The organism is Pontibacter mucosus, assembly GCF_003054055.1.
GTDB classification, from domain to species: Bacteria; Bacteroidota; Bacteroidia; order Cytophagales; family Hymenobacteraceae; genus Pontibacter; species Pontibacter mucosus.
In genome coordinates, this window is the sequence record NZ_QBKI01000004.1 from 286,753 (window position 1) to 344,423 (window position 57,671).

The window sequence follows — 57,671 nt, forward strand, 5'->3', positions numbered from 1 at the left end:
GGCATACTGTCGCGCACAATGCGGTTCACGTCGTTAATGTTGGACTCGTAGGGGACCTTTACTTTGTTGCCCGATACGAGCTCGCCTTTGCTGTCGTAGATGCTGTAGTGCACCGTAAAATCGCGCTGGTAGTTTTGGGCGGCCCGGTCGAGGCAGTTTTCGTAGATGGTCTGCACCTCAAACTGGTTAATGAAAACGTAGTAATCGATGCCGTACTGGTTGTTAAAGTAGCTGAAGAAGTTGGGATCCTTCACCGTTACACCAAAGTGCTTGTTCGGGTCCTGGGCTACGGGCAACACTGCAGGCTGTCCTTTTATCCCCAGTTTCCCCTTCTGATCTTTTACCCAGTTCAACATGCCGCCTTTGTCCTCCTTAACGCTGGGCTGGTGGTTAAACCGGCTCTGCTTGTTATCGGCATAGGCATAGTTAAGTGATTTGTAGAGGCGGCTCAGTTCGCTCACGCTGTCGCGGTACACGCCCCCCAGCAGGTGGATGGTTTCGTAGCCATCCGGTGCCATCATGGCGTTCAGGCGGCCACGGAACACGTGCCGCACGTTCTGCAGCGGTATCCTGGACTGGCGCGCAATTTCCATGTCGGCGTCGGAGAAGTATAAATGCGGGTCGAAAGGCACCACCAGGATGCGGCTCTTAGTTTTATAGGCCGCCGTTGTTGGCCCGGGAGCCGGTGAGGCAGAGGTACTCTCCGCCGCTTTCTGAGGAGCAGCTGTTCTAGCAGGCTGTGCCGCGTTGCCGGTTGTCTTTGCCGGCGTGGCCTGAGGCGCAGGAGCCTGTGCAGCAGGCGCGGCCTTGGCCACGGCAGGTTTAGCGGCTACCTTTTTTCTTATACTTGGGTTGGAGAGGTACAGGGTCTGCCCGATCTGCAGTTTATGCTCGTTCCAGGTTTGCAGCGAGTCTATCGGAATGTTAAAGCGGCGGGAAAGGCTATAGTAAGTATCTCCTTGCTGCACCTGGTAAACGCTGTCGCTTTGGGCAGCAACAGCGTTCAGGTTTATATTTTCCAGGCCAGCCAAAGGTGCAGCCGATACCTGGTTTAATGCAATAAAAACAAAGAGGATTAAGTTTGCTAAAGCTACGCGTACGATGAAATTCATGAGAAAAATCTTTGTTAGAAGATTATCTTAAATACATCGTTAAAGATAGCGAATGCCATTAAGCCTAACAATAAAACCATCCCTACTTTCTGGGCATTTTCCAAAAAGTTATCAGACGGCTTGCGGCCGCTGATCATCTCATAGGTCAGGAAAACCACGTGGCCACCATCCAGCGCCGGAATAGGCAGGAAGTTCATAAAGGCCAGCACCATCGACAGCATACCTGTAATGCTCCAGAACTTGTACCAGTTAAAAGTATCGCCGAAGATTTGGGCAATGCCTATCGGGCCGCTCAGGGACTTGGAGGCCGAAACCTCGCCGCGGAAGATCTTGCCAAAGCCTTTCAGGTTAGCTGTAATTACACTAAAGGCCTGGTTGGTGCCGATTGGAATAGACTCACCCAGGGAATACTGCTTGGTGGCAGTCTGCAGGAGCGGCACCGCCTGGAAACCAATCGTGCCGTCTTCGCTCACATTCGCCCGCAGTTTTACCAGCTTGTTGTCGCGCTCCACCGTCATGGTAACGGCTTTGCCCGCATTGGCTTTCAGCGCCTCCTGAAACTCGTGGAAAAACTTCACGGACTCCCCGTTCACCATCGTGATGAAGTCGCCCTGCTTCAGGCCTGCCTTGGAGGCAGCACTGCCGCCCACCACCTGGCCCACCTTAAACGGCGTGCGTGGCTCTACAAAAAACACCTGGCTTTTGTTATCCGCCAGCTTATCCATCAGGTTAACGGGCACTTTGAGATCTACCAGCTGGCCGTTTCGCTCCACGGTGTAGTAGGAGTTGTTACCCAGCAGGGCATCCATCGAGCGGATATCCTCGAAGCGCTCCAGCTCTTTCCCGTTTACAGCCACCACTTTATCCCCCGTCTGGAAACCGATTTCCTGGCCCAGCTCATTGGCTACCACGCCATACTTTACTTCTTTGGCCGGGATGTACTGCTCGCCATAGTAATAAGTCAGGGCGATAAAGATGACGATACCTGTGATCACGTTTACGATAATGCCCCCCATCATCACGATGAGGCGCTGCCAGGCCGGCTTTGCGCGGAATTCCCAGGGCTTAGGCTCTTCTTTCAGGGCTTCCGTATCCATCGACTCATCCACCATGCCCGATATCTTCACAAATCCGCCCAGCGGGATCAGGCCCAGCATATACTCTGTTTCACCTATTTTTTTGCCGAAAATCTTCGGAGGGAAGCCTATTGCATACTTTTCCACACGCATGCCGAACCACTTGGCGGTCAGCATGTGTCCTAATTCGTGTAATCCAACTAAGATTGTAAGGCCCAGTATCAGCTGGCCCACCATGATCAATATATCCATCTAATAAGAAAAGTTTCTGTTTTTATAGCGCTGCCGTCAGGTGCAACAGGAAGTATAAGTTACTTGTTCAACAATAATGTGGCCAGTTTTCGTGCCTCCTCATCTGTGTTAACATAGTCATCATAAGAAGGATTCGCAATATACGTAACTTTCGCCATACAGCTTTCGATGATGTCGGACATCTGCAGAAAACCCACTTCATCACGCAGGAACGCACTGACAACCACCTCATTAGCCGCGTTCAGGATACAAGGCATGTTGCCGCCGCGCTCCATGGCCTCGAAGGCCAGTTGCAGGTTGCGGAAGGTCTTCAGGTCGGGCTGCTCAAAGGTCAGTTGGGGGTAGTCGAGAAAGCTGAACCTGGGGAAATCGGACCGGAGGCGCTGCGGGTAGCCGAGCGCGTACTGGATCGGCAGCTTCATGTCTGGCAGGCCAAGCTGCGCCTTAATGGAGCCGTCCTCGAACTGTACTAGGGAGTGAATGATGGATTGCGGATGCACCACCACCTCTATCTGATCGTTTCGCAGCCCGAACAGCCACTTGGCCTCGATCACCTCCAGGCCTTTGTTCATAAGGGAAGCCGAGTCAATGGTGATTTTGGCGCCCATGTCCCAGTTCGGGTGCTTGAGGGCCTGCGCCTTGGTAACATTGGCCAGTTCGGCAGCGGATTTTCCACGGAAAGGCCCACCGGAGGCCGTCAGGATGATTTTCTCGATCGGGTTGTGGAACTCACCGGCCAGGCACTGGAAAATGGCGCTGTGCTCAGAATCCACGGGGTAAATGTTCACGCCTTTCTCCCGGGCCAGGTTGGTGATGAGTTGGCCTGCCACCACCAGCGTTTCCTTGTTGGCCAGGGCGATCTGCTTGCCTGCCTTGATGGCATGTATGGTTGGCAGCAGTCCGGCGTAACCCACCATGGCGGTGAGCACCATGTCCACAGTACCCATCTCCACTACCGAGCAGATGGCTTTGGCGCCGGCGTATACTTTAATGTCCTCGTGCTGCAGCGCTTCCTGCACCTGTTCATACAGGTCTTCGCGGGCAATGACGACAACGTTTGGCTTAAACTCCAGCGCCTGCCGGATGAGCAGGTCGGCATTGCTATGGGCGGTGATGACTTCCAGCTCAAAGCTTTCCGGGTTTGCCCGAATCACGTCGAGTGCCTGCACGCCGATGGAGCCTGTGGAGCCAAGTATGGCGATTCTTTTCATTTTATGTTTTTTGCGTACGGGCAGCCTGTTCTGCTGCCCGCTTTATACTTTGCTATTTGCTGTTCCGGACATCCGTGTTCGGAGCCTTTCTGCTGCGGACTTCCAAGTTCGCGTATATTATACTTTTATACTTGCTGCTATACTTTCTCTGGTGCAAGCGTCCGCTTGTGCCGTTATTAGCCGTTACCTCTCGCTGGGGCGGGTTTGTAACCCGTGCCTACCTATGGTGTTGGGTTTTCCCGAAATGCTTCGGGACAGGGCAACCCAACTGGCTCGTAGAGCCATACTTTATACTTGCTTCTGCTATACTTTCCTAGCCCCTGCTTCCTTCCACTTGAGTCAAGCTATCCTTTCAAACTTCCGTTCCTCCTCCAGCCTTACATACTAATCGTTTCATCTCCTACTTGGCTCCCTCCTAGGCCGGGAGGCCTCGCCTTCGGGCATCGCGCTGTCTACATTTCCTTTGCTACCCTTCGGTCGCAATTTCGCTGAAGCGAAACCGGAAATCTAGAAGGCGCTCAACCCAAAGGCTGGGAACAGAATCGATAGCCGCTGCCACTACTGTCATCTCGACCTTCGGGAGAGATCTGAAGAGAATTCCAGTTAGATCTCTCGCGCAGCTCGAGATGACAGGGAAAGTATAGAGTATAACTCCCTCCCCTGTTCTTAGGGGAGGGTTGGGGTGGGGTTTATACTTAGAGCCCAGGATGGTTTGACCCGGTGCAAAATTCTACCCTTCCCTGTTCACCTCCAGCAGGCCGTCTGCCAGCTTTCGGTCGTTGCTCAGCCTAGGCACCTTGTTCTGGCCGCCCAGCTTTCCCTGCGATTTCATGTATTTCTGGAAGCTGCCCTTTGGAAGTAAGGTCAGCTTCAATGGTTTCAGAATATTGCCTGTAATCAGGTCGTCGTAGTAGGTGTTGAGTTTGCGCAGCTGCCTGTCCAGTTCATCGGCAAAGGCGTCCGGGAGATGCGGCTTTTGCGAGAACTCCACCAGCCACTCGTGGTAAGAGGCGCCCTGGTCCTGGCTTACGTAAGGGGCCACCGTAAACTCGATCAACTCCACCTCCTTAAACTTCTGCATGGCTGCTTTCATTGCCTTTTCTACCTCCTCGCCAATCACGTGCTCCCCAAAGGCCGAGATATAATGCTTGATGCGGCCGCTCACCACCAGCTTATAAGGTTTTACGGACACAAACTTCACGGTATCGCCGATAGAGTAACTCCAGAGGCCGGCGTTGCTGCTGATCACCAGCGCATAATTCACGCCCGTCTCCACCTGGTCAATAGTCAGGCGGGTGGGGTTTTCGCTGAAATACTCGCTGGTGGGGATAAATTCATAGAAGATGCCTGCATTCAGCAGCAACAGAAGTCCCGGGTCGGTTTGGCTGTTTTGGTAGGCAAAAAAACCCTCTGAGGCGGGGAACGTTTCAATCGAGTCCACCTGCCGGCCAATCGACTCGAACAGCTTTTTGCGGTAGGGCTCAAAATTCACGCCGCCGTACACGAACAGTTTAAAATTCGGAAAAATGTCCTTTATCTGTTTGCCTGTCTGCCGGGTCAGCTTATCAAAGTACATCTGCACCCAGGGCGGGATACCCGAGATCAGCGTCATGTTCTGGTCTATGGTTTCCTCGATGATCTGGTCCAGCTTGGTTTCCCAGTCCTCAATGCAGTTGGTGCGGTAGCTGGGCAGTTGGTTGGTGCGCAGGTACCCCGGCACATGGTGGTTGGCAATCCCTGACAGGCGGCCGGTCTTTATCCCCCCTACCTCTTCCAGCTCCGGGCTGCCCGACAGGAAGATCAGTTTGCCGTCCAGAAAGGCCGAATTACCGGTTTCGTGGATGTAGGCCAACAGGGCGTCGCGGGCACCGTTAATGTGGTTGGAAATAGAGTCGGAGGAGATGGGAATGTACTTGGTGCCGGAAGTGGTGCCGGAGGTCTTGGCCAGGTACAGCGGCTTTCCCGGCCACAGCACATCCGGCTCCCCTTGCTTTACCAGGTTAAAGTATGCTGCCAATCCCTCGTAGTCCCGAACCGGAACAGCTTTTACATAATCGGCGTGCGTCTTTATACTGGCAAAGTGATGATCTCGCCCAAACTTAGTATCCTTCGCCTTGCTTATGATCTTATGAAATATGGCCTGCTGCGCCTCGGCCGAATGCTCTATCCAGATTTGGTTCTGCCGGTGCACATAAGCCGCAAAAGGCTTACTCAACAACGCTCTAACACCCATACTTTCTGCTTTAATAGGGAGTAAAGATAACCAGATAATGCTGCATTACCACAACCTGAAGGCAAGAATAGCGTGCTGAGGCTTAATTTAACACTATATAAACCTAAACGCGTAAATCCAGTATGAATGACACAGAAACACTTAAAACTATAAATATTCACGAATCATGAGAAAACACAGAGCAGAAGCACGCTGGAATAAAGGCCTCAAAAACGGCGATGGAGAGGTAAAATCAGCCACCGGTTCCTTCCAGTCAAAGTATAGTTTTGCCTCCCGCTTCGGCGACAGCACCAGCGGAACTTCCCCAGAGGAACTAATCGGCGCCGCCCACTCCGGCTGCTTCTCGATGTTTCTGAGCGGCTTGCTGGAGAAGGAAAACCTGACGCCGGAGTATGTGCACACACAGGCTGTGGTAACGCTTGGCGAGCAGGACGGCGCCCCGACCATCCTTAAAATCGAGCTCAACACCGAGGTGAAAGCAGACGGCCTTGACAACGATAAACTGCAGCAGCTGGCGCAGGACGCCAAAAAAGGCTGCCCGGTTTCCAAAGCCCTGAACGCCGTGCCGGAAATCACGCTACAGGCCACGCTTAAAGAATAAATTTATTATCTTGCGGAGAGGCCGTGCCAGGCCACTTATGTTTCACGAAAAAAACCTGTAATGGCAATATCCGGTAGTAGCGCCCGATCGTCGTTGATAGTGCAGCTTAGCCCCACGCGCAATGCGAAACTTTCTTTTACAGTGCAGCTCATACTTACGCTGCTCTGGATGGCCTGGGCCGCTATGCTCCTTTTCTCTGCTGACCGCACCTACGAACAAAACTACCTGTACTATGCTTTCTTCGGGTTGGCGCTGGTTTTCTTTATCTATGTGATGCTGCAAAATACCTCCATATTCGGGGTGCAGTCTTACATCGAGGTTACGCCGCAGTACATTGTGCAAAAGTTTGGGGTCTTCCGCACCAAGCACATCCTGCAGATACCCGATATCAAGGCCGTGCACATCTCGCCGCTGGCGCTGCGCTTTACGCTGAAAGACGGCCAGCAAGTATACCTGGACCTGAAGCAGGTACGCAAAAAGCGCGACCTGGCCCAGATTAAGAACAAGATCCGGGATTTGGCGGAAGCCCACCAGTTTGAGTTGACCGATAACGTGGCCAACAACGTGTAGCCCGTCCGGCGAAGTATAAAAAAGCGGCGGCCATACTTTCAGAAAGTATGGCCGCCGCTTTTTTATATAGCTGTATAGTTACTTCATGCGTTATCCGGCTTTGGATTTAAATTTCTTCTGCAGTTCCTGAATGCTGGCCTTAAACTTCTTGTCTGTGTCGATCAGGTCGGAAACGGTTTGCACGGAGTGGATCACAGTACTGTGGTCGCGGCCGCCGAAGTGGTAACCGATAGACTTAAGCGAGTGGCTGGTAAACTCCTTGGCAAAGTACATGGCCACCTGGCGCGCCGTCACGATCTCTTTCTTGCGCGTCTTGGCCTTGAGTGAGTCCAGGCTTACCTGGAAGTACTCGGCCACAGTTTTCTGGATGAAGTCGAGGTTTACCTCCGTCTCCACATCCTCAATGATATGCTTCAAGGCCTGCTTCGCAAGCTCCAGGTCAATTTCTTTTCTGTTAAGCGATGACTGCGCAATGAGCGAAATCAGCACGCCTTCCAGCTCACGTACGTTCGTGTCCACGCTGTAAGCCAGGTACTCCACCACATTGTCCGGGATGTCGATACCGTCGCTCTGCATCTTTTTGTGGATGATGGCCATGCGCGTCTCAAAGTCCGGGCTCTGCAAATCGGCCGTCAGGCCCCACTTAAAGCGCGACAGCAGGCGCTCCTCCAACCCCTTCAGGTCGCGTGGCGGGCAGTCGGAGGTCATCACGATCTGCTTGCCCGACTGGTGCAGGTGGTTGAAGATGTGGAAGAACATCTCCTGCGTCTTCTCCTTGCCGCTCAAAAACTGCACGTCGTCGATGATGAGGATATCCACCAGCAGGTAGAAGTTGGCGAAATCCTGCACATTGTTCGTCTTCAGGGACTCTATGAACTGGTTCACGAACTTCTCGGAAGAGACGTAGAGGACAAACTTCTCGGGGTTGCTGTTCTTGATCTGGTTGCCGATGGCCTGCACCAGGTGCGTTTTGCCCAGTCCCACGCCACCGTAAATCATGAGCGGGTTAAAGGAAGTGGTGCCCGGCTTGTTAGCCACCGCATATCCTGCCGAGCGCGCCAGGCGGTTACAGTCTCCCTCGATGTAGTTCTCAAATGTATAGGCCGGGTTCAGCTGCGAGTTCAGGAAATTGCGGTCAATCGTCTTCGACTCGAACGGGCTCTTGATGAAATTCTGCTCCGGGCGGTAGGAGTTAACCACCGCCGCCGGAATCTTTTTGGTTGGGATGTTAACCGTCTGAGGCTTGTTCACCTCATTGCCCCTGTCCACGATAATAGAGTACTCCAGGCGCCCCTCGCTGCCCAGTTCCTGGTAAATAACCTTCTTCAGTAGCTGCACATAATGCTCCTCCAGCCACTCATAGAAGAACTGGCTGGGCACTTGTATGGTCAACACGCTGTCGCGCAACGATACAGGCTTAATTGGCTCAAACCAAGTCTTAAAACTCTGCTCGCCAATATTTTCCTTGATCGCCTGCAGACAGTTATGCCATACAGTTGAACAGTCTTTGATCATCCAATTTTCCAAATCTACATAAGAATTGCTGCGTGTAACAAACGGCGCCTCGTACTGGCGGGGGGTTACAAATTTGCTTAATAATCTGTAAACAAAAAATTATTTTTTCACGAAGCTGTTACAGGTCTGCTGATGGGCAGAAGAGCCGTTTTCAGGCCTGTTTTTTGCATTGTTCTTTTGCTGAAAGTAAAATCGAGCCGCCCCAGGAAAATACCAGACCAGCCCACCTGGTTCACAAGCGTTTCGTGGCCAGAGGCATGGCGCACGAGCTCCGGCGCGTCCAGAAACGTATGGGTGTGGCCTCCCAGGATCAGGTCGATGCCCGCTACCGCTTGGGCCAGTGTTACGTCGCTTATCTTGCCATCCTCATATTTGTAACCCAAGTGTGAAAGGCACACCACCATGTTACACTTCTGATTCTGGCGCAGCTCCTGCACCATCTCGCGGGCAATAGCCACGGGATCCAGGTAGGTTGTCTCGCCAAACTGCTTCTTGCCCACCAGGCCTTCCAGCTCAATTCCTAATCCGAACACGCCGATGCGCACCCCCTGCTTCTGAAAGACCTTATAAGGCGCAAAGCGATTTTGAAGTATGGTTTTGCTGAAGTCATAGTTGGCGCTCAGAAACGGGAACCGGGCGTGCGGCAGCATTTTCTCCAGCCCCTCCAGGCCGTTGTCGAAGTCGTGGTTGCCGAGCGTGGCTGCGTCATACTTCATCTGGCTCATGAGCTTATACTCCAGTTCCCCTCCGAAGAAGTTAAAGTATGGCGTGCCCTGCCAGATGTCGCCGCAATCGAAGAGCAGCACGTTGGGCTCTTCTTTGCGGATTTGCTCGATCAGCGTGGCACGACGGGCCATGCCGCCCATGCCGCCATACTTTCTGCCGTCGTCCGGGAAGGGGTCGATGCGCGAGTGCTGGTCGTTGGTGTGCAGAATGGTGAGGTTTATACTTTGCGCCGCCTCTGCCGAAAAAGGAACGCCCAGCAGACTGATGCCAGCCGCCCCTACTGCCGTAGTTTTCAGAAAATCTCTTCTTTTCATTTTTAAAGTATGCTTAAGGGAGGACGGTAACGCGTTTGGTGGTGTCGGCAGTTACAGGCTTGCCGGCCGCCGTGAGCTGGCGGATCTGCAGCAGGATGGCTTCGCGGAGCAGCAGGCCCAGCCGTTCGGTTTGCACCGCCTCTTTCAGCATGTTCAGGTTGTCGCCTCCCCCGGCCAGGTAATCGGAGGTAACCAACGTATAAGTCTGGCTTACATCAAAAGGTTTGCCCTTGATTTCGATGTCGGTGGCCTTGCCGTTTTGCACCGTATAGGTGGCGTTGCCGATGGGGGCAAACTTTTTCTCGGCGGCATAGTCGAAAAGCTGCTGCACGGTCTCGCCTTTGAGCGTCAGCACCACCAGCTCATTTTCGAAGGGCATAAGCTCGAACACGTTGCCGGTCGTAATATTACCTTCGGGCAGCGGCACGCGCAGGCCGCCGTTGGTCGTCAGCGACAGGTCGATGGGTTTGCCGTAGATTGGCTCGGCTTGCGCCAGTTGCAGGTCCACCACAAAATTGCCCAGCGGCGACTCATAGTCTCCCTTGCCCAGCGCGGCGGGGGCTTTGCCTACCACTTCCGACATTTTCAAGGTTACTTCCTCACGGTAAGGGGCAATCTGCGCCTCAAGTTGCGGGTCGGCGGGGAGGGTTTTATCTACCGGCACATCGGTAGTGCCCAGGGTGGGCGAGGCTGCCCAGGGGCGCTGGCATCCGGCTATGCTCAGCGAGAGCGCCAGCACCGCCAGACCTTTCAAAAAGTGCTTGTTCATACTCTAATTCAGTAGCTGGCCTCAAAGGTACCAGCCTCCCCAACATGAACCAAGTTGCATAGGTTCGGCACAAATAAACCTGGTTGAAAAACCTGGATAAAAATATTATAAATATTCCAATATTACCCTTACATATGTCGTTTATACTATGTAACTTAATCCGCAACCCCAAACTTCTCCTGCTCATGAAAACAAAATTGTTACTCAGCGTCTTAGCCCTCCTCTTCCTGCCCCTGCTGACACAGGCTACGCACATCAAAAGCGGCTACATCAGCTATATCAGGGATGCAGAAAATTCCAGAAAATTTGACTTCACATTAACAGTTTACACCAACCACATGTCGGTTGCTGAGGATCCGGAAGTCACGGTGCTGATGGGGGATGGCAATGAGGTAGTTATCCAACGCACTTCGGTTACAAAGTATAGCACGTTTCAAGACGTGGAGCTTTTTCAGTGGAGTTATACTTATGACACGCCTGGCCTCTATACTGTAGCCTGGATTAGCGAAAACAGGATCCACAACATTCTCAACATTCAGGGGCCTTCGGATATACATAGTTTCTATGTTTCAACTACCGTTAACGTAAACCCGCTGAACCCCAATCGCCATGGCATCCGGTTAGCTGGTGTTCCCATCAAAGATGGGTTTGTGGGACAGCCAATAAGGCACAACCTGGCTGCCTACGATGCCGACAACAACAAGCTCACTTATAAACTTGTGACACCTAAAACAGCTACTCGTGAGTCTATCGGAATAGGAATCACCGCACCCCGTATAGCTGATATCCCAGGCTATAGTATACCAGAAGGACTTACCATTAACGAGCATGGAGAGTTGAACTGGGATGCTCCTGCCACTATCGGCATGTATACCATTGCAGTAGAAATAACGGAACACTGGAATGGTGTTGAGCAAGGAACCACCCTGGTGGACATATTCATTCTTGTAGAAGATCCAAAATACAGCCTGACACCACAACTGGAGCTCCTCAATAAAGCTCAACTTGCCCTGGACGAAAACGGGGCTCTAAGACTGATGCCTGGCCAACAACTCAAGCTGAATTATTTTATGCGCCGCCACCCCGGCACCGATTACCCAGTAAAAACGAAACTATACAGCGAGCTTGATACCTTAGAACTAACCCCTATCCAAATAACTACCCGTGATTCAGCAGATGGCAGGGCTATTACCGTTGCTTTTGCCCCGGGAGAGGAATTAGTAAGGGAACAGGCCTACATACTTGCCATGTCGGCTTTACTGCTACATCATGTAGACAACCCCCATCATATAGACGACGCAGATTGGGAATTCACCTACGTTTATGTTGGAAATGCCCAACCCACCTCCGCTGACGACAAGCTGAAAAAGGCCGGGTTTATACTTTACCCCAACCCGGTAGCCGACAAATTTGTGGTGGAAGCCCCGGATATGCCCGGCATGTTTGTGCACCTGTATGATGCCACCGGTAAACGGGCGGGCGCCCTGCGGCTACAGCCAGGGAAGAACCACTTCACAAAGCCAGCCTCCCTTTCCACTGGTTTATACTTTTATACCATCTACAGCCGCCAAAGGCCTGTAGGAACCGGTAAGCTGGTTGTCAGGTAGGAGCAGCGTTAATATACTCCGCTATACTTTAAATACCCATAAGGCAACTACGACGCTGCCCTCAGGATATTTAAAGTATAGCGCCTGCCGCCCAGTATACTGCTCCTTTGGATTGTTTTCCGTACAACCTCCTATGCTACAAAAATGGAAAGCGTTTGTGCGCCGGCTGAAGGAGGACATTTATTCTTTATACTTGGCCGCCCGGGATCCGCGCATGCCCTTTATGGCGAAGGTGGTGGTTGTGCTGACGGTGGCCTACGCCTTCAGTCCCATCGACCTTATCCCCGACTTTATCCCCATACTTGGCTACCTCGACGACCTGGTGCTCCTGCCGCTGGGCATCTGGCTTTCCATTAAACTGATCCCCGAACACCTGCTCCTCCACTACCGCCAGAAAGCAAGGGAACAAATCCATCGGCATAGGTCCAACTATATCATGGCCGGGGTCATCGTGGTCGTATGGCTGTTGGTGGGTTACTTGTTTTACCAGGCCTACATACAGCAGCTGGAATAAGTATTCGCCGAAACCGATATAGCCGCCGGCACGCCATACTTCGTAAAGTATAATAAATTATCTTTACAAGAAATTAGAGCTAAAGCATGACGACTGACGAGCAGCAAAACCCACAGCCCTTGTTTACGGAGTTCAGCCCTGCCTCCAAAGCTGATTGGGAACAGAAAGCACGCAAGGACCTGCGCGACACACCCCTCGAGAGCCTGACCTGGCTCACCTTCGAGGGCATCGATATAAAACCCTACTACGCCAAAGAAGATATTGCCGACCTGCCCTTTACCAGCCAAAAGCCCGGCGATTTCCCATTTCTGCGCGGCGACAAAACCGGCAGCAACAGCTGGCTGAATGTGCAGCAGGTGGAAGCCCGCGGCAACGGCAAGCATGCTATCGACAAGGCTTTGGATGCGCTGCAGCGCGGCGCCGACGGTATTTACTTTGTGGTGCACCAGCAGGAGCTGTTCGACCTGGCGTACCTGGTTCGCCAGATAGACCTGAGCAAGTATAGCGTTAGCTATGCGGTAAAGGAGCAGCCCGACTGTTTCCTGCAGCGGCTGTATGCGGAGCTGGAGCGCTGCAACGTGTCACCCCTCAACCTGAGAGGTTTCCTTAACTTTGACCCCATTTCAGTACAAAGCAAAATTGACCCCGAGGAGAGCAGGGACATCATCAAGATACTGGACCTGACCAAGGACAGCCCGGACTTTTACGGCATCACCGTCAACGGCACCAGCTTTAGCAGCATTGGCGCCTCCATTACCCAGGAGATTGCCTATACGCTGAGCGCTGCCGTGGCCTATGCCGACCGGCTGACCACCGCTGGACAGCCGCTGGAATCGGTGTTGCGCAACATGCAGTTTGTCATGGCCTCGGGCACCAATTATTTCTTCGAGATTGCCAAGCTGCGCGCCCTGCGCCTGTTGTGGGCTGCCGTAGTAGAGGCCTATAAAGCGGAGCCGGCCCTGGCCGCCAGCCTGCGCATCCACAGCACGACCTCCAGCTGGTACCAGACCACGCTCGACCCCTACGTAAACATGCTGCGCACCACCACCGAGGCCATGTCGGCCGTCATCGCTGGCTGCGACTCGCTAACGGTAACGCCTTTCGACAGTACCTTTAAAGAATCAGACGAATTTTCGGAGCGGATTGCCCGCAACGTCTCCATCATCTTGAAGGAGGAGGCCTACCTGGACAAGGCCATCGACCCGGCTGCCGGCTCTTATTACCTGGAGTCGCTGACCGCGGCCTTGGCCCAACGGGCCTGGGAGCTGTTTCAGGAGGTAGAAAGTATGGGTGGTTTTGAGAAGGCATATGGCGAAGGGTTTATACTTGGCGCTATCACCGAGGTGAGTCGCCGCAAGTTCCGCAACATCGCCACCGGCCGTGAGGTGCTGGTAGGCACCAATAAGTACCCTAACCCGAAAGAACGCCTCAGCTTCGACCCGGAGGAGCTCATCCAGAGCGCCGCGTTCGACACGACCCGCGCCGCCTACCCTACTGAAGTGATGCGTATGGCCACCGAGTTGCATATGCGCAAGCGCCAGCGCCGTCCGAAGGCTATTGTGGCCGTTATCGGCAGCAGCGAGAAGCGCCAGGTAAATGCCTCTTTTGCACAGGAGTTCTTCAGCTGCGCCGGTTTCGAGACGACACAAGAGCACTTCGACACAGTACAGGAAGCCTCCGATAAGCTGAGTAGCACGGCGGCAGAGGTTGTGGTGGTATCCTCCCCGGAGGAGGCTTATATCAGGGAGTTTGGCCCGCGCATCCGCAATCACCACGCCAAGCCAACCCTTATACTTGCCCAGGATCCGCAGCACATGAAAGACGAGATGCTGGCCAACGGCTACAACGAGTTCATCTTCGAGGACTGCGACATGTCGACGATACTGCAGCTGGTGCAACGGCGCCTGGCCCAGGACGAGGACCAAAAAAATGCTTAAATCATACTTTATTATACTTCTGATGACCGCCACTACCTCCCTCCATACTTTTGCTATGCCTAAGGGTGATGCCGTGCAAGCCGTTAAACAAGCGCTGGAAGGCCAGATTTCCGCGTGGAACAAAGGCGACCTGGAAACAGCCATGACCTTCTACTGGAACTCGCCCGAAATGCTCTGGATTAGCAAAAATGGTATCGAGAAGGGCTACCAGGAAGTATACGAGATGTTCCTGCACGACTTCCAGGACCGCAGCCAGATGGGCGTTTACACCTACGAGCCGCTGCACATCGAGCAGGTGTCGGCGGAGGCGGTATACTTTATTTTCCGCTGGAAGATTGAATTAGAAGGGAAGCGACTGATGGGCGGAGTATCATCGCAAGTATGGAAAAACATCGGCGGGCGCTGGGTTGTTACCTCAGAACACGCGAGTTAAACAATGACTGAATGAGTGATTGAGTAAATAAAGACACTTAATCACTTATTCCAAACTATAAATACAATGATTTGGATTGAGCGGATGAATTGAAAAAGATTCACTCATTCACTCAACCACTCATTCAAAATTAAATATGCAACTGAGTGACCTTACGTTCCGAACAGAACTGAAACCAGGTGACCTTGGCTACATCACGTACCGCCACGGTGCCATTTACAAAGAAGAATGCAATTATGGGCTGGAGTTTGAGAGCTACGTGGCCCACAGCCTTTACGAATTCTACAGCCAGTACGACCCCGATAAAGACAGGATATGGCTGGCGGAGCACGAGGGCCGAATCGTGGGAACCATTTGCCTCACGCACCGGCCTGGAAATACGGCCCAGCTGCGGTTCTTTTTACTCGAGCCGGAGTACCGCGGTATAGGTTTGGGCAAAAAGCTGATGGAGCTCTGCATGGATTTTTACAAAGAGAAAGGCTATACTTCCGCCTACCTCTGGACCACCCATGAACAGGAGCCGGCCATTGGCCTCTACCAGCGCTACGGGTTCAAACTGACGGAGGAAAAGCCTTCCGAGGCCTTTGGCAAACCGTTAATAGAACAACGTTACGACCTGGTTACGGAAACCAAAAGCACGTAAAACAGACATAAGAGTGATGAAGAAGTGGCAAGCCTGACTTATCCACTCATTCACTCAATCACTCATTCAAAATTAAACTATGAAGCCTGACTTCTCAAGTATAGACATCAGCAAGGTAGCTGCCGCAGGGCATGGCCCTAAGGCACCGGCCACGGCCAAAGTATGGAAAACGCCGGAGCGGATAAAAGTGAAGAGCTTTTATACGGCAGCGGATGCTACTCACTTTGAGCACCTGGATTTTGCCGCCGGTTTGCCGCCTTACCTGCGCGGGCCATACACCACCATGTATGTGCAAAAGCCCTGGACCATCCGCCAGTACGCCGGTTTTTCTACCGCTGAAGAGTCGAACGCCTTTTACCGCCGCAACCTGGCGGGCGGGCAAAAAGGCCTTTCGGTAGCTTTTGACCTGGCCACGCACCGCGGCTACGACTCCGACCACCCCCGCGTGGTGGGCGATGTGGGCAAGGCCGGTGTAGCCATCGACTCGGTGGAGGACATGAAGATTCTCTTCGACCAGATTCCGCTGGATGAGATGTCGGTTTCGATGACGATGAACGGGGCCGTGCTGCCCATTATGGCGTTTTACATTGTGGCCGCCGAGGAGCAGGGCGTGAAGCCGGAGCAGCTGAGCGGCACTATCCAGAACGACATCCTGAAGGAGTTTATGGTGCGCAACACCTACATCTACCCACCGGAGCCAAGTATGAAAATCATCGCCGACATCTTTGCCTATACTTCCAAGAAGATGCCGCGCTTCAACTCCATTTCCATTTCGGGTTACCACATGCAGGAGGCCGGCGCCACTGCCGACATTGAGCTGGCTTATACCCTGGCGGATGGCCTGGAGTATGTGCGTACCGGCTTGCAGGCTGGCATGGACATCGATGATTTCGCCCCTCGCTTGTCGTTTTTCTGGGCCATTGGCATGAACCACTTTATGGAGATTGCCAAGATGCGCGCCGCCCGCTTGCTGTGGGCCAAGATGCTGAAGCAATTCAACCCGAAGAACCCAAAATCACTGGCCTTGAGAACCCACTGCCAGACTTCCGGCTGGAGCTTAACCGAGCAGGACCCGTTCAACAACGTGACCCGCACCTGCGTGGAGGCCCTGGCCGCTGCCCTGGGGGGCACGCAAAGCCTGCACACCAATGCCTTGGACGAAGCGATTGCCTTGCCAACCGACTTCTCTGCCCGCATTGCCCGTAACACGCAGATTTACCTGCAGCAGGAGACCAACATAACCAAAGTGGTAGACCCCTGGGGAGGTTCTTATTACGTGGAGGCGCTGACGCACGAGCTGGCGCATAAAGCCTGGGCCCTGATTGAGGAAGTGGAAGAGTTGGGCGGCATGGCCAAAGCCATCGAGACAGGCCTGCCGAAGATGCGTATCGAAGAAGCCGCTGCCCGCAAGCAGGCCCGCATCGACTCGGGCAAAGACATCATTGTGGGCGTGAACAAGTATAAACCCGCGCAGGAGCAGGAAATCGAGATTCTCGACATCGACAACACGGCCGTGCGCGAAGCCCAGTTGCGGCGCCTGGCAAGTATAAAAGAAACCCGTAATGCAGCAGCTGTAGCTAAGGCACTCGATGCTTTAACCGCAGCGGCGCAATCCGGGCAGGAGAACCTGCTGGAGTTGTCCGTGGAGGCAGCCCGCCACCGCGCCACCTTGGGTGAGATTTCCGACGCCCTGGAGAAAGTATACGGCAGACACAAAGCAGTAATCAGAGCTATATCAGGAGTGTATTCAGCAGAAATAACTGACGACGAGAACTTCGAACGCGCCAAAGCCATGGCCGACCAGTTTGAAGAACTCGAAGGCCGCCGGCCGCGCATCATGGTCGCCAAAATGGGCCAGGACGGCCACGACCGCGGCTCCAAAGTAATCGCCACCTCCTTCGCCGACCTCGGCTTCGACGTGGACATTGGCCCGCTGTTCCAGACGCCGGCTGAAGTAGCCATGCAAGCCGCCGAAAACGACGTGCACGTGGTAGGCGTATCCTCGCTGGCTGCCGGGCACAAAACGCTGGTGCCGCAACTCATTGAAGAACTCCGCAAACTCGGCCGCGAGGATATCCTGGTGATTGTGGGCGGCGTAATTCCGGCGCAGGACTACGACTTCCTCTACCAGGCGGGTGCCGTGGGCGTGTTTGGCCCGGGTACCATTATCTCGGTGGCCGCGCAGAACATACTAGAGAAGCTGATTGCCGGAGTTAAAGAGTTGGGGAGTTAGAGAGTTTAGGAGTTAGAAGTATATATCCGCAGTTGATTCGATTCAGCTGCGGATTTTTTGTTTACACTGGCGCGGAGCTCAGCTCCGTGACGAACTATAAAAGCGAATCTGTGATTCACGTAGACCAATTTTGCTGCCCAAGCGAATCACAGATTCGCCCTTATATATGGGCACGGAAGTAACTTCCGCGCCAGGTCTGTAACTATACTTTCCAACAATACGTGCTTTAGGGCATGAGCGAAAAGTATAAAACCAAGGATAGGGATGGTATCTACTTTATCTCCATATCAGTCGTGCAGTGGGCTGATGTGTTTACCCGCCGAGAGTACTGTGAAATAATTTGCAACAGTCTTGCCTACTGTCATAAGGAAAAGGACCTAACCCTATACGCCTGGTGCATCATGACAAATCACATACACCTGATTTGCTCTTCTCCTACATTAGCGAACACCATCAGGGATTTTAAAAAGTACACAGCCAAAGAACTCTTCAAAGCTATTCAGCAAAACACACAAGAAAGCAGGAAACCCTGGCTTTGTTGGTTAATCAAATCAGCAGGTGAGTTAAGTAGCAAGCACGAAGAGTATAAATTCTGGCAACCTGGCTACCACCCCATACTCCTGCACAACAACTACCTAGTAGAACAGAAGCTTAACTACTTACACAGAAACCCGGTTACAGCAGGCTTTGTGGAGGAGCCAGAGCACTGGTACTACAGTAGCGCTAGAGACTATGCTGGTAGCCAAGGTCGTCTTCACATCACCTTCATCCAATAGGGCTGCACCTGGCGCGGAAGTCACTTCCGTGCCTCGCCTATAAACGCGAATCTCTGATTCGCGCACTAAACAATCCCCTCCCCCGCTGGTTTATACCTGCAGAATTATATACTTCACCCCATGAAATTAAAACACATCCTCATTGCCCTCTCCCTTGCCCTCCTCGGCTGGTTCATCTATGATACTATGTCCATACCTAGTGTGGATGACCTGGAAGGCGATTTTAAGGAGGTAGCCTTTTACCGCAATGAGAACAATACCGGACCCGTAATCCGAGTGTACGCCGTTACGGTAGATGACACGCTATGGGAGCAGATGCAGACCTACGGAGATTACATGCCGCACACCAAGTATGGCAACACCAAAGTATACTTCTTCCTGAAAGACAAGCCCTTCCCAACCGCAGTACAGCCCGGTGAGAGCAACTTCGAGGCACGATTCCAAGAATTTGCTGTAGCCAAGTATGAAAAAGATGCCATGAGCCAGGTTTCGTTTGTGCGTTACCCGTTCGAGTAGTATACTTGCCGCCACGCTTCTGAATTACGTATGAGTAATGAATCACTCATATATTCCAGAAAGCGTATGAAGTATACTTTTAGCACTTTAACTTTTAGCCTTCTGTTACTACTACCGTTTACCTTTGTCGTACAGCCGCTGCGGGCGCAGGAGCTGTACAGGCCAGAGCAGGAGTTAGGCGAGCTGTTTGAGCAGGTACAACTGCAGCATGTGTTTCCGGACTCCAAAACCTTTGCGGATGCTGTGCCGCTGGCGCCGCCTGCGCAGATTCTGGAGGCTTACCGGCAGCAGCAGAACCAGCCAGGCTTTAACCTGGAGGCATTTGTGAAGGAGTATTTCCGGATGCCCTCCCAGCCAGACACCGGCTTCAGCACCGACACCAGCCTTTCGGTAACACAGCACATAGAGCGCCTCTGGCCCGTACTTACCCGCGAGCCGGGTGGAGACGGCGGTTCTCTGATTCCGCTGCCGAAGAAGTACATTGTACCCGGAGGCCGCTTCCGCGAGATTTATTACTGGGATAGCTTCTTTACCATGCTCGGCCTGCAAGCCAGCGGCGAAACGGAGCTCATCCAAAGTATGGTCGATAACTTTACGCACCTCATCAACACGGTCGGCCATATCCCCAACGGCAACCGCACCTATTACCTGAGCCGCTCACAACCCCCGTTCTACGCACTCATGCTGCGGGTGCTGGCGCAGCAAAAAGGCCGCGAAGTACTCAAAACCTATGCTCCTGCCCTGCGCAAGGAGTATGATTTCTGGATGGACGGTGCCGACGAGCTATCAGCCGCAAACCCGACGCACCGCCGCGTGGTGCGTCTGCCCGATGGCAGCATCCTGAACCGTTACTGGGACGATGCGCCGGAGCCTAGGCCGGAGTCCTACCGCGAGGATGTGGAGCTGGCGCAGGAGTCAGGCAGAAACCCCGAGGAAGTATACCGCCACATTAGGGCCGCCGCCGAGTCAGGCTGGGACTTTAGCAGCCGCTGGTTTGCCGACGCCCAGAACCTGAGCACCATCCATACCACGGATATCATCCCCGTAGACCTGAACGCGCTGCTCTACCACGTGGAACTGACGCTGCAGGAAATGGCCGTGCTGAACGGCAATAGAAAGGAAGCCCGGGAATTTGAGCGCCGCGCCAAAGCACGCCGCGACGCGCTGCTAAAGTATACCTGGAGCGATGAGGCCGGCTTCTTCTACGACTATGACTTCGTGAAAGGCACTACGACCAACATTCCGTCGCTGGCTGCTGTGTTCCCGCTATACTTCTCCATGGTCAAAAAGAAACAGGCTGATGCCGTGGCCCAAAGACTGGAGGAGGATTTCCTAAAGGCAGGAGGTCTTACTTCCACACTGCACCGCACCGGCCAGCAGTGGGACGCGCCAAATGGCTGGGCTCCGCTGCAGTGGATGAGCATACAGGCTCTGCGCAACTACCGGCACGATAACTTAGCTGACACGATAGCCAAGCGTTGGGCAGGACTGAATGAAGCGGTGTTCCGCAATACCGGCAAACTGATGGAGAAGTATAACGTGGTGGACATGGGGCTGCAGGCGGGCGGCGGTGAGTACCCCAACCAGGATGGCTTCGGCTGGACGAACGGGGTGCTGCTCAAACTACTCTCCCTGGACCCGCAACTGCTAAAGAAAGAGCCCCTGGAGCTGGAGGTGCAACATTGACTCCAAATACAGGTCTGCTTTTATACTTATAGGGATGCCAAAAGGCATCCCTATTTTGTTTTATAACCTAAGTTTCAATGAACCCACCCCTCCAGGGAGGCAGGGCTGTTACGTTCAAAGTTAATCGCTACACTCATACATTCTAAGCTGACTACAGCTAGAACTAAATTCTCCCCTTGAGGACAAGCAAGCACGGGAGTGCGTAGGTTGCGAACGCAGTTCATGGAGGGGTGTTGGCGTTTGGTATAAGTCATTGGCAACTGGCCTTACACCCCTATAGACCCATGGTCGCAAGTTTCGACTCTCGTCTCACTTGTCCTCAAGGGGACAGTTTTCGTGAGAACTTAACGGCCTTGCTCCTTGGCCTTGGAGGGGCGGGGGTGAGCTTACACCTTCACACCAAAGTGAATCGCAACATGCGTTTTATACGCCTGGCTTATAACCAGAACAACGGCTAAAAACGTACAACCAGGAAGTACAAAACGATGAAAGCAATGAAAACTAAACGCATAAAACTGACCACCGCCATTTTTGCAGGTTCCTTGTTCCTCCTGACTTCATGCGAGACGGGGGCCAATAACACCGAGATGCCACCTGAGTCCACACAAGGAAATACACAGGAAACAGGCGCTCCCATTGATGGTGACAAACCCGGCACAGGCGATGACTCCACAAACATAAACGATGTGCTGGCAGGTGAAGACACCACCTCGGCCACGCAGTAAGAAAGTATAAACAGGAAGAAAAAAGCAGGTTAGTCCCTGCTTTTTTTGTTTGTTGGTGATGCCATACTTCTTTTTTGAGCCGGTATACTTTGCTTGGCACTTCTTTTGTACTTTACGCCGCTGTAAGACGTTTATCAAGGTGTTATGATTAGACTTAGACTCTTTGCAGCAACTGCCTTGCTTGCCCTCGGCAGCTTTGCCGCACTGGCACAAGGGGAGCGGAATAACTGGTACTTCGGCAAAGGCGCCGGCATCATTTTTAAAGGAGATTCGGCCGTAGCCACCAACAGCAAACTCTTTACCGAGGAGGGCAGCGCCACCATCTCCGATGCCGACGGCAAGCTGCTTTTCTACACCAACGGCATCACCGTCTGGAATGGCGAGCACCGCGTGATGCCGAACGGCAACGGTTTGATGGGAGGCAAGTCCTCCACCCAGTCAGCGCTTATACTTCCCAAACCCGGCAGCAGTACCATCTACTATATCTTCACCACCGATATCCAGGCGCAATCCGATGGCCTGCGCTACACGGTGGTGGATATGAGCAAACAGGAAGGCAAAGGTGATATCACCTCACGCAACAACTTCCTCATAGCCCCGGCCACCGAGAAACTGACGGCCGTGCGCCATAGCAACAACAAAGACTGGTGGGTAATAGCGCACCGCTGGAACAGCAATGGCTACATGGCGTTTCTGGTGAACGAGGAAGGCGTGGCCACCAGACCTGTTTTGAGTCAGGTGGGCACCGTGCACGGTGGCCCCAACCGGAAAGCCATCGGCTACCTGAACGCCTCCCCGGATGGCACCAAGCTGGCCTCTGCCCTTTGGGACGCGGACAGTAACTTCGAAATCCTCAGCTTCGACCGCAGCACGGGCCAGGTTTCTAACCCGATTCTTTTAAAGGGTTTTGAGGAGGCGTACGGCGTTGTTTTTTCTCCGGATGGTAGCAAGCTGTACGGTACAGCCAACGGCACGGGTGGTGGTAAAGCGCAGGTAGTGCAGTTCGACCTGAAAGCCGGTAGCCCGGAGGCCATCGCTAAATCCGCCGTGGTGGTGGGTACCTCCAAAAGCCCACGCATCGGGGCACTGCAGGTGGGGCCGGATGGCAAAATCTACGTAGCCCGCCAGGATAACTATTACCTAGGCGTGATTAACAACCCGAACGCCAAAGGCGAGGCGGCCAATTACGTGGACGACGGTTTCCATCTGGGCAAGCAGAAAAGCGACCTGGGCCTGCCTAACTTCCCGCAGGGTATCAGCAAAAAGTAAGTATAAACTGACAAAGGGCCAGCTTCTGCGACGTATGCAGAAGCTGGCCCTTTTCATTAAATGAGGATGCTATACTTTAGAGCCTGCCCAGTTTAAAGCGAAGGAAGGCAAAAGCCATGGAGGCGCCCGGATTTTCTTCGGAAAGTGGGCCTGTAATATCTCTAGTGCTCAGCCCAAATTCGTAGACCGGCGTGACGATGGCTACGCCAAGCGGCAGGTTCATTTTATCGCCCATGCCGGTAGAAACTCCGGAGCTAAGGCGCAGGTGTCTCGTCGCCATCACATCGATGCCTACGCCAACAAAGTCCTGAGACAGGTTACCCGGCGCATCGTTCAGGGGGCGTACATAGTCCAGACCCAGCTCCACATCCCGGCTTACACTCAGCCCAGCTCCCAACCGCAGGCGCGTGGGCAGATTTGTCTTCAGCTCTTCCTGAGGGGCAAACTCCATCGACGTATTCACCAATTGCTCGGCCATGTCCAGGGCGCTCTCAAAGCTATTGCTTTCCTTACTTTCCAGCTCCGAAAGTATAAATCCTTTGTCCCGGCCAGCCATCAAATTCTCCGTCCACCGGATTGAACCTATATCAGTAACCGACACAGCTAATTTTACCTTCCTGGCCAGCTCAGCAGAAACACCAATATCGAAGCCGTGCCCTGTGCCAACCGGCGTCAGCTCCTTCCGGATGTCCAGCAGTGTGGACAGCGGATTAGCCGCATAAGCATCGTTATCGACTGCCAACGTTGGAGAAATCGCACCGTAGGCGTTCACCTGCCCGTTTTTTACGCTAAACTCGCCAAGCGCCAGGCCTTGCACATAGCGGTACCCCAGTCCACCGGAAACAGAGACGCCGGGGAGGTCAGCAATTGTGCGTCCGAAAGCGACGTTCCATTCCTGCAGCCAGGATGCTTTTAGCTCGGTTCCGTCAAAGACATCGGCTACATATACTAATTCATTTTTTCCGGTCTCTTTCGCGATGCCTGCATTTTGTCCTAAAAACAAGAACTCGGAAAAATTCCTGTTAAAGCCCGCATGCCCTAATACGCGCTGCCGGTTGCTGAAGGCAAAGCCTCCAATTTTCGGGAAGTGCACCGAGACGGCAAACGTGTTAAGCTCTCCCCCAAGGTTCAGCACATGGTCTGAGGCAAAAGCCTGGGCATAGCTCTTCCGTTTCGCCAAGCTCTCGCCAGTGTGGTCTGTTTTAGCTCTGAAATCCCGGATAATATCCTTTGAAAAGGCGCCAGAGCTGATTCCAAAGCCTCCTTCCAGAAAAGTGAACGACAACCGATGGCTGCTACGGCCAAGGTTGGCAGGGTTAACGCCTAGGGTCTGGTAGTCGCTGGCAAAGGTATTGATGACACCGCCTCGCCCTGTGGCGCTTGTGTTGCTGTACTCTGTTTGTGCAAATGCGGAAGCAGGAATGGCTAAGCTGAGAAGGGCCAGCATCCAGAAATGTTTCATAGATGGGAAACTGGTAAAATTAGAAATATGCAAATCTGTTATAAAGAAAATGTGATTGCAGAACCAACCTAAAATTTCCCGGATAGGTTCAGAATCAAGCTAGTAAGTTTTTGCCCCACTCAGACAAACTGCAGCCGGAATAGGCTAATTTATACTTTCTGGCCTATCATTCTTCTGAAACTGGCGCAGCAACCTTTAAATACTAACTTTGTAGAAGAGTATAATCTGCAAACCAAACCTTAGCTCCTTGGCCAAACGTTTTAGCTCCGAGACCTATGTAACAGGCATTTTAGCCGGTGACCGCGTCATGCTCAGCCGTGCCATCACGCTGGTAGAAAGTCGCTTGGCCTCCGACCAGGAACTGGCGCAGCAGGTCATCAACCAGGTGCTGCCGCATGCCGGCAAGTCCGTGCGGATAGGTATAACCGGTGTGCCGGGTGTAGGCAAGAGCACGTTTATTGAGGCCTTTGGCAACTACCTAATCAAGGAGCAGGGCAAGAAACTGGCGGTGCTGGCCATAGACCCAACCAGCCAGCGCTCCGGTGGCAGCATCCTTGGCGACAAAACCCGCATGGACTCGCTGGCTATTAACCCGCAGGCGTTTATCAGGCCATCGCCAGCAGGCAAATCGTTGGGAGGAGTGAGCCGCAGCACCCGTGAAAGCATTATACTTTGCGAGGCGGCAGGTTTTGACGCCGTTATTGTGGAGACGGTGGGCGTGGGACAATCGGAGACAGCGGTGCACGCCATGGTAGACTTTTTCCTGCTACTGATGCTGGCTGGTGCCGGCGACGAGCTGCAAGGCATAAAGCGCGGCATCATGGAAATGGCCGACGCCATTGCCATTACCAAAGCCGATGGCGAGAATGTGGGCAAAGCCAGCGCCGCCCGCGCCGAGTACCAGAGCGCGCTGCACCTTTACCCGCTGGGTGCCTCGGGTTGGTCGCCCAGGGTAAGCACCTGCTCTGCCCTCCAAAACACCGGCCTCGACACCATCTGGCACACCATCGCCGATTACCTGCAGCTTACCCACAGCAACGGCTACTTCAATAAAAAGCGCCATGACCAGAACCTGCAGTGGATGTACGAAGCCATCCGCCAGGGCTTAGAAGATAATTTCTACGCGCATGAGCAGGTGAAGCAGCAGCTGCCAGGTATAGCCGAACAGGTGAAGAGTGGCCAGAAATCTGCCTTTGCCGCCGCAGCGGAGTTGCTGAGGTTGGTATAGGGGTTGCTGGCTGATTTTAAAGTATACCACCTCCCTTTAGAGATTTTCAGTGCCGGGTCCAACCACCCCTGCCCCTTCTTGGCTAAGGAGGGGAGCCTGTTTTTACTGATGCAGAAGTATAGGCTTCATAGCTGCTGTTGCCGTGCGGACAGGTCGCGACCTGTCCCTACAAGCATAAACCCACCCCTAAGAGCTGCGCTCGCTAGCTCAAAACTCCCGTTTTGGCTAGTCCACGAGAGGGGAGTTATCTGTAGGCGATTACACCCCTGTGGTCCCCTCAAGGGGACAGTCTGGTCTTTAATCATTCCCTGTCATCTCGAGCTGCGCGAGAGATCTGGGGAAATTCTATTCAGATCTCTCCCAAAGGTCGAGATGACAGCAAGGGTAGGAGCTATTGATCCTGTTCCCAGCCTTTGGGTTGAGCGCCTCGAGAGGTTCCGGTGCCTGAAAGGCGGCCCGAGGCACGAGGGCAGGAAGCGAAAGCAGCGCGATGCCCGAAGGCGAGGCCTCCCGGCCTGGGAGGGAGCCAAGTTGGAGATGCAACGAGGCGCTTGTGCGAACTATAGGATGAACGGCAGCTAGTAAGAATAGCTTGGTTCAAGTTGCGGAAAGCAGCGGCTATAAAAGTATATACCGGCAAGTGTAAAAGTATGGCTTACGCGGACTTGGAAGTCCGCAGCAGAAAAATTCCGGACAAGGATGTCCGGAACAGCAAATTGACAAGTATAAAAGTATAGCCAAAGTATAAAGTATGGCTTTTCAAGCCAGCATGGCTACATACTATAAAAACGAAAACAGCCAGCCCATTTCTGAACCAGCTGCTTTCAAATCAATAAGTAACTCTTTAATTACCGCGCCTCCTCCAGGCTAACCTTAGCCCACTTGCAAATGCCACCCAGCGGAGGATTAAACTTGTATACGTTCACTTTTACTAACTGCACAAACGGAAACCGCTCATACACCCTGTCGATGATGCGGTGGCCCAGGTGCTCCAGCAGGCGTGCCGGGGTTTTCATCTCCTCCAGCACCAGCGCGTACAGCACCTCGTAATTTACCGTCTCGTCCAGGTTATCGGATTCGGCAGCGCGGCGCAGGTCGGTGTTGATGATGAGATCAATGCCATACTTGTTGCCGATCTTCTGCTCCTCGTCGTAGTAGCCGTGGAAGGCGAAGAACTCCATGCCCTCCAGTGCAATCTGCCCCATCTCCCGCGCTTATTAGCCTATCTCGTCGAAGAAGGAACCGCCGGTGGCAGGCTTTACCGTAGCACCGTTAGGAACAAATGAGTTGCGCGACGGCTCAGTCAGCGGCGGCTGGATCTCTGGTTTATCAGGCTGCACCGGCTGAATTTCCGGCACTGGCCGCTCAATATCCGGGGCAGGCACGCGGCCCGGGTAATCCGGCTCTGGCTGCGGTATCTCCGGCGACGGCACGTTCGGCACGATAGGCTCAGAAGGGCTTGGCACTTCTGGCTTAGGCTGTGTTACGTCCGGGGCCGGGTCTCCGATGGTGTCTGCTATAATGGCAACGGGTGCGTTGGCTGCCGTAGACTCTGGCAACTGGTATGTGTTGTTATTTGATGCTTTATCCATATCTCTCAGGTTTCGGAGCAGATCCGAGGCACTTACCTCGGTGTTGGCTGCTTTTGAGAGAATACTGTGTGTACCGGCTTTAGGTTTTGATCTGGCCTTCTCCGCGTTCTCCAGCGTCTCAGTAGCCAGGTTGCGCAGGTCGCGCACCAGGTGGTCGAGGTGGTTCTCCATCTGGCGGCACTCCTGGTCGAGCTGTTTTACCTGCTGCTGCATCTCGGCAATCACCTGTGCCGATTGGCGCTGGGCTTCCTCCAGCATCTGGCGCGCCTCGTTGCGGACACGGGCCATCAGTTCCTCGGCCTTCAGCTCCGACTCGCGGGCCTGCAGCTCAGCGGACTTTTTAGCCTGCTCCAGAATGCTGTTGCCGGTATCCTCGGCCGTTTTCAAAGTCTTGTATAGCGATGACTCCACCTCGCGCAGCTTCTGGGTTTCGCGGTGGGCGGCTTCCAGCTTCAGGCGCAGGTCCTTGTTCTCATCCTGCAGCTTCTCCCACTGCTGCGAGAGCGTCAGCAAAAACGCATTTACCTCATCCTTGTCTAGTCCCCTGAATGCTTTCTCAAACGTTTTTTGCCTGATCTCTAACGGTGTAATCTTCATAACTCAAAAATTTATATCCCAAACCGAAATGGTGCGGTCATCGCTACACGAAACTAACTGATTCTGGTGAGCTGACCAAAATAATTTATTTACCGAGGTGCCGTGTCCGGCATGTCGCACTTTATCAATCACTTTCAGCAACTTAAAAGTATGGGCATCCCACACCTTTATGGATTTATCCATGCTGCACGTGGCAAAGTAATCGCCGGTGGGGCTGTAGGTGATGTGGTTGATAGCGTACATGTGCGCTATCACGTATCCCTTCTCGGTATAATTCTTTCCGGTGTTCCATACCCGCAGGTGGGCGTCGCGGCCAGCGCTCAGCAGCAGATTCCCGTCCGGTGAGAAGGCCACAGAAAACACCGAGTTGGTATGGTTTGCCAGCTCATACTTGAGCTCCATGCTCTGGGCGTCGAAGATGCGGATCTTGTGGTCGCTGTAGCCCACGGCAAGCTCCCGGCTATACTTGTTGTAGGCCAGGCTGCGGGCGCTCTTGTCGGTTTTGCGGATGATGGTATGCAGCTCAAAGGTTTCCAGGTCCAGCACGGCCACCCCGCCGCTTCCCAGGCCTACGTATACTTTGCCCTCCTCCGGAACAGCCTGTATGTCAAAGATGGCCACCTTAGGCAGCGGCACCGACTTAAGTATACTTTTGCTCGCAAGGTCTATCACCTGCACCCCCTCCTGGTTTTGCCCGATAAGCAGCAGGTTCCGCTGCGGCACATGGTGCAGCGCGTATACCGAGGCACTTACCCGCGCCACCAATTCGCCGTTTTCAGGAGCCGTAAGATCCCAGGCCACCACCATCCCGTCGCCGGCAGCAGAGAAAAACAGGTGTTCCTCGCCGGCCGGCACCAGCGTGTACACGCTGTCGCGGTGCCCGGTAAGGGTTGCCAGTTTCGCTACCTGAACTTTACTCGCCATAATGTCTGTTTCTGGTGTTAAATAAATTTAGCCTAAATTTACGATAATTAACGCGAATGGCCCGGCCATACTTTCCTAACGCCCTGTTTATACTTTATTGCCTATGCCCCTGCTATACTCTAAACAACTGAACCCGCACACCCGCCTGGGCATTTGGGAGTTAGCCGAGCCGGCAGAGGAACTAAGGGCAGCCTTGCCAGCGCATGTGGCCGTAGAAGCCGGCCTGGAGCAGGTGCACCCCAAACGGCAGCGGGAGTGGCTGGCAAGCCGGGCGCTGGCCTACAGGTTGTTGCAGGAGTTCAGCGCGCACCCACTCCAGCTGCTGCGCAACCAGCACGGCAAACCCTACTTCCCGGATGCAGGCCTGCAGGTATCCATTTCTCACTCCCCCAAACTGGCGGCCGTTATACTTTCCGATAAGTATGAGGTTGGCATAGATATTGAATTAATATCTGCAAAGGCGTTGCGGGTACAGGACAAGTTTTTGACTGATGCAGAGAAAAGCCATACGTTGGCCGACGAGCAAAACACCTGTCTTTACTGGAGCGCGAAGGAAACACTGTACAAACTATACAGCCGTAAGCAATTGATTTTTAAGGACAATCTGGAGGTAAAACCTGCTCCCGATCCAAATTTACTGCTGGGCCGTGTGAAAACTGAAAATTTTTCTAAATTGTACCGTATTAACTTCGAGCTGCTCCAAAGCCATGTGCTGACTTACTGCATAGACGATAGCGCAGCCTGATCCCGCCACCTAAACACGAAAGACATGAAACAGTTATTCACGCTTGCCACTGCCTTATTTGTCTCCGTGGGTGTTTATGCCCAGGGGTATAAGGTGGGCGACAAAGTAGCCGATTTTACGTTGCAGGGCGCCAACAACCAAAGCGTCACCCTCAGCGAGTTGGCCAACGCCAAAACCGTGGTGCTGGTGTTTACCAACAACCAATGCCCTTATGCCAAACTTTACGAAAACCGCCTGGTAACCCTGGCCAGCAACTACAGCGCAAAAGGCACACAGTTTATCTTCATTAACCCCGGTGCCGGCGATGCAGGCGAAACGCTGCAGGACATGGCGAGCCGGAAGTATAGCCCCTACCTGGCCGATGTGGGGCAAAAGGTAAGTACCCAGTTCGGAGCCACTAAAACCCCCGAGGTATTTGTGCTGCACAACACTGGCGAAGAATTTATCCTGAAGTATAAAGGTGCTATTGATGACAACCCACAGATGGAGAGCGGAGTGAAAAACTTTTACCTGCGCAATGTGCTGGACGAGGTGCTGGCAAATCACCCTGTTTCCACCAGCGACAAACGCGCCACCGGCTGTCTTATCAAGAAATACTAAAGTATAGCAGCAGTGTAAAACACAGCGGCCGCCCCTGAAGTATAGGGGCGGCCGCTGTGTTTTAGGTGTTAAAGTATAAACCGGGTTATACTTGCTTGCTGCAGGTTACCAGGAAAAATTTAAGTGCCGGTGCACCGGGCTTGTTTTTCATGGGCTCCTCGATCTCCGTCACCTACGCCAAGCCATACTTCCCAAACTCCTGCTTTACCGAATCTGTATCGTAGAAGAACATCTTCACGCCTTCCATGATCTCAAAGCGACTCCGGCTCACTTGCCTGCCTGTGCCATAGTTTGGGGATCTCGTTGAGACTGCCGAGAAGACCATGTACCCGCCGGGCCTGAGTTGTTTATAGCAATCGTGAAGCAGCTTTCTTCTCTCCTGTTGGTTGAGCAGATGGATGAGCGCGTGGCAAAAGATACCGTCATAGAGCACCGCATCGTAGGGCATGTCCGTTACCGAGCCGTGGTGGATTTTTATACTTTCCCCGTAGTGGTTTTTTGCCAGATTTATTGCCGTTTGGGAAATCTCTATGCCAGTCACGTCCATCCCGTTTTCCCGGAACAACTGCGCGTTTCTGCCATACCCCATCCCGGGAACAAGTATACGCTGGAGCTGCTTTTCCTGGAAAAGATCCTTTGCCACCAACGCGGATTCGCTGGGCTCAAAACCCCACATGGTTTGCTTCTCCACAAAACTAGACTCCCAGAACTCCGCCATCTTCCGGTTTATAACGTTTCTCGCTGGTTAGGCTGCTCCTCGTCCGAGATAATTTCCAGCAGCTTGGTCACTTCGGTGGCCTTCTCCGGATCATCCATTTTCTCGAACGAGAAAGCCAGGTTCCGCAAGGCCCGCTTGATGATGTCGAGGTTGCTGCAGGGCTCGTAGAAAATATCGACCGGGTTCAGGTTCAGCTGCAGGATGTAGTTGTCGATATCGGCCTTGGAAAGTATAAGCCCCTTGTTGTACACGTTGATGTAAAACTGCAGCCCGTTCATTTTATAGGTAAGTATAAACAGGTTGGGCAGGTTAACGCCGTACACGGGCATGTTCAGGCGCTGCGCTAGCGTCATGTAAATAACGCACAGGGTCAGCGGGTTACCGCGCTTGCTCTCCAGCACCAGGTGCAGCATAGAGTTAGCCGGCGAATGGAAGTTCTTGGTATTGGCCGAAAAGCGCTTCTCCCGGAACAGCACGTTGTTCAGCGACTTCACCTGGTCGTAAGGATGCATTTCATCCTTCATCTGCGTCCAGGCGTCAAAGTATAGCTGGTCCATGGTTTTAGCGATGCCCGCAAAGTCCACATCCGGGTACAGGTAAGAGTTTACCAGAAACATCCCCTCCAGCAGGTTCTCCGCACCAGCGTCCTTCCACTCCAGCAGGCGCTTTTGCAGCGCATCAAACTGCAGGTTGTGTATCAGGTCCTCTATCTTCTTCTGAAGGCTGGAGTTCAGGGTTTCCTCCCACTCCTCTTCCAAAAAAGGGATAATCCCCTCGCCTAAATAAGCAATCTGCTTCTCCACATGCGACACTACCTCGAAATCACTATCATCCAACAGTGAGATCAGTGCCTTTATTTCTCCCTTTGTCAAAGTAATGCGTAATTATTAATAATTAATGAGCAATGTTCAGGTTCATCACTCAAAAATTGATCCATGAAAATAATGAGCCGTTAGTCTCTAATCCTTCACCCTTCCGGTGGATCTTAAGATGGAGAATAATATTTTACTTATCTCCACATAATCGGCATATAAAGTCTCAAATGTAACACTATCAATATAGGACGTGGCATGCAATAAGCGCAACCAGTATCCTGTTTCCTGCGCCTCTTTATAGGCAATGCTAATCTTAGCTGAAAAGTCCGCTTTTGATATACCCGCAATCGCCTCCTCCACGTTCGCACCAATCGAAGTACCGCTGCGCAATAGTTGTTTAGAGAGTACAAACTCTCTTTTCTCCCCATTTAGCCTTTGGCACAATAGCACAACCTGCACAGCAAAATCAAACGTTTTGCGCTGAATTACATTCTCTTTCTTTTCCATCCTGATGGTTTATACCTAAGAAATAAAAATGCAACTCGTATGGTTCAAAGGCGGGAGAGATTAATTATTGGTGAATAATGAGGAATGACTAATTGTTGACGAAGAGTGTGTTCCGGTTAGGAAGAAACATATTACTCATTCATTATTATTCATTACTCATTACTCATTAATGATTTTCCTCACGTCTGGATAACGCCCACATTGTAGGGCTTTTCGATGGGGGCGTGGTTGGCCGCCTCAATACCCATCGAGATCACCTTGCGCGTTTCCAGCGGATCGATGATGCCATCTACCCACAGGCGGGCGGCGGCATAGTAAGGCGAGAGCTCCTCGTTATACTTGTTGGTGATGCGCTCCAGCAGCTCCTGCTCTGCCTCCGGGGTAATCTCCTCCCCTTTAGCCTTCATGGCCGATACTTGAATCTGCAGCAGGGTTTTGGCCGCAGCCGCCCCGCTCATCACGGCCAGCTGGGCTGTAGGCCAGGAGTAGATCAGGCGCGGGTCGTAGGCTTTGCCGCACATGGCGTAGTTTCCGGCCCCATAGCTGTTGCCGACAAGGATGGTGAACTTAGGCACCACCGAGTTGGCCATGGCATTCACCATTTTGGCGCCGTCTTTAATAATGCCGCCATGCTCTGCCTTGCTGCCCACCATGAACCCGGACACGTCCTGCAAAAACAACAGCGGAATCTTTTTTTGGTTGCAGTTCATGATAAAGCGGGCCGCCTTGTCGGCAGAGTCGGAGTAGATAACGCCGCCCATCTGCATCTCGCCCTTCTTGCTCTTCACGATTTTGCGCTGGTTGGCCACAATGCCCACCGCCCAACCGTCGATGCGGGCCAGGCCGCAGATCAGCGTCTGGCCGTAGAGGTCCTTGTATGGCTCAAACTCCGAGTTATCCACCAAACGCAGGATGATGTCCATCATGTCGTAGGGCTTCACACGGTCAGCCGGAAGTATACCGTAGATTTCCTGCGGGTTCAGCTTTGGCGCGGCAGGCTCCACCCGGCTAAAACCGGCCTTTGGGTTGTCGCCCAGTTTGTCGAAGATGGTGCGGATATGGTCCAGCGCCTCCTTATCATCCTTGCACTTATAATCCGTGACGCCTGAGATCTCGCAATGCGTCGTAGCACCGCCCAGCGTCTCGTTGTCTATACTTTCGCCGATGGCGGATTTTACCAGGTAGGAGCCCGCCAGGAAAACCGAGCCGGTTCCCTCCACAATCAGGGCCTCGTCGCTCATGATGGGCAGGTAAGCGCCCCCGGCCACGCAGCTGCCCATGATGGCGGCAATCTGCACGATGCCCATCGAACTCATCACCGCATTGTTGCGGAACATACGGCCGAAGTGCTCTTTATCCGGAAAAATCTCGTTTTGCATCGGCAAAAACACGCCGGCACTATCCACCAGGTATACTATGGGCAATTTGTTTTCGATAGAGATTTCCTGGGCGCGCAGGTTTTTCTTGGCCGTGATCGGGAACCAGGCACCGGCTTTTACGGTAGCGTCATTGGCTACCACCACGCACTGGCGGCCCTTGATGTAGCCGATGCCGGTTATTACGCCGCCGCTGGGGCAGCCGCCTTCCTCCTCATACATGCCTTCGCCGGCAAAAGCACCGATTTCCAGAAACTCGCTGCCTTCATCCAGCAGGTAGGCAATCCGCTCGCGGGCCGTCATCTTGCCTTTCTGGTGTTCCTTCTCGATGCGCTTCTGGCCACCGCCCAGGTATACTTTCTTCAGTTTGCTCTGCAGCTGAAAAACCTGCTGCTTCAGGGAGTCTTCGTTCTTATTGAATTCAATGTCCATCCAGGGTTAGATTAGTTTTTAGGGGTTTAAGGGAAGTATAAAATGCGAAAATCCGCCCATAAAAGCGGATTTTACAAATATATAAATTTCAAAAATAGCGCACGGCATTAATCTCTTATACTGTCAGCCCCGCCGGCGCCCTTGCCTGTACTTGTTTCTGGCACAGGCACATACACCGTATCCGGCACCGTCCTGAACTCCTGCGGGTGCCTGTCCTGCAGCTCTTTTACTTCTTCCAGGGTAATCACGCGGCCAGTCTCATCTACTTTATACTTGTCTTTGCGGCCAAACACGGAGAAGCTCACATAACGCTTGGGGTACGCCTGTATGTCGCGCAGCAGCAGGTTCAGTGCCTCTGTGGAGCGGTTCATGTTCTCATAGAGCTGCTCGTCGTGCATGAGCTTACCAAGCGAACCGTCAGGGGATTGCAGTTTAGCCACCGCCGTCTGCAGTTCTACCACAGCCAGGTTGGCATTATCCACCAGCTTGTTTATCTCGACCTGCTTCAGCGTATCGGTTATCTCCACCATGTTACTGCTCAGTTGGTTCAGGTTGCGCTGCGTTTGCTTCAGGGCGGTTGTCAGCTCGCTCACATTCTGCGTAATCTGGTTGATGTTCTTCTGGTTGGCATTGAGCATTTGGTAGAGGGCAGCCGTACTCTTGTTGGTATTCTCCAGAATCTCCTGGATGTTGCCCTTGGTCTCGGCATCGAGCAGGCGGTTCACACGGGCCAGCGTGGTATCCACTTTGTCAATAATGGGCACTGTTTTGGTGGAGATCATCTCCGTGATGCTGCTCTGGGTGAAGGGGATGAGTGTTTCGCCACCCTTATAAGCGTTGGTGCTGTTGCCTAAGTATAGCGTGATAGCCTTGCTGCCCAGGATGTCGGAGCTACCGAGCGCCGCAATCGTAGAGTCGCCTACCTGCAGGTCTTCCATCACCTCCAGCTCTACCTGCACCTTGTTTTGGTTGTCTGTCAGCAGCCGGAGCTTTCGCACAGAGCCAACCTGCACGCCGTTCAGGATAACAGGGTTGGACACATTCAGGCCGTCCACGTTGTCGTAGACCACGAAGTACCGGTGGGTATTGGAGAAAATATCCGACCCTTTCAGGTACATAAACCCGAAGTATAGTAAAACGAGCGCTACAATCCCCAGCAGCGCCACTTTCATTTCCTTTGATATCTTCACGTAGGAATGTCTTAGTTCATCGCTTCCATCTCTTGCTTGTACTCCCTGAAGGCGCGATATATACCTGATGCAATATACGCTTGCCCGGTCTTATCGTTAAGAAATTTTTCCTCGGTAGGGTTGGTCAGGAAGCCGCACTCAATCAGCACGCTCGGCATATAAGACTTCCAGAGCACCAGAAAGCCTGCCTGCTTCACGCCACGGCTCTTGCGCCCGGCACGGGTGCTGAACTCGCGCTCCACCTTTTCGGCAAAGCGGAGGCTGTTGTCCATGTACGCGCTCTGGTGCAGGGCAAACAGGATGTGGCTCTGCGGAGAGTTCGGGTCGAAGCCGTTGTAGTTGGCCTCATAGTTATCCTCCTGCAGGATTACGGAGTTCTCGCGCTTAGCGACCTCCAGGTTTCCGTTGGAAGTATGGAGGCCCATCGTATAGGTCTCGGTGCCGTAGGCTGTGGGCGGCCCCGCGTTCAGGTGGATGGAAATGAAGAGATCAGCGTTGTTTTTGTTGGCGATGCCGGCGCGGTCTATCAACTCCACAAACTTATCTTCGGTGCGGGTATAAACCACTTTCACGTCCGGCACGTTCTTCTCAATCAGGGCTCCCACTTGCTTGGCAATATCCAGGGCAACGTGTGCCTCGTGCGAGAATTTACCATTACACCCTACATCCTTGCCCCCGTGCCCGGCGTCGATTACAACAGTGCGGACTTTGTACTCTTTCTTAAATTCAAGGGTATTAGAGGAGCACAGTAAAAAAACAAAAGCCAGAACGGATACAGTAACAATATTTTTCACAACGCTCGTTAGTTAAAAGCTAAAACAATAACTTTGTACAAATTAAGTAAACTTTTAGGGAACTCTGAAGAAGTTGCGCTACTACATTCTGTTTTTTTTGCTGCTGTTGCAGACCGCCATTTTCATAGCCCCGTCGGCTCATGCCCAACGCGGACTCAGACGCGCGGGCACCGTTGCACAACAGGATACGCCCACTGTAGCTTCGCAGGATACGGCCCTTGTTGCCGGGCAGGACTCTGTTAGCCTAAACCCGCCTCAGGGCGATATTGCGACCACCATCAAATACTCTGCCAGAGACTCGATGCAGTTTGAGGTGGACAACAAAATTGTACACCTCTACGGCGACGCCAAGATTGTTTATGGCGACATGAACCTGGAGGCGGCCTACATCCAAATCAACTACGAAACCAACACCCTTACCGCCACCACCCTCCCCGACTCCACAGGAAAGGAAGTCGGAACCCCGGTGTTTACGCAAGGCGCCGAAACCTATGCTGCCAAACGTATTGCCTACAACTACAAGACCCGCCGTGGGCGCATATCTGAGGTAGTAACGCAGCAAGGCGAGGGATACATACACTCTGAGGTGGTAAAGCGCAACGAAAACAATGAGTTTTTCGGCCTGCACAACAAGTATACGACCTGTAACCTGGAGCACCCGCACTTCTATATCAACGCCGGCAAGATAAAGGCCATCCCGAACGACAAGGTAATGGCTGGTCCGTTTAACCTCGTGGTCGGCGATATCCCCACCCCGCTGGGCTTCTTGTTCGGCCTCTTCCCCACCCCTAAAACCAAGCGCTCGTCGGGGGTGATAGTGCCTAGCTACGGAGAGAACTCGGCGAGGGGTTTCTTCCTGAACGACGGTGGCTACTACTTTGCCTGGAATGATTACATGGGCACGCGCCTTACCGGCGACATCTTCTCGCTGGGTGGATACGAGGTGCAGGCCAACACGGATTACGTGAAGCGCTACTCTTACCGGGGTAACCTTAACTTTTCCTATAGCAACTTTAAGAACGACGAGGCAGACAGGGCCGCGGCAGAGGGCCGGGCGCGTACCACCGACAATATCTTTGCCCAGTTACCCAAGTCGCAGAAAACCTTCTGGATCAGGTGGAGCCATAGCCCTACTACCAAACCGGGGCGCGGCTCTTTCAGTGCCAGCGTAAATGCCGGTAGCCAAACACACCAGCGCGTAAACTACCAGAGCCAGGCACAGTACCTGAGCCCATCTTTCAGCTCGAACGTGTCTTACCAAAAGACAGTACCAAACTCACCGTTCAGCTATACGATTAAAGCCAGCCAGAGCCAGAACACGACGAGTGGCAGAATGGACTTTATACTTCCGGACCTGAGCTTCAGCATGTCGCAGATCTCGGTGTCTGAGCTATTCTCCAACGGCCCCTCCACCACCAATAACTGGTATGACAAGTTCACGCTGTCTTACAACGTGCGCGCCTCTAACACCGTGACAAACCAGACGCCGGCCCGTACCCGCTCCGACATTCCGATACTGGAGGCTGCTGCTGCCGACACCATTCCTATCAACTTCAGCAACCTGCAGCGCCTGTGGGAAAGCGGGCAAAAACAGGCTGTTCATACCTTTGGCATCGGCCTGGGTAACTATAAGATTGCGCGCTTCTTTAACTTCAGCCCTACGGTAAACTATAGCGAAACCTGGCTCGACGAGAAGTATAGCTTCCGCTTCAACCCGGACTCGCAGCGCGTTGACATCGACACCACCAGCTTTGGCAGGGTATACCAGTACAGTGCAGGCGCCAACCTGAGCACCACCGTCTACGGTACCGTTAACTTCCGAGAGGGCGGCAAAGTGGAGGCTATCCGCCACCTGGTGCGCCCAAGCGTTAGCTACAGTTTCCGCCCTGACTTTGCCGACGAGCGCTTTGGCTTCTACCAGCGCACCCTGGTGGGCAGAGACCAGCGCACCAACCAGGCCCTGTACCAGGATCTGGGACGTTTCAGAGCCGGTCTGCCCGGAACCGGCCTCAGCTCCGCGCTTAGCTTCAGTATCGACAACAGTGTGGAGATGAAGGTGCGCACCGAGAGCGATACTGCCGGGGTGAAGTCCGAGAAGGTAAGCATCATCGACAACCTGCGCCTCTCTTCCGGCTACGATTTTGCACGCGACTCTCTCAAGCTGTCTCCGATCCGGATTTCCCTGAACACCAAGCTATTCAAGTTCATCAACATGAACTTTAACTCCACGCTGGACCCTTACGAGAAAGACACCTTAGGCCGCTCCATCGACACTTATTTCCTGGACATATCCAAAGGAAGACTGGGCAGGATTGCGAACGCCGGCCTGAACCTGACCGCCAGCCTGACGCCGGAAACCTTCCGGTCCGGAACGGATGCCGCCCCGCCGGACAACCTGCCCTCGCTGGAGCAGGAGCCGTTCGCGCAGATGCTGCCCGATTACGTGGACTTCAAAATTCCGTGGACGCTGAACCTGAACTACTCGCTCAACTATAACAGGTCTTTCGGCCTGAGAGGGCAAACCAACGTGATTCAGACAGTGGGTATAGACGGCTCGCTAAACGTAACGGAGAAATGGAAGGTAACCTATAACGCCACGTACGACATTTCGAACCAGAACATCTCTTACGCCAACGTACAGATTTACCGCGACCTGCACTGCTGGGATATGAGCATCGGATGGGTGCCGTTCGGTCTGCTACGGGGCTACAACCTGACGATAAACGCCCGCTCAGCACTGCTTCAGGATTTAAAACTCACCAAGCGCAGCTCTACAGGGTATAACTACTAACACGCGACAGCCACAACAAAAGGTGGCTGTTGTTGTTTTTATATTTTATAGCTTTACATCCCAAACAACCGGAAGCTATGTCTGTACATAAAAACGATATCAAGAAAATTACCACGCACCAGTTGCAGAACATGAAGGAGCGTGGTGAGAAAATCTCCATGCTTACTGCCTACGACTACTCCATGGCCACCATTCTGGATGCCGCCGGCGTAGACGTGCTGCTGGTAGGCGACTCTGCCTCCAACGTGATGGCAGGGCATGAGACCACGCTTCCCATCACCCTGGACCAGATGATTTACCACGCCTCGTCGGTGGTACGTGGGGTGAGCCGCGCCTTTGTGGTAGTGGATCTTCCCTTTGGCTCTTACCAGGGCAACTCGTCGGAGGCGCTGCGATCCACCATCCGCATCATGAAAGAGTCTGGCGCGCATGGCGTGAAGATTGAAGGCGGTGCCGAGATAAAAGACTCTGTAACCCGCATCCTCAGCGCCGGTGTGCCGGTGATGGGGCACCTGGGCCTGACCCCGCAGTCTATCTATAAGTTTGGCACTTACACGGTGCGCGCCAAGGAAGAAGCTGAGGCGCAAAAGCTGATTGACGATGCCCTCCTGCTGCAGGAGCTTGGCTGCTTTGCCATTGTGCTGGAGAAGATTCCATCAGAGTTGGCCAAGCGCGTGGCCGAGCAGCTGCAGATTCCTATTATCGGCATTGGTGCCGGACCGCACGTGGACGGGCAGGTGCTGGTGGTGCACGACATGCTGGGCATCAACAAGGAGTTTAAACCTCGTTTCCTGCGCCGCTACGCCGACCTGCACACCATCATGACCGATGCCGTGCAGCACTACGTGAAGGATGTAAAGAGCAAAGACTTCCCGAGCGAAAAAGAAGCATATTAATTTGAGTTAAGAGTTATGAGTTAAAAGTTAAGAGTGGGGCAATATGCTCAGGTATAGAGCGCACTTACAGACATGGTGTCGACATCACTTCTTATACCGCCCATTTTTGAATAAAAACTTTTAACTCATAACTCTCAACTTTTAACTAAAGCATATGGCTTCTTTAGACATTCTTTTTGAGGATAACCATGTGCTGGTGGTAAACAAGCCAGCGGGACTGCTGGTGCATGGCGACGAAACGGGGGATGTAACGCTGGCAGACCTGGCGAAGGAGTATATCAGAGAGAAGTATAACAAGCCAGGCAACGTGTTTGTGGGAGTAGTGCACCGCCTCGACAGACCCGTGAGTGGTGTAGTGCTGCTGGCCAAAACCTCCAAAGCCCTCGCCCGCCTGAATGAGTTGTTCCGCAGCAAGAAAACCATTAAGACCTATTGGGCCGTCGTACAGAACCGCCCGAGGCAGGAACAGGGCAACCTGGTGCACTGGCTCGTGAAGGACAGCAGCCGCAACGTAACCAAGGCCTTTGCCAAAGAAAACCCCAGCGGCGCCCGTTCCGAGCTAAACTATACTTTGCTTACCTCACAACAGGGAAAGAACTTACTCGAGGTTAATCCCATCACCGGCAGGCCGCACCAAATACGGGTGCAGCTGGCCTCCATGCAATGCCCCATACTTGGCGATTTGAAGTATGGCGCCCCGCAGCCCCTGCCCGATAAAAGTATAGCCTTGCACGCCCGCAGTCTCCGGTTCACGCACCCGACGCTTAAGACAGAAGTCGCTGTCAGCGCGCCTCTTCCGGATGCACCCGTTTGGAACCCCTTCAGGCATCTTTAGCCATGCTTCAGAGAAGGCTGAAAAAAATGATATTTGTCATTTTTCTGAACTTTTACGCTGCTAATGTTATTTTACTTTTAATTTCGTATGTAGCTTTGCGTAAGGCAACTCGTGCGTAGTAATACAGCTGCCCTCAAACCGAACAAATCACTAAATACCTGTTACATTAATGGCAATCCTTATCTTTTTTGTGGTGCATTGGTACCTGTCGCTGTTCGTACAGACGTTTTACCTCCACCGCTACGCAGCACACAAGATGTTTACCATGAGCCCGTTCTGGGAAAGAGCATTTTACCTGCTGACTTACATAGCCCAGGGCTCCTCGTTCCTGTCGCCGCGTGCCTATGCCATACTTCACCGTATGCACCACGCCTTCTCCGACACCGAGCGCGACCCGCACTCGCCGCATTACTCCAGCAACGCCTTCTCGATGATGTGGAAGACGAAGGAGATTTACAACAACGTGCTGAACAACCGCGTGGAGCCGGAGCGCCGTTTTGAGGGCAACTACCCGGTTTGGCCATTGATAGAGAAAATTGGTGACTCCTGGTACTCAAGAGCGGGTTGGGGTGTAGCCTATGTGCTGTTTTACATCGCCTTTGCCACGCAGTGGTGGATGTTCCTGCTGCTGCCCATCCACTTCCTGATGGGTCCGGTGCACGGCGCGATTGTGAACTGGAGCGGCCACAAGTATGGCTACCAGAACTTCGACAACAACGACAAGTCGAAGAACTCTCTTTTCTTTGACTTTCTGACGGGCGGAGAGCTTTTCCAGAACAACCACCACAAGCTGCCTAACCGCGTGAACTTTGGCGTGAAGTGGTGGGAAGTTGACCCAACCTGGCCGGTAATCTGGACACTGAACAAGCTCAGCATCATCAAGCTGAAGCCTGTAAAAGTGAGAGCCGCCAAGCCCCCTAGAGTTAAAGCAAATGCTTAATCATATCGAAAGCCCTCCCGCAACGGAGGGCTTTTTTTTATACTTTATACTTCAGGTTGCAATTTACCTGCCAGCTCCCGGGGGAGTTTTTGCAGTACCGGGTCCAACCACCCCTGCCCCTCCTTGGCCAAGGAGGGGAGCTTGTTGTTACTGGTGCTGAAGTATAAGTTTTATAGTTGATGTTCTCGCACGGACAGGTCGCGACCTGTCCCTACAAGTGTAAACCCACCCCTAGCCCCTCCGAGGAGGGGAATTTCTGCAGGTGATTACACCCCTATTGAGCGCTGCTCGCAAGCTTCGAACTCGCGTTCTTGTTTGTCCTCAAGGGGACAGTTTCTATACTACTAATTTATACTTTCCTTTCCAGTAGCAGAGGCTTTGCTATCGAACCCTATCCCAGCCTTTGGGTTGAGCGCCTTGTAGATTTCCGGTGCCGCCTTAGCGGCATTGCGACGTCAGGAGCAAAGGAAATGTACACAGCGCGATGCCCGAAGGCGAGCCCTCTCGGGCTTGAGAGCACCAAAGCCAGAGGTGAAACAATAGGTTTGTGGGAACTAGAGGATGACCAGAAGCTAGAAAGGATAGCTTGGGTCAAGTGGAAGGAAGCAGGGGCAGGAAAGTATAATCCCAAGTATAAAAGTATGATGTATGTAGATGCGGGGACACAGAACAGCGAACAAAAGTATAAAGAATAGCAGAACACAAGCTAGAAAACGACCAAGAGCAGGCTACTCGTAAACCACAATCCGCACTTTATACTTTACCCTGAGGCACAACCCATTAATAAAAAGCCACAAGTATAGATTATCAGAAATTATTTCCCTACTTTTGCGGTTCTAAAAACTGGCGGACGGGTTCCGCCGACTTACAAAACACATTCAAGAAATGGCAGTAAAAATCAGACTGGCCCGCAGAGGCCGCAAAAAAGCCGCTATCTACGATATCGTAGTAGCTGACGCTCGAGCACCACGTGATGGTAAATTTATCGAGAAACTGGGTACCTACAACCCAAACACTGTTCCAGCCTTCATCGACTTTAACGAAGACAAGGCGTTCCAGTGGCTGATGAACGGCGCACAGCCGACAGACACTGTAAAAGCCATGCTTTCTTACAGAGGTATCCTTTTCAAGAAGCACCTGCAAATCGGTGTTAACAAAGGTGCCATCACGCAGGAGACTGCTGACCAGCGCTTTAACGAGTGGAAAGAGGCAAAAGATGCCAAGGTAGAAGCTAAGCGCCAGCAAGTTGGTTCTGAGAAAGAAGCCAAGCGTGCTGCTGCCCTGGAAGCTGAGCGTAAGGTGAACGAGGCTCGTGCAGAGGCTATCCGCCAGCGCGCTGCTGAGAAAGCTGCTGCTAATGCTCCTGCTGAAGAGGCTCCAGAGGCCGCTGCAGAAGGTGGCGAGGCTACAGAAGAGCAAGCATAAATTGATGTGCCATGCATGTTGATGAATGCTTCCTGTTAGGCTATATCGTCAAGACCCATGGCACCAAGGGCCAAGTAGTCGCGTTTTTTGACGTAGACTACCCCGAAGATTATGAAGATTTGGAATCAGTTTTCCTGGAGCAAAAGGGAAGACTGATTCCTTTTTTTATAACGTCCATGGAGCCGCAGGCCAAGGGTCGCTTTATCATCAAGTTTGAGGATATCGACACCATCGCCCAGGCAGAGACGCTGCGCAACACCTCCCTGTACCTGCCGCTCGACGAGCTGCCGGAGCTGGAGGAAGGCCAGTTCTACTTCCACGATGTGATTGGTTACCAGGTGGTAGACGAGCAGCATGGTGCGCTGGGCACCGTGAAGGAGTTTTACGACCTGCCCAACCAGCAGCTGATGGTGATGGAGTACCTGAACCAGGAAATGCTGGTGCCGGTGATGGACGAGATCTTCCTGCGCGCCGACCACGAGACAAAGCAGCTGCATGTAAGCCTGCCGGAGGGACTGCTGGAAGTATACACACAACCCTCCAGCCCCGACGACGAGGACGAAGACACTGAGGAGGAGAAGAAGTAATGCGCTTTGACATTATCACCTGCCAGCCGGACCTGCTGGAAAGCCCCTTCAGCCATTCTATCCTGAAAAGGGCACAGCAAAAAGGCCTGGTAGAGATTCACATACACGACCTGCGCAAGTACGCCGTGAACAAGCATGGCCAGATTGATGACTATGCCTTTGGCGGCGGTGCAGGCATGGTGATGATGATTGAGCCAATTGACGCGTGCATTTCGGAGCTGAAGGCGGAGCGTGCGTACGACGCTCTTATTTACATGACACCGGACGGGCAAACGCTGAACCAGCGCATCGTAAACCAGTTCTCGCTGATGCAGAACGTCATTATACTTTGCGGCCACTACAAAGGCGTGGACGAGCGTGTGCGGCAGCATTTCATCACCCACGAGATCAGCATCGGAGACTACGTGCTGTCGGGTGGGGAGCTTGGCGCGGCCGTATTGGCGGATGCCATTATCCGGATTCTGCCCGGCGTGCTGAACGACGAAACCTCCGCGCTGACAGACTCTTTCCAGGATGGCTTGCTGGCCCCGCCCGTGTACACCCGTCCCGCCGAGTATAAGGGCATGAAGGTGCCGGACATCCTGATGTCGGGCGACACGCCGAAGATTGAGCAGTGGCGCTTTGAGCAGGCCGTAGAACGCACCAAACAGCGCCGCCCGGACCTGCTCGGCGAGGAGTAACGCACTGGCCTGTGCCAGTTGAACAGATATTTTAAAGGCCTTCCGGTAGAATCTACCGGGGTGGTCGCTGGGTTTTATATTTTTTTTCTGCAAATGTTCTTATGTAATAAATATTTACATATCTTTGCAGTCCGAATTTTGAAGAAGATACTTTAAGAGAACATAGCCATCATGAGCGAACTAATTAAATTCATCGAGCAGGAATCTACTGACAAGCGCGCCTCTTTCCCTAACTTTCAGGCGGGTGATACGATAAACATCCACGTTAAAATCCGTGAGGGTAACAAAGAGCGTATTCAGCAATTCCAGGGTGTTGTGATTCAGCGTAAGAACGTGAACACAAACGGAGAGACGTTCACTGTAAGAAAAGTATCTAACCAAATCGGTCTGGAGCGTATTTTCCCACTTCTTTCTCCTGCCATCGAGAAAATCGAGCTGGTGAGAAGAGGTCGTGTTAGAAGAGCAAGACTGTACTACCTGAGAGGTCTTCAGGGCAAGGCTGCTCGTATCAAGGAAAGAAGATAAGAATACCTGTTTTCATAAGTTTTCCATAGTTTTAGTAAGAAGGAGCCGACGACCTCGGCTCCTTCTTCTATTTCTATACTTTCCCTCTGCTGCTTATATTTACAAGTATAACCGCTAGCTCATCGCACCATGATCCGCCATACTTTATACTTGCTCTTGCTGCTTGCCCTGGCCTCCTGCCAAACCGATTACACCAAACTGCCCACCTTTACTGCTAACAAGCAGCTGAAGGCAGTAATAGAGACGCCAGCCGGCAACACCCGCACGCTGGTGTATGACAGGGAGAAAAAGGAGTTCGTAGCGGATTTGGATGCAGGCCAAGAGCGTGAAATAGGTTTTCTGCCCTACCCCGGCAACATGGGCTTTATCCCCTCCACAGAGATAAACAAGAACGGCAGAGGCCTGGAAGTGTTGGTGCTGGCAGAGCGGCGCGAAACAGGCTCCGAGATGGAGGTGATTCCGGTGGGCCTGGTGCAGCTGGAAAAGAACGGCGAGCTGCGCCACATCGTGATAGCCGTGCCTTCGCGGCCGAGCGAGCGCAGGATCGATGCCACTAACTTCGAGGGGCTCAGCAAGAACTACCCGGGTGCCAAAGCCATACTTCAGATCTGGTTCTCGAACTTCAATAAATCGGGGAACACGAAGTTTGTAGGCTGGCGCGACGAGAAGTTCGCTGAGAAGGAGATACAACGCTGGATGAAGCTGTAGGCAAGCTGCTAGAAGTATAGGTACGCCATACTTTGCGCCTCGTGCTTTCCTGAAAGTATAGGAGTGCTAAAGTATAAAGTACTGGCATTTTATACTTCACCTCCTCCGAATAAAAAAGAGCCGCAAGGTGTTGCGTCTCTACAAGTATAAATCCCTTCTTGACATAGGCAGGTTGAGTATAGTAGCGATATACACTAACTCCACCATATCGCCTTTCACATCTACCTCTCCCTGTTCAATCTCAATGTGAACCGTAAGCACTAACTCGTCTGCTGTCAGCCTGGAAATCTTAAACTTCACCTGCTCACCGAATTGCTCCATCACAATGGCATTGTCCCTAACTTGGTACGAGGCGCTGCGCATCTTTCGCTTCTTGTGGGTATTGTAGCGGAAAGTGCTTTTTTCTCTAAGATCTAATGTCGTAAATGGCTCTACACCGTAGATGCCGCTTCCATCTGCGAACATATGCGGGAGCCTGTTGAAAGTCTTATACTTCCATACTTTGTGCAGGGTAACCTCCTCTTCATTTTGCATAATGTTGGCTTTAAGTTTATCACTACTTATCACTCTCATCCGGTCATCCGCGTGAGAAAATGAGGCGAGGGGCAGCATTGCCAGGAGTAGAAGATAAAGAGACATCGCACAAGTTTTTTAAGTTACCGATCCAAGTAAAGTCAAAAAAGTATAAACCTGCTACTTACTTACCTGCAGCAGTTTGGCGCGCACGGCATCCACGGCCTGTTCCATTTCCTGCACCCGCTGGCGGCTCAGCTCCTGCTTCTGCTGGTTTCGCTGTACCTCCTGCTCCAGTTGCTTCAGGTCCTCGGCGTTGCGCACCAGCTCGGCCTCCAGCTCTTTGCGGCGCTGCTTGTTGCGCTCTATACTTAGCTGCAGGCTGTTGGCCTCCTTCACCACCCGGTCCTGCTCGGCTTTGGTGGCCCTTAGCACCTCTTCTGCGGCATTAATCTGCCGGAACACATCATCCCGGTACAGCTTGCGGGCGAAGCCTCTCAGAAAGCCCTCTGCGGCAGCATACTCCTTGGGTGTGGAAGCCTGGCTCATGTAATCGGTGCCAAAGTCCAGCGCCCACCATACGTTACTACCCATGGCGTCGCTGCTGACCATGGATACCAGGCGCATCGGTACGTCGGAAATCATATCTACCTTGGCAGCCTCTACTGTAAACAGCCCCTTGCTTACCTTTACACGGCCTGCCTGCTGCCCCAGGTACTCCCTCCACGACCGCTCCACGGTTTTAGGGTCCAGCTGCACCGATAGCTGCTGCCCGCGCCGCTTTACGCCCTGCACCTCCTGCTCTACCTCTTTTACCTGCACCGACTGCGCCTGGCACACCGCGGCCGTTACCAACATAAACATGGCAAGTATAAATCCCCTCATAGGTTCTGTTATTTTTTGTACTCTGATAGGTTTGATTGATACACGAAGTTAAAAAATAGCCGGCAGAAAGCGCGGGGGCAAAACGAATTAAATTAGCCTGCTTTTGGTTTGGGAATAGGGCCAGCAACGCTAACTTTGCAAACTTATGGCACTCGCAGTGGATTGGTGGAACAAGAGGCCAAACTTTACCGCACCTTAGCTGTTACAAGCACTATGAGAGTAACCGTTTGCCGGAAAGAACACTTTAACGCCGCCCACAGGCTGCACAACCCCGCCTGGACGGAGGAGCAGAACGACGCGGTGTTCGGCTTGTGCAGCAACCCCAACTACCATGGCCATAACTATGAATTGATTGTGCGGCTAACGGGCCCTGTAAACCCTGAGACCGGGTATGTGTACGACATGAAGAAGCTCAGCGACCTGGTGAAGGAGGAAGTGGTCAACAGGTTTGACCACAAAAACCTGAACCTGGACACCGAGGAGTTTCGCCAATTGAACCCCACCGCCGAAAATATTGCGGTCGTGATTTGGAACAAGCTGCGTGACAGGATCAGCCCGGACTACGATTTAGCTGTAACACTGTATGAGACAGAACGAAACTTTGTGGAATATAATGGATAACCACGACCTGGAGAACCAAGAGGCGATGGATGACCATGTAATGGGCTCTCTGGAGACTCCCTTGCGTGCGGATGCATTTGACCTTTCCGACGACGAGAAGATCACCATTATTGAGGGGCACTTCCGTGAGATTATGCATACCCTGGGCCTGGACCTGAAGGACGACAGCCTGAAAGGAACGCCGCACCGCGTGGCCAAAATGTTTGTGAAAGAGATTTTCAGTGGCCTGCACCCGGACAATAAGCCCCACGCCCGCCGCTTCGAGAACAAGTACAAGTACAACAAAATGCTGGTGGAGCGCGACATTACCGTGTACTCCTCCTGCGAGCACCACTTTGTGCCGATCATCGGAAAGGCGCACGTGGCCTATATCCCGAACGAGCACGTGATTGGCTTGTCTAAGTTGAACCGCATCGTGCAGTACTACGCCCGCCGCCCGCAGGTGCAGGAACGCATGACCATGCAGATTGCCAACGAGATGAAGCAGGCGCTGCAAACAGAGAACGTGGCCGTGTTGATAGAGGCCGATCACCTGTGCGTGATGAGCCGTGGCGTAAACGATGTGAGCAGCAGCACCATCACCGCCGAGTACTCCGGCCTGTTTGAGCAGGAAACGTACCGTTCTGAGTTCCTGGGGCATATCCGCACCAAGCGCTAAGCCATACCTGTAGCACCTCGTAACGCACTCCTTTTACTACTACCTAATATAAGTAAACTTAAATATACCTAAGTTTCGTATAGGTTATCTCACTGTGCTAACACAAATAAGCTATGCCAGGAAAAATACTCATTACAGGTGGCTCAGGGCTTGTAGGGATGCGTTTGTCGGAAATGCTGATAGACCAGGGGTACGAGGTAGCGCACCTCAGCCGAAACCCGGAAAAAATGTCCACTTACAAAGCCTTTAAATGGGATGTAAAGCAGGGCTACATTGATGAGAACGCCCTCAACCATGCGGACTACATCGTAAACCTGGCTGGGGCAGGCATCTCTGACGAGAAATGGACAGAGGAGCGCAAAAAAGAAATCCGCAGGAGCCGGGTGGAAGGTATAAACCTGCTGCATAAGTACCTGAGCAGTGCCAAACACCAGGTAAAAGGATTTATCTCTGCCTCTGCCATTGGCATCTACGGTGATTCCGGCGACCGGCTGTTGTCGGAAGAGAGCCTGTACGGGGATGATTTTCTGGCCGAAGTATGCAAGGCCTGGGAGGCCGCCGCCTGGCAAATGCGTGATCTGTCGCTGCGCACTGTTATCCTCAGGCTGGGCATTGTGCTGAGCCCAAAGGGAGGTGCGTTGCCGCAAATGGCCAAACCCGTTAAAATGATGGCCGGCGCCGCGCTTGGCTCGGGCAAGCAGTATATGTCCTGGATTCATATTGACGACGTCTGCCGCCTGTTTATCCGCGCCATTGAGGACAAGGCGTATGAGGGCGTGTACAATGCCGTGGCACCCCACCCGGTAACGAATGCGGAGTTTACCAAAGAACTTGCCGAGGCCATGCACAAGCCGCTGGTGCTGCCTAACGTGCCCGCCTTTGCGCTTAACCTGATGCTGGGCGAGATGAGCGAGGCGGTACTCGCCAGCCAGCGGGTAAGCGCCAACAAAGTGCTGCAGACAGGCTTCACGTTTGAGTATACGTACCTGGAGGAGGCACTGGATTCGTTTTACGGCTCAGAGAAGGATTAATCCTATACTATACAAGTTGTGAGCCTTAGCTTGGCCCTCGCTCGCCTCCGGCGAGTGTGCATGATTTGGTGGCGTCCCGCCACCTGTTTCCGGAGGCACACGTTAAAGCGGCCAGAGTCCCCCGATAGCTCACACTCGCCAGAGGCGAGCGAGGGCACTGACGTGCGTAATACTAACCTGGTAATGGTATAAGAGTATAAAACGTATTAAAAGCGGAGGGGCCGGCTATACTTTAGCCGGCCCCTCCGCTTTTATACTTCCTGCTCTTACAGAATATCCCCTACATTCAGCAACTCCAGCATCGGGTCTAGCATAGTAGAGTCTGGCTGTGCTTTTGGCAACACTGTGGTGCAGTTATACTTCTTGCTGATCTTGACGGTTGGTTTCGGGAAGCGGCCCATGGTATAGCCCAGTTCCTTATCCTGGTAGATGCGCTCCATATACAGGCCGTAAATCGGCAGGGCGGTCTTAGAGCCCTCCCCCAACTGCGAGGTACGGAAATGGATGCTGCGGTCCTCGCCGCCTACCCACACTCCGGTCACCAAATCTTTGGTTACGCCCATAAACCAGCCGTCGGAGTGATTGGAGCTCGTACCCGTTTTGCCGCCAATCTCGTTGCCCTTCCACAAATCATACTCCCACAGCGCCTGCGAGGTGCCGCCCGGCTCCTCGATGCCGCCCTTGAGCATGTGCATCATCAGGAAAGCGGTTTCCTCGCTCAGCACCTTCTTCTGGATGGGCGTGAACTGGTGTACCAGGTTGCCGTTGTGATCCTCGATGCGGGTGATAAACATAGGCTCCGTATGGAAGCCGTAGTTCGGGAACGTGCTGTAGGCGCCCACCATCTCAAAAACAGACACGTCGCTGGGGCCAAGGCCAATGGAAGGCACTGCCTGCAGCGGGCTCTTTATCCCCAGCTTGTGCGCATACTTCACCACTGTTTCCCAGCCGATAAGCTCTGTAAGCTGGGCCGTCACCGAGTTCACCGATTTGCCCATGCCCCGCCGCAGCGTCATCGGGGCACCCGTGTACTGCCAGTCGGCATTGGTAGGCGACCAGCTCTTCTTCTCCCCTTTCTCCACGTAGTTTATCGTCACGCGCTGGTCCACAATCTTGTCGCAGGGCGAGTAGCCGTTGTCGATGGCGGCCACGTACACAAATGGCTTGAAGGTAGAGCCCGGTTGGCGGCGCGCCTGTTTCACGTGGTCATACTTAAAATACTTGTAGTTAATGCCCCCTACCCATGCCTTGATGTGGCCGGTGAAAGGATCCATCGTCATCATGCCGCCGTGCAGGAAGTGCTTGTAATAGGCCAGCGAGTCGAGCGGGCTCATGGTCATGGTCTTCTCCAGCGAGTCGTTCTCCCAGGTAAACACTTTCATCTCACGCGGGCGGTTCAGTTCCTTGTTGATGGCTTCCATGTCATCGCCATACTTTTGCTTCAGGCGACGGTAGTAGGCCGTGCGCTTAATCGTTTCTTCTATGAAGCCAGGTATCTCGCGGTTCTTCTCATCCACCCAAGGCTTCTTACCCTCCCAGTGACTGTAGAAACGGCGCTGCAGCTTGCGCATCTGCTCCTCCATAGCGGCCTCGGCGTGGGCCTGCATACGAGAGTCGATGGTGGTATAAATCTTGAGGCCGTCGCGGTACAGGTCGTAACCGTTCTCCTTGCACCACTCCTGCAGGTAATCAGCCACAGCCCCTCTGAAGTAAGTAGCTGGTCCGTCGTAGTGGTTCTCTACGCTATAGTCTAACACTAGCGGCAGTTGGCTCAGCGAGTCCGCTTTGGCCTTGTCGAGGTAGCCATACTTTACCATCTGACCCATCACCACGTTGCGGCGGCGGGTGGCATTCTCCGGGTTAAAGCGCGGACTGTAGTAAGTGGGGGCTTTCAGCAGGCCCACGAGCACGGCAGCCTGCTCCGTTTTTAGTTTTTCGGGTGTGGTATTGAAGAAGGTTTTGGAGGCCACTTTAATACCGAAGGAGTTCGAGCCAAAATCTACCGTGTTCAGGTACATCGTCAGGATCTCTTCCTTGGTATAACGCTGCTCGAGCTTGATGGCCGTCAGCCACTCCTTGGTTTTGGAGATCGCAATGCTGAGTCCCGGGATATGCCCCAGAACGCCTTTGGAGTCGTCGGTGCGGGTTTTGTAAAGGTTTTTGGCCAGCTGCTGGGTAATGGTACTCGCGCCGCGTGCCTCTCCCTGAAAGCTGCCGTACACCGCCGACACGATCGCCTCCGGGTCTATGCCGGCATGCTCGTAAAAGCGGATGTCCTCGGTGGCCAGCAGCGCCTGCACCAGCTCCGGCGACAGTTCCTGGTACGTTACCGGGCTGCGGTTCTCGCGGAAGTACTTGCCAATCAGCTTCCCGTCAGCGGTATAAAGCTCGGAGGCCTGGTCGGAACGGGGATTCTCCAGCCTGTCCAGACTTGGGGAGGAACCGAACAGGTACAGCACGTTATACTCTACACTAAACAAGTATCCCAATATCACGAAAAGGCCCAGAAAAAATGTTTTCCAGGTAAAGCTAATCACCTTAGAGGCAATGGAAGACGATGTTTTCTTAGGCTCTTGTACTTTCTCTTGCTCTTTTGGCATCTTCAGCATGTGCAGAGGCAGCTATGGTTTAAATTCCCTATCAAGCACTTCATTCTTTAACGGTCACAAAGATACTTTTTGTGCACAACATCTAAGAAGTACATCTTCTATTACTTAGTAAATAAAATCACTATTTAGTAACACCATGCGTTGCGGAAACCCTATACCACTAACCAATTTATTATCAGGAAATTACCACCCTAATATGTAACATAGTTCTATATGGTCCACCCTCACAGAAGCCTTGTTAAGTGGCGGGGCGGGTTTATACTCCAGCCTCCTTACGAAAAAAAGGGAGGGATAGCGGTATAAAATTTTAAAAGCCAACGCTACAACCCATTTAATTTGAGCACAAAACCAGCCATCGCCAGTAGCATGCTAGCTTCACTTTTTATAACCCAGGTTGCCATCTACTTCCGTGTGAAGGTGTCAACCCACTCCCGCCCCTCCAAGGAGGGGAATTATATTACACTCGCAGGAATTCCCCTCCCTGGAGGGGTTAGGGGTGGGTTAATCGCAACATGATTTTTATACTTTGCGGGGTGCATAACACGACAGGCAACGGCTATACTTTGGCCTGCAGTGCCTATCTTTGCCAGGCAGACGCACCAAAAACAGAATCGGGATGCAAGAGACGATACAACAGGTATTCGACAGGCTGATAGGGTTGCCGCTTACCAAAACCACTCGCCAGGAAACAGTGCAATTCTTCCACTTCGGGCACACTCATTATACTACCCCGCAAGGGCTTGTGCTGGATGTAGGGGAGATAACGCTGGCCGTGAACTGCCCCTGGGAGTTGCAGGAACCAGATAGCGGCACCATCCGCCACAGCGAAGTATACATCCGCAAGCGTGAGGCCGGCCTCCCTACCCCGGTCTGGGACTGGAAAAAGCCTGGATCCAGCATGCTCGACCAGCGCATGACGGCACTCATCAACAACAACCCCAACCTGGTGCTGGAGCGCGCAGAGCAGCAGGACAACTACGGGCTCATGTTATACTTTAGCGACGGCTCCACGCTTTCTGTAATGCCCGACCCGGCCAAGCCGGCTGCCGAGTACTGGCAGTTCTTCAGCAACACCGGCGATGGCCTGCGTGTGGGTGCCGGCGAGAACGGACTGATGTAGGCATTTACACTTTGACTAGGTTATTTTGTGGTCAAGGGTGCCTTCCGGTTTAGCAGACTGTCCCCTTGAGGGGACTATAGGGGTGTTTACACCTGTAGGTGAAAACACATATAGCTTAGCTACAGGCATTCTGTTCAGTATTTTACGCCCCTGTGGTCCCCTCAAGGGGACAGTCTCTAGAAGCTTATATCGCCGTATACTGATCTAGAGAAATAGAACTGGGTTGCTCCATTTATACTTGCTCTTATACTTTCAGCTGTCCGGAAAACCTTTGGTGCTGTAACGGAGTACTTCTGCAAAAAAGCAGCCCTTGAACATTCGCCTTCAGCTTTTCGAGTTCGAAGACCAGTCCTGGTTCCCGCACGTTATCCGGCAGGGCATGCTCGATTTCCTGCGCTTCATGATTACGCGGCTAAATGCCTATGAGGCGGCCATACCCCTTTTGCAGGAACTGTTGGAACGCACCCGAAGCCGCCACCTTACCGACCTTTGCTCGGGGGCAGGCGGCGGCATTGCCTCGGTACAGCAGCAACTAACACAGCGGATGGAAAAGTCCGTTCAGGTGACCCTCTCCGACCTCTACCCTAACCTCCGCGCCTACGAATACATCCGCCACGAATCGGGCGGAGCCATTGATTTTATACCCGAGCCGGTAGATGCCACCGCCGTACCGGAAAGTATAAAAGGAGTGCGCACCATCTTCTCTTCCTTTCACCACTTTCCGCCTGCTGTGGCCAAAGCCATACTTCAGGATGCGGCCGCTAAGCGCACAGCCATCGGTATTTTCGAGGGATCAAAAAAAAGCTGGCTGGAGATGCTCCTGCTGTGGCTGTTCTTCCCTGTAATTATACTTGTGGTGACGCCTTTTATCCGACCCTTCAGCATCAGCAGGCTCTTTTTCACGTACATACTTCCGCTCATCCCGCTGTGCATTATGTGGGATGGCACCGTGTCCCTGCTGCGGATTTATACCCCGGAGCAGTTGCGGCAGATGGCCTCGGAGGTACAGGCGCCCGGCTATACCTGGCGTTCGGGCCGCGTTGGGGCGGGGGCAGGCAAGTACGTCATCTACCTAATCGGGTATCCGGAGGAATTATGAATAAGTGAAAACTAGATGTCGCGGATAACAAACAATGCTAAACAAGTAACGCCAACGCATAGCTACCGCGATGCCCTTACGCTGATGCGGATTCCGTTTTCGGTGTACCTGATGCCTGTTTACTGGTTTGCCCTGAGCACCTTACCGCAGGCCAGCCCATGGCGGGCAGCGGCGGTGTTTCTGGTACTGCATGTGCTGGTATACCCTGCCAGCAACGGTTACAACTCCTACTACGACCGCGACGAGGGTAGCATCGGCGGCCTGAAGCATCCTCCCCAACCAAATCAACAACTTTTGCACCTGGTCTGGCTGTTCGATGCACTGGCCATACTTCTGAGCCTGTTTCTGTCGCCGCTTTTTGCCGGTTTTGTGGCGCTTTACCTGCTTATTTCCAAAGCCTATAGTTACGAGGGCATCCGCCTGAAGAAGCACCCCATTCTGAGCACTTTTGTAGTTACGTTTTTTCAGGGTGCCTATACTTTCGCGATGGTGCAGGTGGGCGTGGGCCTGCCGGCGCAGCAGGTACTACAGGAGCCGAATGTATGGTTTGCCTTGGTTAGCACGCTGTTTCTCTGCGGCTCCTACCCCCTCACCCAAATTTACCAGCACGAGGAAGACAGCCGCCGCGGCGACCGCACCTTAAGCCTGCTGCTGGGCATCCGGGGGACCTACTTTTTTGCCGCCGTCAGTTTGCTGGCTGGTGTCCTGCTGCTACTCTGGTTATACTTCAGCACGGGACAGGTTCACAATATTTTCATATTCTTGATATGCACAGCGCCTATCTCCTACTTTTTTATTGGCTGGGTGCTACGGGCACAAAAAGACCACCAGGAGGCGAATTTTGAGAACACCATGCAAATGAACAAAGTCTCCTCGCTCTGCATCAGCACCGCGTTTGTGTTGATGATGGTGGTGAGATGATGGCCAACTTAATAGAGGCTTCGTAATACGGTATACTTGTAAACTGCAAAACTATGAAGTTCCTGGACGCCGTAGTGGCAGGCATAGCCGGCACCATCGCCATGACTGCCTTTCTGTACCTGCTTTCCTTTGTCACGCACCGTGTGATGAAGGTAGTGCGCATTTTAGGCACGATGCTGCTCAACCGCACGCACCCGGATGGAAGCCTCTCGGAGCTGACAGGCACAAAAGTAGCCGGCACGCTGGCCCACTATGCTGCAGGCATTTTCTTCGCGACTATGTACCTGGCGCTGTGGAACTCCGGCGTTGGCTTGCCCACCGCCTCCTGGGGGTTGCTGTTTGGGCTGGCACACGGCCTGGTCGCCATGGTGATTTGGTACTTTTTCTTTATGGTGCACCCACGGCCACCTATCATCAGGCTTAGAACCTACCTCACCACCTTAATCTTTGCCCACATTATTTTTGGCTTCGTTACGAGCTATACTTTCTACCTGCTTACACAGCCCGATTATGATTTTTGGCAGTAGTTGGGGAGGTACCCCTCCCCAACCCTCCTCTAAGAACAGGGGAGGGAGTATTGCGGGACCGGGCCCAACCACCCCTACCCCTCCTTGGCTAAGGCGGGGAGTCTGTTGTTACTGTGGCTGAAGTATAAGTTTTATAGCTTAAGCCTTTGCGCGGACAGGTCGCGACCTGTCCCTACAAAGTATAAACCCACCCCTACCCCTCCGAGGAGGGGAGTCATCTGCAGCCGATTATATCCCCCTACCCCCTTCAAAGGGGGACTTTGGCTGAGGCTCCGTCTGCAGGGGCTATCGAACTAATTCCCAGCCTTTGGGTTGAGCGCCTTGTAGATTTCCGGTGCCGCTGTGGCGGCATTGCGGAGCAAAGGAAATGTACACCGCGCGATGCCCGAAGGCGAGGCCTCCCGGCCTTGAGGGAGCCAAGTAGGAGATGAAACAATAGCTTATGTAAGGCTGGAGGATGACCAGAAGCTAGCAAGGATAACTTGTCTCCAGTTGCGGGAAGCAGGGGCTCAGGGAGGTAGAAGCTGGCAAGTATGGAAGTATAATCTACACGGACTTGGAAGTCCGCAGCAGCTTTAGTTCCGGACAAGGATGTCCGGAACAGCAGAAATACAGCCTGTATAAAAGTATAGCCAGAGTATAAGTATGGCTCTGCGAGCCAGTTGGGTTGCAAACCCAAGATCATAGTAGGCATGAGTTGCAAACTCGCGCTAGCGAAGCTGGCTTGTTTACGGTTGAAGGAAGCGGCGGCTGGAAAGTATAAACAGCACAAAACAAAGCAGCCTGCCAGACGCAAAGTCTGGCAGGCTGCAAGTATAAGTTAAGCTAACCTCTCTCCTTACCCGTTCATCGAAATCAGGAACTCCTCGTTGCTCCTGGTGCCCTTCATTCTTTCTTTCAGGAATTCCATCGCTTCTATCGAGTTCATGTCGGACATGAACTTGCGCAGGATCCAGATACGGTTCAGCTCGTCGCGGTCCATCAGCAGGTCCTCGCGGCGTGTGCCGGAAGCCGGAACGTCGATGGCTGGGTAAACCCTGCGGTTGGCCAGCTTGCGGTCCAGCTGGAGTTCCATGTTACCAGTACCCTTGAATTCTTCGAAGATCACCTCGTCCATTTTAGAGCCTGTGTCAATCAGGGCAGTGGCGATAATGGTGAGCGAGCCGCCGTTCTCTACGTTACGGGCAGCACCGAAGAAGCGCTTGGGTTTGTGCAAAGCGTTGGCGTCCACACCGCCCGATAGGATTTTACCGGACGATGGCACCACTGTGTTATAAGCGCGCGCCAGACGTGTGATGGAATCCAGCAGGATCACCACATCGTGACCGCATTCTACCATGCGCTTGGCTTTATCCAGTACAATACTGGAAACCTTCACATGGCGCTCGGCCTGCTCGTCGAAGGTAGAGGCAATCACCTCTGCTTTTACGCTGCGGGCCATGTCTGTTACCTCTTCCGGGCGCTCGTCGATGAGCAGGATCATCAGGTATACTTCCGGGTGGTTCTCAGAAATAGCATTTGCTATCTCCTTCAGCAGCACCGTCTTACCTGTCTTTGGCTGTGCCACAATCATACCGCGCTGTCCCTTGCCGATAGGGGCAAACAGGTCCAGGATTCGGGTAGAAAGTTGGCTAGGCTTGGTGGTCAGTTTCAGGCGCTCCTCCGGGAAGAGCGGCGTCAGGTGCTGGAACGGAATACGGTCGCGGATCTCCTCAGTGGTACGGCCGTTCACAGTTTCCACCTTCAACAGTGCAAAATATTTCTCCCCTTCTTTCGGCGGGCGGATTTGCCCTTTTACGGTATCACCCGTCTTCAGTCCGAAAAGTTTGATTTGTGAAGGAGAAACATAGATATCGTCCGGGGAGGCGAGGTAGTTATAGTGCGTCGAGCGCAGGAAGCCATAGCCATCCTGCATCAGTTCCAGCACTCCCTCGTTCAGGATAATACCATCGAACTCCTTGAAGTTGTTAGCGTTAGCCGCATTCTGCTGCTGTTGCTGCTGGTTGCTACGGCGCGTGTTATCGTTGCGATCACCGCCACGGTTCTCAGGTTGATTATCTCTGTTTTCGTTTCCGCGGTTGTCGTTGCGGTTATCTCTTTCCCTCCTGTTGTCAGCCGGGCGAGTTTCGGTACTGCGGGCCTCAGGGCGGGCTTCGGCGGTGCGGGTTTCAGAGCGGTTATCCTCTCTGTTGTCGCGGCGCACACGCTCGCGGTGGTTTTGCGCACCGTGGTCTTTTACGGGTGCCTCGGCAGGCACGGCCACAGGAGCCCTTTCCTCACTTCGTGGGGCTACCTGAATGCGCTGACGCCTTTCCGCTCTGGCAGGAGCCTCTGGCGCCTGTTCCTCCTCCACCGCAATTGCAACTTCAGGGGTTTCTGTACTACCAGCAGATTCTTTTCGGGTTGCAGTATTGGACTTTCTGGAGGAGCTTTCGAGAGGGGTAACGGCTTGTTGATCGAGGATTTTGTAGATAAGGTCTTGCTTGCTGAGTTTCTTAAAGTTTTTAACGCCCAGTTGCTCAGCAATTTCCTTGAGTTCTGAAAGAAGTCTATCTTTCAATTCTTCAATTTTGTACATAAATAATGGTATGGTAGTTAACTT

Annotated in this window: 55 protein-coding genes (1 of these 55 running past the window's edge); 34 read left to right on the top strand and 21 right to left on the bottom strand. The window is 53.0% G+C overall.

Going from position 1 to position 57,671, the window contains the following annotated elements; genetic code table 11:
• The 3 genes in view from C8N40_RS09895 to C8N40_RS09905 are tightly spaced (at most 59 nt apart) and all read right to left on the bottom strand, a layout consistent with a single transcriptional unit that may run on beyond the window.
• On the bottom strand, positions 1-1,112 hold the 5' portion of the coding sequence (locus C8N40_RS09895; protein WP_108211613.1) for a LysM peptidoglycan-binding domain-containing protein. Its footprint begins 49 nt before the window's first position; the window shows 1,112 of its 1,161 coding nt (coding positions 1-1,112); its start codon is at positions 1,110-1,112; its stop codon lies beyond the left edge, outside the window.
• Positions 1,113-1,126: 14 nt separating this feature from the next.
• Positions 1,127-2,440, bottom strand: coding sequence for an RIP metalloprotease RseP (rseP, locus tag C8N40_RS09900; protein WP_108211614.1), 1,314 nt, complete (start codon positions 2,438-2,440; stop codon positions 1,127-1,129).
• 59 nt (positions 2,441-2,499) lie between these two features.
• Positions 2,500-3,651: a 1-deoxy-D-xylulose-5-phosphate reductoisomerase gene (locus C8N40_RS09905; RefSeq protein ID WP_108211615.1), complete on the bottom strand. Its 1,152-nt coding sequence runs from the start codon at positions 3,649-3,651 to the stop codon at positions 2,500-2,502.
• A 56-nt stretch (positions 3,652-3,707) separates the two neighbouring features.
• Between C8N40_RS09905 and C8N40_RS22425 the strand changes: the two genes are divergently transcribed.
• Entirely contained in the window at positions 3,708-3,968 is a 261-nt protein-coding gene (locus C8N40_RS22425) for a hypothetical protein (RefSeq protein WP_146173546.1), read from the top strand.
• 413 nt (positions 3,969-4,381) lie between these two features.
• Here the strand turns inward: C8N40_RS22425 and C8N40_RS09910 are convergent, their stop codons facing one another.
• The gene (locus tag C8N40_RS09910) at positions 4,382-5,884 is read right to left on the bottom strand and encodes a GH3 auxin-responsive promoter family protein (protein WP_108211616.1); all 1,503 of its coding nucleotides are present in this window, start codon (positions 5,882-5,884) and stop codon (positions 4,382-4,384) included.
• A gap of 166 nt (positions 5,885-6,050) precedes the next feature.
• Here C8N40_RS09910 and C8N40_RS09915 point away from each other — a divergent pair, with 166 nt between their 5' ends.
• Both C8N40_RS09915 and C8N40_RS09920 read left to right on the top strand, forming a co-directional pair.
• Positions 6,051-6,485, top strand: a complete 435-nt coding sequence (locus tag C8N40_RS09915) for an OsmC family peroxiredoxin (RefSeq protein WP_108211617.1) — start codon at positions 6,051-6,053, stop codon at positions 6,483-6,485.
• 60 nt (positions 6,486-6,545) lie between these two features.
• On the top strand, positions 6,546-7,055 hold the full coding sequence (locus C8N40_RS09920; RefSeq protein WP_108211618.1) for a hypothetical protein: 510 nt from the start codon (positions 6,546-6,548) through the stop codon (positions 7,053-7,055).
• A 90-nt stretch (positions 7,056-7,145) separates the two neighbouring features.
• Here C8N40_RS09920 and dnaA read toward each other — a convergent pair whose 3' ends face one another.
• From dnaA to C8N40_RS09935, 3 genes are all read right to left on the bottom strand, one after another.
• Complete coding sequence (gene dnaA, locus C8N40_RS09925) at positions 7,146-8,570, bottom strand: chromosomal replication initiator protein DnaA (RefSeq protein WP_108211619.1); 1,425 nt, start codon at positions 8,568-8,570, stop codon at positions 7,146-7,148.
• A 107-nt stretch (positions 8,571-8,677) separates the two neighbouring features.
• Complete coding sequence (locus C8N40_RS09930; RefSeq protein WP_108211620.1) at positions 8,678-9,610, bottom strand: bifunctional metallophosphatase/5'-nucleotidase; 933 nt, start codon at positions 9,608-9,610, stop codon at positions 8,678-8,680.
• 13 nt (positions 9,611-9,623) lie between these two features.
• Positions 9,624-10,379, bottom strand: a complete 756-nt coding sequence (locus tag C8N40_RS09935; RefSeq protein ID WP_245905062.1) for a 5'-nucleotidase C-terminal domain-containing protein — start codon at positions 10,377-10,379, stop codon at positions 9,624-9,626.
• A gap of 185 nt (positions 10,380-10,564) precedes the next feature.
• Here C8N40_RS09935 and C8N40_RS09940 point away from each other — a divergent pair, with 185 nt between their 5' ends.
• The 11 genes from C8N40_RS09940 to C8N40_RS09990 all read left to right on the top strand — a co-directional run bounded on the left by C8N40_RS09940 (position 10,565) and on the right by C8N40_RS09990 (position 22,718).
• Positions 10,565-11,986, top strand: a complete 1,422-nt coding sequence (locus tag C8N40_RS09940) for a T9SS type A sorting domain-containing protein (protein WP_170114073.1) — start codon at positions 10,565-10,567, stop codon at positions 11,984-11,986.
• A 133-nt stretch (positions 11,987-12,119) separates the two neighbouring features.
• A complete protein-coding gene (locus C8N40_RS09945; RefSeq protein WP_108211622.1) occupies positions 12,120-12,500 on the top strand; it encodes a YkvA family protein in 381 nt (126 codons plus the stop codon).
• 86 nt (positions 12,501-12,586) lie between these two features.
• The gene (locus tag C8N40_RS09950; protein WP_108211623.1) at positions 12,587-14,437 is read left to right on the top strand and encodes a methylmalonyl-CoA mutase subunit beta; all 1,851 of its coding nucleotides are present in this window, start codon (positions 12,587-12,589) and stop codon (positions 14,435-14,437) included.
• A complete protein-coding gene (locus C8N40_RS09955; protein WP_108211624.1) occupies positions 14,430-14,870 on the top strand; it encodes a YybH family protein in 441 nt (146 codons plus the stop codon). The genes C8N40_RS09950 and C8N40_RS09955 overlap by 8 nt, the downstream gene beginning before the upstream one ends.
• A 136-nt stretch (positions 14,871-15,006) precedes the next feature.
• Entirely contained in the window at positions 15,007-15,513 is a 507-nt protein-coding gene (locus C8N40_RS09960) for a GNAT family N-acetyltransferase (RefSeq protein WP_108211625.1), read from the top strand.
• Positions 15,514-15,592: 79 nt separating this feature from the next.
• Positions 15,593-17,746, top strand: a complete 2,154-nt coding sequence (scpA, locus tag C8N40_RS09965; protein WP_108211626.1) for a methylmalonyl-CoA mutase — start codon at positions 15,593-15,595, stop codon at positions 17,744-17,746.
• A gap of 233 nt (positions 17,747-17,979) precedes the next feature.
• The gene (locus C8N40_RS09970) at positions 17,980-18,522 is read left to right on the top strand and encodes an REP-associated tyrosine transposase (RefSeq protein ID WP_108211627.1); all 543 of its coding nucleotides are present in this window, start codon (positions 17,980-17,982) and stop codon (positions 18,520-18,522) included.
• Positions 18,523-18,642: 120 nt separating this feature from the next.
• Entirely contained in the window at positions 18,643-19,038 is a 396-nt protein-coding gene (locus C8N40_RS09975; protein WP_108211628.1) for a hypothetical protein, read from the top strand.
• 66 nt (positions 19,039-19,104) lie between these two features.
• On the top strand, positions 19,105-20,724 hold the full coding sequence (treF, locus tag C8N40_RS09980; RefSeq protein WP_108211629.1) for an alpha,alpha-trehalase TreF: 1,620 nt from the start codon (positions 19,105-19,107) through the stop codon (positions 20,722-20,724).
• A gap of 494 nt (positions 20,725-21,218) precedes the next feature.
• Positions 21,219-21,449 carry a hypothetical protein gene (locus tag C8N40_RS09985; protein ID WP_146173547.1) on the top strand — a complete coding sequence of 77 codons (231 nt, stop codon included), beginning with the start codon at positions 21,219-21,221 and terminating at the stop codon, positions 21,447-21,449.
• A 144-nt stretch (positions 21,450-21,593) separates the two neighbouring features.
• A complete protein-coding gene (locus C8N40_RS09990) occupies positions 21,594-22,718 on the top strand; it encodes a WD40 repeat domain-containing protein (RefSeq protein ID WP_108211631.1) in 1,125 nt (374 codons plus the stop codon).
• 76 nt (positions 22,719-22,794) lie between these two features.
• Here C8N40_RS09990 and C8N40_RS09995 read toward each other — a convergent pair whose 3' ends face one another.
• A complete protein-coding gene (locus C8N40_RS09995) occupies positions 22,795-24,180 on the bottom strand; it encodes a DUF5723 family protein (RefSeq protein ID WP_108211632.1) in 1,386 nt (461 codons plus the stop codon).
• A 247-nt stretch (positions 24,181-24,427) separates the two neighbouring features.
• Here C8N40_RS09995 and meaB point away from each other — a divergent pair, with 247 nt between their 5' ends.
• A complete protein-coding gene (gene meaB, locus C8N40_RS10000; protein ID WP_108211633.1) occupies positions 24,428-25,408 on the top strand; it encodes a methylmalonyl Co-A mutase-associated GTPase MeaB in 981 nt (326 codons plus the stop codon).
• A gap of 848 nt (positions 25,409-26,256) precedes the next feature.
• Here meaB and folB read toward each other — a convergent pair.
• The 3 genes from folB to C8N40_RS10020 are packed head-to-tail and all read right to left on the bottom strand — an operon-like array spanning position 26,257 to position 28,521.
• On the bottom strand, positions 26,257-26,613 hold the full coding sequence (gene folB, locus C8N40_RS10010; protein WP_108211635.1) for a dihydroneopterin aldolase: 357 nt from the start codon (positions 26,611-26,613) through the stop codon (positions 26,257-26,259).
• Between the two features lie 12 nt (positions 26,614-26,625).
• A complete protein-coding gene (locus tag C8N40_RS10015; protein ID WP_108211636.1) occupies positions 26,626-27,597 on the bottom strand; it encodes a DivIVA domain-containing protein in 972 nt (323 codons plus the stop codon).
• A 3-nt stretch (positions 27,598-27,600) separates the two neighbouring features.
• The gene (locus C8N40_RS10020; RefSeq protein WP_108211637.1) at positions 27,601-28,521 is read right to left on the bottom strand and encodes a WD40 repeat domain-containing protein; all 921 of its coding nucleotides are present in this window, start codon (positions 28,519-28,521) and stop codon (positions 27,601-27,603) included.
• 103 nt (positions 28,522-28,624) lie between these two features.
• Here C8N40_RS10020 and C8N40_RS10025 point away from each other — a divergent pair, with 103 nt between their 5' ends.
• Positions 28,625-29,266, top strand: coding sequence for a 4'-phosphopantetheinyl transferase superfamily protein (locus tag C8N40_RS10025; protein WP_108211638.1), 642 nt, complete (start codon positions 28,625-28,627; stop codon positions 29,264-29,266).
• A gap of 24 nt (positions 29,267-29,290) precedes the next feature.
• Positions 29,291-29,866 carry a redoxin domain-containing protein gene (locus C8N40_RS10030; RefSeq protein ID WP_108211639.1) on the top strand — a complete coding sequence of 192 codons (576 nt, stop codon included), beginning with the start codon at positions 29,291-29,293 and terminating at the stop codon, positions 29,864-29,866.
• A 172-nt stretch (positions 29,867-30,038) separates the two neighbouring features.
• Here the strand turns inward: C8N40_RS10030 and C8N40_RS10035 are convergent, their stop codons facing one another.
• The 6 genes from C8N40_RS10035 to C8N40_RS10060 form a co-directional block, all read right to left on the bottom strand.
• The gene (locus C8N40_RS10035; protein ID WP_170114074.1) at positions 30,039-30,584 is read right to left on the bottom strand and encodes a class I SAM-dependent methyltransferase; all 546 of its coding nucleotides are present in this window, start codon (positions 30,582-30,584) and stop codon (positions 30,039-30,041) included.
• Between the two features lie 8 nt (positions 30,585-30,592).
• Positions 30,593-31,456: a transglutaminase-like domain-containing protein gene (locus C8N40_RS10040; protein ID WP_108211640.1), complete on the bottom strand. Its 864-nt coding sequence runs from the start codon at positions 31,454-31,456 to the stop codon at positions 30,593-30,595.
• A gap of 87 nt (positions 31,457-31,543) precedes the next feature.
• Complete coding sequence (locus C8N40_RS10045; protein WP_108211641.1) at positions 31,544-31,906, bottom strand: four helix bundle protein; 363 nt, start codon at positions 31,904-31,906, stop codon at positions 31,544-31,546.
• Between the two features lie 179 nt (positions 31,907-32,085).
• Entirely contained in the window at positions 32,086-33,714 is a 1,629-nt protein-coding gene (locus C8N40_RS10050; RefSeq protein ID WP_108211642.1) for an acyl-CoA carboxylase subunit beta, read from the bottom strand.
• Between the two features lie 107 nt (positions 33,715-33,821).
• On the bottom strand, positions 33,822-34,904 hold the full coding sequence (locus tag C8N40_RS10055; RefSeq protein ID WP_108211643.1) for an MlaD family protein: 1,083 nt from the start codon (positions 34,902-34,904) through the stop codon (positions 33,822-33,824).
• An 11-nt stretch (positions 34,905-34,915) separates the two neighbouring features.
• Positions 34,916-35,698, bottom strand: a complete 783-nt coding sequence (locus tag C8N40_RS10060) for an N-acetylmuramoyl-L-alanine amidase family protein (RefSeq protein ID WP_108211644.1) — start codon at positions 35,696-35,698, stop codon at positions 34,916-34,918.
• Positions 35,699-35,771: 73 nt separating this feature from the next.
• On the opposite strand from C8N40_RS10060, the gene C8N40_RS10065 reads away from it, so the two are divergent.
• The 10 genes from C8N40_RS10065 (at position 35,772) to C8N40_RS10110 (ending at position 45,085) form a co-directional block, all read left to right on the top strand.
• Positions 35,772-38,489, top strand: coding sequence for a putative LPS assembly protein LptD (locus C8N40_RS10065; RefSeq protein ID WP_108211645.1), 2,718 nt, complete (start codon positions 35,772-35,774; stop codon positions 38,487-38,489).
• 77 nt (positions 38,490-38,566) lie between these two features.
• Complete coding sequence (gene panB / locus C8N40_RS10070) at positions 38,567-39,385, top strand: 3-methyl-2-oxobutanoate hydroxymethyltransferase (protein ID WP_108211646.1); 819 nt, start codon at positions 38,567-38,569, stop codon at positions 39,383-39,385.
• Between the two features lie 154 nt (positions 39,386-39,539).
• Complete coding sequence (locus tag C8N40_RS10075) at positions 39,540-40,220, top strand: RluA family pseudouridine synthase (RefSeq protein ID WP_108211647.1); 681 nt, start codon at positions 39,540-39,542, stop codon at positions 40,218-40,220.
• 169 nt (positions 40,221-40,389) lie between these two features.
• Positions 40,390-41,160, top strand: a complete 771-nt coding sequence (locus tag C8N40_RS10080) for an acyl-CoA desaturase (protein WP_108211648.1) — start codon at positions 40,390-40,392, stop codon at positions 41,158-41,160.
• A 545-nt stretch (positions 41,161-41,705) separates the two neighbouring features.
• Positions 41,706-41,855, top strand: a complete 150-nt coding sequence (locus C8N40_RS22940) for a hypothetical protein (RefSeq protein WP_211318071.1) — start codon at positions 41,706-41,708, stop codon at positions 41,853-41,855.
• A gap of 190 nt (positions 41,856-42,045) precedes the next feature.
• Complete coding sequence (locus C8N40_RS10090; protein WP_108211650.1) at positions 42,046-42,585, top strand: 30S ribosomal protein S16; 540 nt, start codon at positions 42,046-42,048, stop codon at positions 42,583-42,585.
• A gap of 11 nt (positions 42,586-42,596) precedes the next feature.
• On the top strand, positions 42,597-43,172 hold the full coding sequence (gene rimM, locus C8N40_RS10095) for a ribosome maturation factor RimM (protein WP_108211651.1): 576 nt from the start codon (positions 42,597-42,599) through the stop codon (positions 43,170-43,172).
• A complete protein-coding gene (gene trmD, locus C8N40_RS10100) occupies positions 43,172-43,852 on the top strand; it encodes a tRNA (guanosine(37)-N1)-methyltransferase TrmD (RefSeq protein ID WP_108211652.1) in 681 nt (226 codons plus the stop codon). The genes rimM and trmD overlap by 1 nt, the downstream gene beginning before the upstream one ends.
• A 171-nt stretch (positions 43,853-44,023) precedes the next feature.
• Positions 44,024-44,377, top strand: coding sequence for a 50S ribosomal protein L19 (rplS, locus tag C8N40_RS10105; RefSeq protein ID WP_092101711.1), 354 nt, complete (start codon positions 44,024-44,026; stop codon positions 44,375-44,377).
• Positions 44,378-44,506: 129 nt separating this feature from the next.
• Positions 44,507-45,085, top strand: coding sequence for an inorganic diphosphatase (locus C8N40_RS10110; RefSeq protein ID WP_108211653.1), 579 nt, complete (start codon positions 44,507-44,509; stop codon positions 45,083-45,085).
• A 138-nt stretch (positions 45,086-45,223) separates the two neighbouring features.
• Here C8N40_RS10110 and C8N40_RS10115 read toward each other — a convergent pair whose 3' ends face one another.
• Together C8N40_RS10115 and C8N40_RS10120 are read right to left on the bottom strand one after the other, a co-directional pair.
• The gene (locus C8N40_RS10115; protein ID WP_146173548.1) at positions 45,224-45,619 is read right to left on the bottom strand and encodes a hypothetical protein; all 396 of its coding nucleotides are present in this window, start codon (positions 45,617-45,619) and stop codon (positions 45,224-45,226) included.
• Between the two features lie 159 nt (positions 45,620-45,778).
• A complete protein-coding gene (locus tag C8N40_RS10120; protein WP_245905063.1) occupies positions 45,779-46,483 on the bottom strand; it encodes a DNA repair ATPase in 705 nt (234 codons plus the stop codon).
• Between the two features lie 213 nt (positions 46,484-46,696).
• On the opposite strand from C8N40_RS10120, the gene C8N40_RS10125 reads away from it, so the two are divergent.
• The 3 genes from C8N40_RS10125 (at position 46,697) to C8N40_RS10135 (ending at position 48,793) form a co-directional block, all read left to right on the top strand.
• A complete protein-coding gene (locus C8N40_RS10125) occupies positions 46,697-47,104 on the top strand; it encodes a 6-pyruvoyl trahydropterin synthase family protein (protein ID WP_108211655.1) in 408 nt (135 codons plus the stop codon).
• Positions 47,067-47,762, top strand: coding sequence for a GTP cyclohydrolase I FolE (folE, locus tag C8N40_RS10130; RefSeq protein WP_425440657.1), 696 nt, complete (start codon positions 47,067-47,069; stop codon positions 47,760-47,762). The genes C8N40_RS10125 and folE overlap by 38 nt, the downstream gene beginning before the upstream one ends.
• Positions 47,763-47,875: 113 nt before the next feature.
• Complete coding sequence (locus tag C8N40_RS10135) at positions 47,876-48,793, top strand: TIGR01777 family oxidoreductase (protein ID WP_108211657.1); 918 nt, start codon at positions 47,876-47,878, stop codon at positions 48,791-48,793.
• A gap of 266 nt (positions 48,794-49,059) precedes the next feature.
• On the opposite strand, the gene C8N40_RS10140 is transcribed toward C8N40_RS10135, so the two are convergent.
• Positions 49,060-51,402 carry a penicillin-binding protein 1A gene (locus C8N40_RS10140; RefSeq protein ID WP_245905064.1) on the bottom strand — a complete coding sequence of 781 codons (2,343 nt, stop codon included), beginning with the start codon at positions 51,400-51,402 and terminating at the stop codon, positions 49,060-49,062.
• Positions 51,403-52,018: 616 nt separating this feature from the next.
• Here C8N40_RS10140 and C8N40_RS10145 point away from each other — a divergent pair.
• The 4 genes from C8N40_RS10145 to C8N40_RS10160 all read left to right on the top strand — a co-directional run bounded on the left by C8N40_RS10145 (position 52,019) and on the right by C8N40_RS10160 (position 55,069).
• Positions 52,019-52,522, top strand: a complete 504-nt coding sequence (locus C8N40_RS10145) for a hypothetical protein (RefSeq protein ID WP_108211772.1) — start codon at positions 52,019-52,021, stop codon at positions 52,520-52,522.
• Positions 52,523-52,832: 310 nt separating this feature from the next.
• A complete protein-coding gene (locus tag C8N40_RS10150) occupies positions 52,833-53,621 on the top strand; it encodes a hypothetical protein (protein ID WP_108211658.1) in 789 nt (262 codons plus the stop codon).
• Positions 53,622-53,636: 15 nt separating this feature from the next.
• Entirely contained in the window at positions 53,637-54,542 is a 906-nt protein-coding gene (locus tag C8N40_RS10155; RefSeq protein WP_108211659.1) for a UbiA family prenyltransferase, read from the top strand.
• A gap of 53 nt (positions 54,543-54,595) precedes the next feature.
• Positions 54,596-55,069 (top strand): hypothetical protein, encoded by a 474-nt coding sequence (locus C8N40_RS10160; RefSeq protein WP_108211660.1) that lies wholly within the window; start codon positions 54,596-54,598, stop codon positions 55,067-55,069.
• Positions 55,070-55,907: 838 nt separating this feature from the next.
• Here C8N40_RS10160 and rho read toward each other — a convergent pair.
• Positions 55,908-57,647, bottom strand: coding sequence for a transcription termination factor Rho (gene rho / locus C8N40_RS10165; protein WP_108211661.1), 1,740 nt, complete (start codon positions 57,645-57,647; stop codon positions 55,908-55,910).
• Positions 57,648-57,671 lie beyond the last annotated feature (24 nt).

Bases quoted from the DNA above. Each gene is read 5' to 3' on its own strand.
- C8N40_RS10110 (WP_108211653.1), top strand. From the start codon at position 44,507: ATGATCCGCCATACTTTATACTTGCTCTTGCTGCTTGCCCTGGCCTCC.
- C8N40_RS09950 (WP_108211623.1), top strand. From the start codon at position 12,587: ATGACGACTGACGAGCAGCAAAACCCACAGCCCTTGTTTACGGAGTTC.
- C8N40_RS09935 (WP_245905062.1), bottom strand. From the start codon at position 10,379: ATGAACAAGCACTTTTTGAAAGGTCTGGCGGTGCTGGCGCTCTCGCTG.
- folB (WP_108211635.1), bottom strand. From the start codon at position 26,613: ATGGGGCAGATTGCACTGGAGGGCATGGAGTTCTTCGCCTTCCACGGC.
- C8N40_RS10145 (WP_108211772.1), top strand. From the start codon at position 52,019: ATGCAAGAGACGATACAACAGGTATTCGACAGGCTGATAGGGTTGCCG.
- panB (WP_108211646.1), top strand. From the start codon at position 38,567: ATGTCTGTACATAAAAACGATATCAAGAAAATTACCACGCACCAGTTG.
- C8N40_RS09920 (WP_108211618.1), top strand. From the start codon at position 6,546: ATGGCAATATCCGGTAGTAGCGCCCGATCGTCGTTGATAGTGCAGCTT.
- C8N40_RS10075 (WP_108211647.1), top strand. From the start codon at position 39,540: ATGGCTTCTTTAGACATTCTTTTTGAGGATAACCATGTGCTGGTGGTA.
- C8N40_RS10035 (WP_170114074.1), bottom strand. From the start codon at position 30,584: ATGGCGGAGTTCTGGGAGTCTAGTTTTGTGGAGAAGCAAACCATGTGG.
- C8N40_RS10025 (WP_108211638.1), top strand. From the start codon at position 28,625: ATGCCCCTGCTATACTCTAAACAACTGAACCCGCACACCCGCCTGGGC.
- C8N40_RS09915 (WP_108211617.1), top strand. From the start codon at position 6,051: ATGAGAAAACACAGAGCAGAAGCACGCTGGAATAAAGGCCTCAAAAAC.
- C8N40_RS09975 (WP_108211628.1), top strand. From the start codon at position 18,643: ATGAAATTAAAACACATCCTCATTGCCCTCTCCCTTGCCCTCCTCGGC.
- C8N40_RS09910 (WP_108211616.1), bottom strand. From the start codon at position 5,884: ATGGGTGTTAGAGCGTTGTTGAGTAAGCCTTTTGCGGCTTATGTGCAC.
- C8N40_RS10015 (WP_108211636.1), bottom strand. From the start codon at position 27,597: ATGAAGATTACACCGTTAGAGATCAGGCAAAAAACGTTTGAGAAAGCA.
- C8N40_RS09970 (WP_108211627.1), top strand. From the start codon at position 17,980: ATGAGCGAAAAGTATAAAACCAAGGATAGGGATGGTATCTACTTTATC.
- C8N40_RS10160 (WP_108211660.1), top strand. From the start codon at position 54,596: ATGAAGTTCCTGGACGCCGTAGTGGCAGGCATAGCCGGCACCATCGCC.
- treF (WP_108211629.1), top strand. From the start codon at position 19,105: ATGAAGTATACTTTTAGCACTTTAACTTTTAGCCTTCTGTTACTACTA.
- scpA (WP_108211626.1), top strand. From the start codon at position 15,593: ATGAAGCCTGACTTCTCAAGTATAGACATCAGCAAGGTAGCTGCCGCA.
- rplS (WP_092101711.1), top strand. From the start codon at position 44,024: ATGAGCGAACTAATTAAATTCATCGAGCAGGAATCTACTGACAAGCGC.
- C8N40_RS09985 (WP_146173547.1), top strand. From the start codon at position 21,219: ATGAAAACTAAACGCATAAAACTGACCACCGCCATTTTTGCAGGTTCC.
- folE (WP_425440657.1), top strand. From the start codon at position 47,067: ATGAGACAGAACGAAACTTTGTGGAATATAATGGATAACCACGACCTG.
- C8N40_RS10050 (WP_108211642.1), bottom strand. From the start codon at position 33,714: ATGGACATTGAATTCAATAAGAACGAAGACTCCCTGAAGCAGCAGGTT.
- C8N40_RS10115 (WP_146173548.1), bottom strand. From the start codon at position 45,619: ATGCAAAATGAAGAGGAGGTTACCCTGCACAAAGTATGGAAGTATAAG.
- C8N40_RS10030 (WP_108211639.1), top strand. From the start codon at position 29,291: ATGAAACAGTTATTCACGCTTGCCACTGCCTTATTTGTCTCCGTGGGT.
- C8N40_RS10125 (WP_108211655.1), top strand. From the start codon at position 46,697: ATGAGAGTAACCGTTTGCCGGAAAGAACACTTTAACGCCGCCCACAGG.
- rseP (WP_108211614.1), bottom strand. From the start codon at position 2,440: ATGGATATATTGATCATGGTGGGCCAGCTGATACTGGGCCTTACAATC.
- C8N40_RS09990 (WP_108211631.1), top strand. From the start codon at position 21,594: ATGATTAGACTTAGACTCTTTGCAGCAACTGCCTTGCTTGCCCTCGGC.
- C8N40_RS09995 (WP_108211632.1), bottom strand. From the start codon at position 24,180: ATGAAACATTTCTGGATGCTGGCCCTTCTCAGCTTAGCCATTCCTGCT.
- rho (WP_108211661.1), bottom strand. From the start codon at position 57,647: ATGTACAAAATTGAAGAATTGAAAGATAGACTTCTTTCAGAACTCAAG.
- C8N40_RS10140 (WP_245905064.1), bottom strand. From the start codon at position 51,402: ATGCTGAAGATGCCAAAAGAGCAAGAGAAAGTACAAGAGCCTAAGAAA.
- C8N40_RS10155 (WP_108211659.1), top strand. From the start codon at position 53,637: ATGTCGCGGATAACAAACAATGCTAAACAAGTAACGCCAACGCATAGC.
- C8N40_RS09955 (WP_108211624.1), top strand. From the start codon at position 14,430: ATGCTTAAATCATACTTTATTATACTTCTGATGACCGCCACTACCTCC.
- trmD (WP_108211652.1), top strand. From the start codon at position 43,172: ATGCGCTTTGACATTATCACCTGCCAGCCGGACCTGCTGGAAAGCCCC.
- C8N40_RS09945 (WP_108211622.1), top strand. From the start codon at position 12,120: ATGCTACAAAAATGGAAAGCGTTTGTGCGCCGGCTGAAGGAGGACATT.
- C8N40_RS10120 (WP_245905063.1), bottom strand. From the start codon at position 46,483: ATGAGGGGATTTATACTTGCCATGTTTATGTTGGTAACGGCCGCGGTG.
- C8N40_RS10020 (WP_108211637.1), bottom strand. From the start codon at position 28,521: ATGGCGAGTAAAGTTCAGGTAGCGAAACTGGCAACCCTTACCGGGCAC.
- C8N40_RS10090 (WP_108211650.1), top strand. From the start codon at position 42,046: ATGGCAGTAAAAATCAGACTGGCCCGCAGAGGCCGCAAAAAAGCCGCT.
- C8N40_RS09905 (WP_108211615.1), bottom strand. From the start codon at position 3,651: ATGAAAAGAATCGCCATACTTGGCTCCACAGGCTCCATCGGCGTGCAG.
- C8N40_RS10135 (WP_108211657.1), top strand. From the start codon at position 47,876: ATGCCAGGAAAAATACTCATTACAGGTGGCTCAGGGCTTGTAGGGATG.
- C8N40_RS09940 (WP_170114073.1), top strand. From the start codon at position 10,565: ATGAAAACAAAATTGTTACTCAGCGTCTTAGCCCTCCTCTTCCTGCCC.
- C8N40_RS09960 (WP_108211625.1), top strand. From the start codon at position 15,007: ATGCAACTGAGTGACCTTACGTTCCGAACAGAACTGAAACCAGGTGAC.
- rimM (WP_108211651.1), top strand. From the start codon at position 42,597: ATGCATGTTGATGAATGCTTCCTGTTAGGCTATATCGTCAAGACCCAT.
- C8N40_RS09930 (WP_108211620.1), bottom strand. From the start codon at position 9,610: ATGAAAAGAAGAGATTTTCTGAAAACTACGGCAGTAGGGGCGGCTGGC.
- dnaA (WP_108211619.1), bottom strand. From the start codon at position 8,570: ATGATCAAAGACTGTTCAACTGTATGGCATAACTGTCTGCAGGCGATC.
- C8N40_RS10080 (WP_108211648.1), top strand. From the start codon at position 40,390: ATGGCAATCCTTATCTTTTTTGTGGTGCATTGGTACCTGTCGCTGTTC.
- C8N40_RS10045 (WP_108211641.1), bottom strand. From the start codon at position 31,906: ATGGAAAAGAAAGAGAATGTAATTCAGCGCAAAACGTTTGATTTTGCT.